Consider the following 55237-nt stretch of genomic DNA (forward strand, 5'->3'; position numbering starts at 1 on the left):
ACGCCGGCGGAGGTGATGACGCCGCCGGTGGTGGTGAGCCCGCGCAGTACGCCCGCGCGGGTGCCGTGGGTCAGGGACTCCTCCCGTACCCGGGACATCAGGAAGATGTTGTAGTCGACGCCGAGGGCGACCAGGAAGACGAATCCGTAGAGGGGTACGGAGGCGTCGGTGCCGGTGAAGCCGAGCAGGTGCTCGAAGACGAGGGCCGAAACGCCGAGGGTGGCTGCGAAGTTGAGGGCCACGGTGGCCACCAGGAGGACCGGGACGAGCAGGGAGCGCAGGAGCAGGACGAGGACGAGGACGATGATGGCGAGGACGACCGGCACGATGACGGTGCGGTCGCGGGCGGCGGTGGTCTGTGTGTCGTACTGCTGGGCGGTGTAGCCGCCGACCAGGGCGTCGGCGCCGTCGACGGCGTGCAGGCGCTGGCGCAGCCGCTGGACGGTGTCCTTGGCGGCGTCGCTGTCCGCGGCCGCTTCCAGCGTCGCGTCGATGCGCACCCGGCCGTCGACCACCAGGGGGGTGCCGGGGCCGGGCCGTCCGGTGGTGGTGACGGGGGCGGCGGAGGCGACTCCGTCGGTGTCCTGGGTGACCGCGGTGACCTGGGCGGTCCGGTCGGCGGTGGCGATGATGACCGTCGGGTTGCCGGAGCCGCCGGGGAAGTGCCGGCCCAGGGTCTGCTGGGCGGCGACCGAGGGGGCGTCGCTGACGAAGATCTCGTCCAGCGGAACTCCCCTGGAGGACAGGCCGGGTGCGAACGCGGCCAGGGCCAGGAGGACCAGCGCGGTGGAGGCCCACACGCGGCGCGGGGCCCGGTCGATGAGGGCGGCCGCCCGGCGCCACACGCCGTGGCCGCCGCCTTCGGCGCCCGCGGGTCCGGGGGTGGCGGGTCCGGGGGTGGCGGGCCAGTAGGCGGCGCGGCCGGTGAGGACCAGGACGGCGGGCAGGAAGGTGAGGGTGGCGAGCACCGCGCAGAGGATGCCGATCGCCCCGACCGGGCCCAGCGCGCGGTTGTTGGTCAGGTCGCCGGCGAGCAGCGCCAGCAGGCCGAGGGCCACGGTGGCCGCGCTGGCCGTGATCGCGCCGGCCGAGCGGCGCACGGCCGTCCACGCGGCGCGCGTACGGTCTTCCCCGCGGGTGGCGAGTTCCTCCTTGAAGCGGGCGGCGAGGAGCAGTGCGTAGTCGGTGGCCGCGCCGATGACGAGGATCGACAGGATGCCCTGGACCTGGCCGTCGACCCGGACGATGTCCCGTGCGGCCAGCCAGTACACCACCGCGCAGGACAGGCCGAGGGCGAAGACGGCCCCGAGGATGATCATCAGGGGGAGCAGGACGCTGCGGTAGACCAGCAGCAGGATCAGCAGGACCGCTCCGAGCGCCACCCCGAGCAGCAGGCCGTCGATCCCCGAGAACGCGTCCGCCAGGTCGGCCTGGCCGGCGGCCGGGCCCGCGATCTGTGCGCTGGTGCCGGGCACCTGCCGGGCCGCCGCGCGGACGTCCTCCAGGACGGCGGGCAGTTCCTTGCCGAGGTTCGGTGCGAGCGGGACCACGGCCTGCAGGGCGGCGCCGTCGGCGGAGGCCGTGGCCGGGGAGGGGGTCCCGGCGATGCCCGGCCGGCCGGCCAGGGCCGCGACGGCCCGGGTGGCGGCCTGCTGCCGGGCCTCGTCCACGCGGCCGCCCGGGGCGGTCCACAGCACGATGGCCGGCACCGTCTCGGACCGCTCGAAGGCCTTGCGGGCCTGCAGCACCTGGGTGGATTCGGCGCTGCGCGGCAGGAACGCCGCCTGGTCGTTGGTCGCGACCTCGCCCAGCCTGCCCGCGTAGGGGCCGAGCATCCCTCCGATCGCGAGCCAGACCACCACCAGTACCAGGGGGATCGTCCGGCGTACCCGGCGTGAAGCTCTCACCATGTCCGTCCTCAGAACACACCGACTATGTCAGCGATAAAGTATCTCAATCATTGAGAGATCTTATGCTGAGGTATGCGCAGCGCCGACGCCCCCTCCCAGACACCCCCGACTCCGCCTTCGCCCCCGCCCCCGTCTCCGTCTCCGTCCCCGTCTCCGTTGTCTGCGTCCCAGGACCCGGGCGGGCTGCAGGCCTTCGCCGTCCTGCTGCGTCATATGAACGCGGAGTTCAACCGCATCACCCAGGAGTTCGCGCAGGCGCAGGGGCTGCACCCGACCGACGTACAGGCCCTGATCGCGATCCTCGACGCCGACCAGGACGACGCCGAACCGGGCCCGATGACCCCCGGGCGGCTGCGCAAGCGGATGAACCTCACCTCCGGTGCGGTCACCGCCTGTCTGGACCGGCTCGAGAGCGCCGGCCACATCCACCGGGTCCGGGCCGAGGACGACCGCCGGGTGGTCCATCTGCACTACGCGCAGGCCGGCCGGACCGCGGCCCGCGACTACTTCCGCCCCCTCGCCGACGCCACCGACACCGCACGGCGCCGGTTCACCGACGACGAACTCGCCACCGTCGTGCGCTTCCTCGCGGAGATGAACCGTCAGCTCGACCTGGTACGCCGGTGAGGTGAGCCGCGTCCGGGCGGCGGCTCGCGCAGCACGGCCGCTCGCTCGGGTCGGGTCGGGTCGTCGGGTGGGGTCGGGGCGGGTCAGGTGGGGTCGGGGCGGGTCAGCTGCTCGGCCAGTCCGACGATGACGCCGTCCGGGCCGCGGAGGTAGCAGAGCAGATAGCTGTCCTCGAACCGGGCGATCTCACCGACGAGTTCACCGCCGTGGGGGCGCAGCCGGGCGACGGTGTCCTCGATGTCGTCGACGGCGAACATGACGCGGTGCGTGCCCACGATGTTGTGCGGCCGGTTGCGCGGCCCGGCGCTGATCGCCGCGGGGCTGCGGTACTTCGCCAGTTCGAGCCGGCTGTGGCCGTCGGGGGTCCGGAGCATCGCGATGTCGCAGCGGACGCCGTCGAGTCCGGTGCACCGGTCGGCGAAGAGGCCTTCGACCTCTCCCCTGCCCTCCAGTTCCATACCGAGTTCCACGAAGAACGCGACGGCGGCGTCCATGTCCTCGACCACGATGCCGACGTTGTCCATCCGCTGAATCGCCATGCCGGTCTCTCCTTCTCGGCGTTCTCCGCGTTCTCTGCGTTCTCAGGTCCCCCCACCACGTGACCCGTGCGGCTGTTGCCCGGTCACGGCGCGTGTTCGGCCTCCATGGGTTCGACGAAGGCGGCCCGCCACTCGGGGCGCGGGTCGGCGCCCGGGCTCGTCCAGTACTCCCGCCCGCGGACGATCCGCCCGTCGCGGACGGTCCAGAACGACGCAGCCCGGAACACCCCGACGCCTTCGTGCGGGACCTCGACCTCGGAGACGACCTCGGCGCCGTCGGCGACGATCCGCAGCACGCGGATCGCCCAGCCCTCCGGGTACTCGGAGTTCACCGCGACGTAGTTCCTGCCGCCCACGATGCGTTCGCCGCTGACCGGCCACTCCACGACGGCGTCCTCCGCGACCAGCCCGGCGACACCGTCCCAGTCCCGCGCCTGGATCCGGTCCCACAGCGCTGCCACCACTCTCAACGGCTCCATACGCCACACCCTGCCAGACACTCCCCCGACGGGCGCCCTCCGGACCCGGCGGAGCCCGGCTTCAGCGGCCGAGCGGACGGCGTTCGGAAACGGGGCGTGACTCCTGGGCGGCGGGGTCGTTGGACGGGGAGGTCAGCGAAGTACAGGAGGGCCCCGAGGCGACTCGGGGCCCTCCTGCTGTCTGCGTCCGCGCGGCGCCCGTCACCGGTCCTGGGCGGTCAGCAGGAGTACCAGGGCCTTGGACCGGGTGGTTCCGAGCCCGGCGGCCACCGTTTCGGCGGACACACCGTCGTCCGCCAGCGCGCCGGCCGCCTCCCGCCCGACGCCGGCGGCGATCCGCTCCAGCACACCGACGGCGCGCAGCGCCGCCATCGGTGCGTCCTCGGCGGTGGCGGACAGTTGCTCGGCCACCGTGACCAGGAGGGCCGCCAGCGGCTCGGGCAGCGGGGCCGCCTTGTCGCGGACGAGGGACAGGTGGGCGTTCCAGTCCGCGAGCGGTCCGGTGAGGTCGACGTCCGCCTCGTACAGAGGCCGGTCGCCGATCGCGGCCCAGTCCAGCAGGTACTCGGCGGCACCCCGCCATCCGCACGCGCACACCGCACGGAGCGCCTCGGCGCGCGGGCCGCGGTGCCGGCGGCCGTCGTAGGCCGACCAGTGCGTGGTCGACGGCATGTTGGGGCCGCTCCCCACGTCGAAGTACACCGGCCCCGGCTCGCCCCCGTCGACGAGGACACCCACCGCTCCCGCGTGCGCGTCCCCGAACTCCGCCGTCCACCAGTCCCATTCCACCGGCGTACCTCCCTCCGACACGTTCCCTGCGACACCCTGCCCCGCCCCCGTGCCCGCCCGACACCCCCGGCCGCCCAACAACGCGTGCAGTTGCCCCGCCCGGTACCGGCGGCCGGGGGCCCTTTCGGGCTCAGGCCCTTCGGGCTCCGGCCTTCCGGGCTCCGGCCTTCCGGGCTCAGGCCTTTCGGGCTCAGGCCGATGTCACCTCGTCGCGGCGCCACTGGTACCGCCACGCCACGTCGAGGCAGGCCATCTCCTCGGCGCGGAAACCGGGGCGCGGCGGGCCCAGCCGGTCCGCCGCCTCCACGCACCGCTCGTCCTCGTGGAGTGCGAGCCCGTACACGGCGACGAGCCGGACCCGGCGCAGCGGGTCGTGGAGGAGGGCCGCCATGGCGTCGGCCAGGGCGGGGTCGCCCTTGACGGCATGGGGGCGGGCGGTCTCGCCGGCGCTGTGGCAGGCCGCGATCCGTACGTCGGTGTCGTCGTCGGCCAGGAGCGTGAGGAGTGTGTCCCGGGCTTCGCCGGACAGGTGCGCGGGCTTCCCGCGCGTGCCGAGGCCGCCGGCCACCGCTTGCCGGACCCCGGCGTCGGGGTGGCCGGCGTGGGCCAGGAGGGCGGCTTCGGCGCGCGGTCCGGCGTACGAATGCAGGCCGTGCAGCAGCTCTGCGAGGACGGTGGTGTCCGTCTCCCCGGCCGACCAGGCGGTGAGGGCGGCCACGGCGTGGGCGGCGAGCTCGTCCTCGGGGTCGTCGGAGAAGAGTTCGGTCAGCCGCATCAGCTCGGCGCCCAACAGCCGGTGCGAGGGGTCCGGGTGCGTGCGCAGGGCCGTGACGGCCGTCCACGTCTGCGGGTCGCGCCGGTGGGACAGCAGGATGGTGGCCCGTGACCAGGCGGTGTGGTCCGGGTCGTGGTCCAGCGCCCGTGCCGTCAGCTCCTCGAACGTGGCGCGGATGCCGAGGAGTTCCTCCAGGTCCGTGAGGATCGCCCCGTGCCCGTCGCGTACGGTCCTCGCGCCGAGGGTGAGTTCACCGACGGTGTGGTGGCTGTCGTCCTGGACCCGGGTCCGGACGGTCTCGTCCTGTGAGCCGGTGCGGCGCCGCAGTTCGGCCTCGGTCCCCGCCTCGTACCAGCTGCGCGCGAGGTCCCGCATCTCCCGCAGCTCGGAGGCGGGGTACCTGTCGCGGAGGCTGTGGTTCAGGAGGGCTTCCACCAGCGCGGGCGAGCCGAAGTCCACGGCTTCGCGCAGGGACGGCAGCTCGTGCGGCGCGCACCGCCCGGCATCGGCGCCGCCCAGGAGCAGCAGTTCGGCGAGGTCCCCGCGGAAGGCCCGGACGGCGACGCCGAAGGCCTCGGACACCTCGTCGTAGTTCTTGTCCGCCTCCAGGAGGCACTTCACCAGGAAGGTGTCCCCCGCCCGGACGGCGGCGACCAGGGGAGGCTCCGCCCCGTCGCCCGCACTCCCGCCGGCATCCTTCACGTCCATGCCGTCACTCCCCCGACTCCCCTGGCGCCCCCGGCTCTACCGGCGCGTTTCCCGCGGGTCAGTCTAGATCTGTCCGGATCTTCCCCTCGGCCGCCGGGAGCGGGCGGTCCGGCGGGGCGGCCGGGTCAGGCGGGGGCGACCTGGAGGTGGTAGGTGGTGTCGACCCAGAAGCCGTCGTGGGCCTTCGCCTTGATCTCCAGCACGTACTCGCCGGGCTGCAGGGGTGCGATGCCGGCCCAGAGGCCCCAGCTGAAGCGGCGGGTGAGCCACGAGGTGCGGAACTGCGCGGTGTACTCCCGCAGGGGCAGGTCGACGCCGTTGAGGGCGGCCGTGGCCTTGAGGACGCACATGCTCTGCGGGGTCTTCGCGTAGAAGCGGTTGTGCTGCATGTTGAGCACGGGGAAGAAGAGGGGGCGTCCCGCGGGGACGGCGCAGCGGCGCACGACCCGCCCGCCGTAGGTGCCGGCGAGGAACCACAGGTCGTCCGGCTGCTTCCAGCCGGCGTGTTCGCCGGTGGTGTCGCTGACCGGGCTGCGGCGCTCCGGTGCGGACAGGGCCCATCGCCACCACCGGCCCGACAGGGCCCGGCCCTCCTCGTCCGTCAGCTTCCACTCGCTGTCGTTTGATCCCGAACCGCCCATATCTCCCTTCCCGGTAGCCCTGACCTGGGCATACTCAAGCAGGCGGACCCTACAGCACCGGTGCGGAGCCCCGAGCGGGGGCCGGGGTCAGCCTGCTGCGGGGGTGGTGGAGCCGCCGTTGCCGCCACCGCCGAAGTGGCGGGCCGACTTGGATTCCTGGGCCAGGCGGCGCAGGGCGAGCAGGGCGGGTTCGAGGAGGACGGAGACCAGGACGGCCCGTTCGGCCTGGGCCAGCAGATCGCGCTCGCCGTGCATCTGGCGCACGTCCACGTCGGCGATGCTGTCGGCGAGCCGGGCGTACGGCAGCAGGCCGCGCCAGTCGATGTCCGCGCCGAGGTCGCCGAGTGCGGCCAGGACCTCCGCCAGGGTGTGTGCGGCGGGGTTGCCCGGGGAGACGTCCCACTCCATCTCGGCGATCAGCATGCGGGCGTCGGCCAGGCCCGCCGGCACCGGCGCCTGCGTCGGCACCGGCGTAGGCATCGGTGTAGCCGTCGGCTCCGATCCCGGCTCCGTCCCCGCCACCGTCTTCGCCTTCGCCTTCGTCTTCGTCGGGGGCTGTTGCGTGCCGGTGTGCTCCTCCAGCGTGGTCGGGCGTACGCCGAGCACGATGCCGAAGACCTGGTGCAGGTCGTCCTGCTCGGCGGTGATCGCGTCCAGGATCTCTTTGGTCGCACCGATCGACAGGCCGCGGATCCCGATCAGGGTGCGGATGAACCGGAGCCGGTGGACGTGGTCTTCGCCGTAGTCGGCCTGGTTGGACGCGGTGGCGCGCCCCGGATGCAGCAGCCCTTGCCGCAAGTAGTGCTTGATCAGCGGTACTTGTACGCCGGTGCGGCGGCTGAGCTCGGAGACCTTCATGCACCCACTCTCTCGTCAATGGATAGCGGATAACGCTATTATCCGTTCTTACCGACCGGAAGGATCCTCCTCTCATGTTCGGCACACTCATGCTCATCGCCGTCCCCGCCGTGCTGTTCCGGCTGCTCGGCGCACTCGGCGTCGGACGGTTCGCGACCTGGCGGATGTCCGTTCTGCACGGCCTCGCGGTCATGCTGGTGTTCACGGCGAGCGCGCACTTCGCCCCGTCCGCCCTCGGCCCCGTGCCCGGCCACCACGACCTGGTCGCCATGGTCCCGCCGTTCGTCCCCCTCCCCCGCCTCGCGGTCTACGCGACGGGTGTGCTGGAACTCCTCGGCGCCGCCGGACTCGTCCTCGGCAGAACCCGGCGGGCGGCGGGACTCGGCCTCGCCGTGCTGTTCGTGCTGATGCTCCCGGCCAACATCCACGCGGCCGTCGAGCACATCCCGTTCAACGGGGAACCGGCGACACCGCTGTGGTTCCGGATTCCCGAGCAGGTGGTCTTCATCGGCGTCGCCCTGTGGGCCTGGCTCCCGCAGGGCCGGCCCGGCCGCCGGCCTAGCGGTCCGACCGAGGCGCGCTCCCCGGGGCGAGGGACGCGAGTGTGAAGTGCCGTACCCGAAGCGGCGCGAGGAGGTACTCGTCCTCGCCCGGCAGGACCACGGGGCTGCTGCGCCAGTGCTCGCCGGCGTAGCCGGCCAGGTCCTGCTCGCTGCGCCAGCGGCTGACGTACACCAGTGAGTCGGGCGGCGCGAGCAGGACCTCGTGGTCCACGAGCCCCGGGTAGCGGCCGGGGAACTCCCGCACCGCAGAGACGATCATGTCGTGGAACGCCTCGAACCGGTCAGGACGTACGCGTGCCTCACTCACCCTGATGATCACGGGCACCAGGGTGTCAGGCATCCGGTCGCGGCGCCATGGGTGCGGCGGGAGTTCGAGCCGTCAGCAGGCGCAGGCCGAGGTCCGCCCGTCGAGCCCGGCGAGGTGGCGAGGTGGCCGGTGCACACCTCGACGAGCGAGTCTCGGCGGGAAGGCGTGACGCGCGGCGCGTGACGTCATGCCGCGCGTAGCGTGTGGTGCGGGCGGGGAAAACCGCAGGCCGTCGCGGGCTCCGGCCGTTACGATCGGCGCCTCACCCGATCACGGCCGTCCGACGGAGGCACCGATGGCACCGGCCCCTGCGCGGACGCCCGCCCATCCCGAACGGCTGGAGCGGGGACATCCGTTCCGGCAGTGGAAGACCTGGCGGATACCCGGTACCGAGCTCACCCTCACCGGGTACTCGCGCGCCAACGACAAGACGTTCTTCGTCGTCCCGGAGCTGCGGTGCGCGCTGGACGCGGGGCTGGCGGAAGGACGGCAGCCGGAGACCGTCTTCCTCACCCACACCCACCACGACCACTCCAAGGACCTCGACCACCTCGCCGCCAGGCCCGGCGGTGTCGACATCCACCTGCCCGCCGCGGCGGTGCCGTACGTGGAGTCCTTCCTGCGGGCCTCGGCCGAGCTGAACCACGGCGCCGCCTACGACCCCTCGCTCGCCGCGGGCTGCCGGCTGCACGGGGTCCGCGGCGGTGACGAGTTCACCTTCGGGCGGCGCGGGCACCGGGTGCGGGTGGTGGACTGCGTCCACAAGGTGCCGTGCGTGGGGTACGCCTTCTCGGAGCCCCGCAAGGTGCTGCTGCCCGAGTACGAGGAGCTGCGGCGCGGCCTGGTGGGGCAGGGCCGGGGTGCGGAGTTCGGCCGGATCCTCGCGGAGCGCCGCAGGGAGGGCGTACAGGTCGAGCGGGAGGTGCTCAGGCCGTTGTTCGCGTTCCTCGGGGACACCCATGTGCGTGTCTTCGAGGAGAATCCGTGGCTGTTCGACTACCCGGTGGTCATCACCGAGTGCACGTTCCTCGACGACGCGGAGCTGGCGCGGGCCGACCGGGTCGGGCACACCGTGTGGAGCCGGCTGAGGCCGGTCGTCGAGGCCCACCCGGAGACCCTCTTCGTCCTCACGCACTTCAGCCTGCGCCATTCGGACCGGGACGTGCTCGACTTCTTCCGCGACGAGCGGCCCGGCAACGTGCTGCTGTGGGCGCATCCGGAGAGCCGGCTGCCCGAGCAGCACCAGCACGGCTGACGGCTGAACACGGCTGAGTACGGCTGAGTACGCCTGGCAGGCCCCGCCCCCGGCCCCCGGCGGCGTCGCGCCGACGGGGCAGGGGGGCGGGGCCGGTTGCTCAGAAGGTCAGCACTCGCGCAGGCCCGGCGCGGGGTCGACGGAGGTGTGGACGTCGACGGCCGGGACGTTGCCCCACTGGCCGTTGTCCAGCTGGGTCCAGTACCAGACGTTGTTGCCGCCGGCGTGCTGGTCGCCGCGGCCCCAGCACTGGAACCAGCTGGGGCTGGTGTTCAGCGGCCCGCGCACCGCGGAGTTGTACCGGCGGTGCTCGTAGCCCTTGGCACCGACCCGGTTGCCGCACCACAGCTTGCCGTCGGCGCGCACCCCGCACTCGGCGGCCGCGCTCCGCCCGGTGGCGGGCGCGGCCGCGGCGGGGCCGGTCACGGTGGCCATGCCGCCCGCCAGCGCGGCGACGGCGAGCCCAAGAGCGATCTTCCTGCCTGCGTACATGGTTCCTCCTCGGTGAACGGCTCCCTCCGGAGCCGGGATGCGATGGATACGGAGTGGGGTGGAGCGGGGTGGAAGGGGGGGAGCGGGGTGTTCAGGGGCAGGTGTCTACGCCGTCCAGCCAGGCCGGGCCCTTGATGTAGATGTTGGTGATCCACGCCCCGTACTCGGGCAGGTAGGACCAGGCGTCGTTGGTGTAGCCCTCGGCGGTCACGGGTTCGGCGTGCTTCTGGCATGCGATGCGCACCGTGGTCGGGCCGGGGAACTTGTGCACCCGCTCGCTGGTGGTGGACGGCTCCTTGTGGGTCCACACGTCCGTGCCCCAGGTGCTGAACGTGCCGGGTGCCGTCGCCTGCGGCGCGATGCGGACCGCTCCGGCGTAGTCGCCCCCCAGCCGGACGTCGCTGACCATGATCCGGGTACCCGACTCGCGGGCCTCGACCATCTTCCCCGCGCCCAGGTAGATGGCGATGTGGTGGATGGAGCCCCCCGAGCCCCAGGCCAGCAGGTCGCCCGGGAGCAGCGGCGCGGTGCCCTGGGCGGCGGTGAACCGCTGTTGTGCCTGCGGTGCGTGGAACTGGTGGTAGGCGTTGCCGGGCAGCGGGTCACCGCCGGCCGCGCGGTGGTAGGCGTAGCGGACCAGTCCCGAGCAGTCGAAGCCCAGCCGTTCCGGGTCGTGTGCGCTGTCGGGGTCGCTGGGGTCGACCTGGCCGTACGTCGGGCCCGGCTGGGGTCCGTGGCCGCCGCCCCAGGTGTACCAGACGCCGATCTGCTCGCACGCGGCCGCCACGGCCTTCTCGGCCACCGCGGAGGCGCCGGGGGCGAGGGTGCGGCACTCCCCCGCCGCTGCCGCCGTCCTCGCCGTGTTCGGTGCCGCGGCCGGGGTGGCGGCGCCGGCGCCGGGTGCGCCTCCCCAGGTGGCCAGGAGGGCGAGTGCCGTCGCCGCCGTCACCGCTGCGGCCGCCGTCCTGCGCATCGTCATGTTCCGGTCCCCCGTCTCGTCGGTACCCGTCGTACCCGCCGTGCCCGTCGTGGTCGTGTGGTCGTCGTGCTCGTCGTGCTCGTCGTGCTCGTCGTGCTCGTCGGCTCCGAGACTGTTCCCCGGCGCGGCCGTGTGTCGAGGAGGCACGGGTCGCCCCTTGCGAACGGGAAACGGGAAACTTCCGGGAAACCCGCTCCCACCAGGCGTTTTGAGGAGCCGTCAGCAGGTGGCGCGGTGGGTGCCGGAACCCGGGCGCGGTGATCGGCATCCCCTTGAGGGGCCGGTCCGGGACCGGCCCGTCCTCGACCCGATCTGGAGAATGCCGCGGTATGAACCGTCCGTCACCGACCGGTCTTCCGGGCGATGCGCTCCGCGCGCTGCGGGAGTATCCGCGGCGTGCGCCGCTGACCCTCGTCTATGTCTGTGTGCTCCTGGCGGGCCACGCCTGGCTGGGCTACGTGCTGTCCGCCGAGCGGGCGGCCGGTGTGCTGGAGTACGTCAGCACCAACCTGGACAATCTGCGGGACCATCCGCTGTCCGCGCTGGCCGGCAGTGTGCTGTTCTTCGACGGGACACTCACGGATGTCGCCTCGCCCGGCTTCGTGGGCACCTTCATCACGCTGGGCCTCGGGGTGTGCTGCTTCCTGGCCCGGGCGGAGTACCGGTGGGGGAAGCGGCGTGCCGTGGCGGTGTTCCTCGGCGGGCATGTCGCGGCCACCGTGCTGACCGCTGTCGTCATCGTCGTCGCGCTGCGGTACGGCTGGTATCCGGCGGCCGTGCGGGAGTCCTTGGACTTCGGGATCAGTTACGGTGCGCAGACCGTGCTGGCGGCCGGGACCCCGGCGCTGCCGCGCCGCGGCCGTCTGCCCTGGGCGGTGTTCGTGCTGGCGTGGCCCCTCGGGGGTGCCGAATGGCCCGGTCCGCTGCCGGACTTCACCACCGTCGGCCATCTCATTGCGGCGCTCATCGGCTTCGCCCTGCCGGCCGTCCCCGCTCTCAGGCGTCGCCGGGTGCGCGGTGCGCGGTGCGCGGCCGCCGGCGGCGCCCGGATCACCGGCCCCGGGGCACTGGGCGGGGTGAAGGACGCAGTCGATGCCGGCCAGGCCCTCGTGGAGTCCGCGCGCTCCCCGGGCGGGACGCTCCTCGGGGTCGCGGGCCAGTTCCTCGCAGATCCGCATCGCTGCGCCGCGGCACCGTTCACCGGCCCGCCCCCCTCTTCCGCAGATTCCGGCCAAGGTGACACCGGGGCGTCGGGCGGGCGGGTGGGGGCGGCGGGCCCGCCCGGGTCGGGGGGCCTGCCGTGGGCGCTCAGCGCGGGGGTGTGATCGCGGCGAGTTCGCCCAGAAGGCGGGCCGCCGGTGCGGGGTCGGTCAGCCACTTCAGGTGGCTGCCCGCGAGGGTGCGGACGTCGTAGGGGTTGTCGGGGGTCAGCTCGTCGCCCTCGCGGATCAGGCGGTCCTGGGCGGCGGGGGTCAGGCTGGCGTCGTCGGCCAGGCGGACGTAGGTCCTGGGGATGCTGCCCCAGGTCGCGGCCTGTGCCCGGTCGGCCGAGGTGCCGACGTCCAGGTTCTCGTCGGGCTGGAAGGTGTTCAGGAAGGTCAGGAACTCCTCGTCGGTGCCGTCGGCGAGGAAGGCCGACTTGAACGCCGCGAGCGCGTCCGGGTCCGCGGTGCGGAAGTTGACGCGGAGCAGGCCGAGGTCGGCGGGGTTGCCGGCCAGGGCCGAGGCGAAGGCGGCGGGGTCGACCGTGGCCATCTCCGGTTCGGCGTAGTAGTCGTTGACGTCGAGCCGGACCGGGCACCAGGCCGAGACGTAGACGATGCGGTCGATCAGGTCGGGGCGGGCGTTGGCCGCCGCGGTGGCGGTGATGCCGCCGCGGCTGTGGGCGACGAGGATCACGGGTCCGTTCCGCTTGGCCCGTTCGAGGATTGCGATGAGGTGGGCGGCGTTGTCGGCGAGGGTGACGCCCTTGATCGATCCGGGTGCGGTGGCGAGCCCCGCGGGGTCCTGCGGTGACTGGTAGGCGCGGGTGTAGGTCGCCCGGAATCCGTGGCCGGGCAGGTCGACGGCGACCGAACGGTGGCCGAGGAGGCCGAGTTCGGCCTGGAGGGGTGCGAAGGAGAAGGAGTTCGCGAAGGCTCCGTGGACGAGGACGAACGTGGGGTGCATCGGTGGGCTCGCTTTCCGGCCGGCGACGCGGGTGGTGCGCCGGCCCTGGTGTGGTGTCCGCGGACGGGTGTGTCCGGGGGCTTGGCCGTCATGGCGGCCGTGGTGGTCCGGCGGGACCGGTGCGGTGTCCGGTCTCCAGCGGTCGGGGAGGCGGTGTGCCGTGGGCTCGCCGGTGGTGTCCAGCAGCCACGGCAGCAGGGGTGCGTGGCGGTGGAGGTGCCGGGTGTGGACGCGGGTGAAGCGGTCCCACTGCCGGGGTGTCAGCGCCCGCCGGACCAGCGGGAGGGCGCTCTCCTCCTCGTGCTTCAGGTGGCCGGCCAGGCCGCGGGTCAGTGCGTCGGCGAGCTGGCCCAGCCGCACCGCCCCGGCGGTGGGGTCGGGGCAGGGGCCGGTCAGGCTCGCGTCGATGGCGCGGATCACCGTGGCGACGGCGGCGTGCTCGGCCTCCATCACCTCCAGCAGTGCCAGCTCCTGCGGCCGGCCGGCCAGGTTCTGCCGCAGCGGCGGCCACAGGGCGTCGTCCTCGGCCGTGTGGTGGGCGTGAAGGGCCTGCTTGAACAGGGGCCATCCGGCGGCGGTGGCGAGCACCCGCCGCGGGTCGTGGTCCGCGGTGGTGGTGATCCGGTCCAGATGGGCCAGTTCGCGACGCAGGGCGTCGTGCACCGCGTACAGCACGGTCAGGTCGACGCTGTCGCTCATGTGCGGTGCCAGGAGGCGGCGTTGCGCGCCCCGGCGGGGGTGTCGGCGGGGCGCCCGATCCGGTCGGGCCGTGGGGGCGGGTGGTGGTGCACGCGGGACTGCATGCCTCCCACGGTCCTCCGGCCCGCGCATATGATCAAGGAACATCTGTGCGTGGTTCGATAACCGCCGGGTTATCGACGAAGGGCCGGGGAGGGAGCGGGTGGAGCTTCGGGACATCGAGATCTTCCTGGTGCTGGCCGAGGAACTGCATTTCGGGCGGACCGCGCAGCGGCTGCACGTCTCCCAGGCGCGGGTCAGCCAGGCCATCAAGAAGCAGGAGCGGCGCATCGGCGCCGAGCTGTTCACCCGTACCAGCCGTACGGTCCGCCTGACGGAGGTCGGGCGCCAGTTCCGCGACGATCTGCAGCCGGTCTACGCGGGGCTGCACGACTCCCTGGAGCGGGCGCGGCTGGCGGCCCGCGGCATCACCGCGCAGCTCCGCGTCAGCCTGCTGCCGTTCAACCTCGTCGATCTGCACCCCTATTGGAAGGTGTTCCGTACGCGGTATCCGCAGTGGGGGCTGCGGATCCGCCAGGCGACCTTCACCGATGTGTTCGGGCAGCTCCGCAGCGGCGCCATGGACGTGGTCGTGGCCTGGCTGCCGGTGGAGGAGCCGGACCTGACCGTCGGGCCGGTCCTGTGCACGGACTCGCGGATCCTGGCCGTGGCCGCCGGCCACCGGCTCGCGGAACGGGAGTCGGTGCCGCTGGAGCTGCTCGCGGACTTCCCGCACGGCACCGCCCTGGACGTGCCGGACTACTGGGAGGACAGCTATCTGCCCTTCCACACCCCGCGGGGCCGGCCGATCGAGCGCATCGAGTCCGCGGCCTCGGACAACGCCGACGAGCTGATCGGCCATGTCGGCATGGGGGACATCGTCCACACCTTCCCCGGGCACGTCACCCGGTACTGGGGGCTGACGAACATCCGGTGGATCCCCCTTCCCGACATGGGCACCCTGCGCTTCGCTCTGGTCTGGCGCACCGAGGCCGAGAACGACCTCGTCCGGGCCCTGGCGGCCACGGTGCGCGATCTCGGCGTACTCCGCTTCTGACCCGGCCGGGCCGGGCGGTCATGGCAGGTGTGCCGCTGCTCCCCTGTCCAGGACGGCCGAGACGGCGGTGAGGAGCCGGTCCTGTACGGCGCCGGGCGCAGGCCGGCGGTGTGGGCGGGCGCGGCCCGGTCCGTGTGAGGCCCGCTGCCCCCGCGGCCGGGGCGTGGCATGGCGGAGCGTGGCGTGGTGCGTCGTACGGCGAAGCGCTGGTCGGCGCGGGTGAATCGTCATCTAAGATTCAAGCTGGCCGCGGGGCCGGGGCTCGTCGCAGTGCGCGGCGACCGCGGAAGGGCCAGGCCGGCCGGTCGATGAGAGCGGCCCGCGTCAGGGGTTCCGGGTCCGGTCCGGACGGGGACCGTCTGACGCTGATCATGAAGCTCCCGGGGAATCGCGTGCCGTCGGCGTGCGTCTCAGTGGTGTGAGATGCCCAGCCCGCACGCCCACGCACATATGACCGCCGGGGAGAAGTGAGGTATGGCAGTGATCTGCGTCGGAGGCATGATCGGGATCGGGAAGACGAGCGTCGCCGAGCTGCTCGCGAAGGAACTGGGCAGCGAGGTCTTCTACGAGAGCGTCGACGACAATCCGATCCTTCCGCTCTTCTACACGGCGAGCCCGGAGGAGATCCAGGCGCGGCGCTACCCCTTCCTGCTCCAGCTGTACTTCCTGCAGACGCGGTTCGCCTCGATCAAGGAGGCGTACAAGCAGGGCGACAACATCCTGGACCGGTCCATCTACGAGGACTGGTACTTCGCCAAGGTCAACCACGACCTGGGCCGGATCAGCTCCCTCGAGATGCAGGTGTACGAGGGGCTGCTGGGCGAGATGATGCGCGAGATCGACGGCCTGCCGTACCGCAAGGCTCCCGACCTCATGGTCTACCTCAAGGCGGACTTCGAGACGGTGCTGCACCGGATCGGCCTGCGGGGCCGGGACTTCGAGCAGGACGAGGGCCTCATCGACTACTACCGGACGCTGTGGTCCGGCTACGACGACTGGGTGCACAAGCACTACTCGGCCAGCGAGGTCCTCGTCGTCGACATGAACAGCACGGACGTCGTGCACAACGCCGACGACGCGGCCCGCGTGGTGCGGGAGGTCAGGGACGCCCTGGCCGCGGTCAGGCGGAACGCCCCGGCCGGTCTCTGAGCGAGGTGGCCGCCTCCCCCGCGCGGGGGAGGCGGCCACGACCTGCGGACGATGCCCGCGGGCCCGGCGGGCGGAGACGATCACGGCACATGCCGTCACCGACCGGAAACCGGAGCCTCACCGTGCTGAAGTGGACCCTGCGCGCCGCCGTCGTCCTCGCCGTCGCCGCCGCGATCGCCGCCCCTCTCGCCGTGCCCGCCCCCGAAGCGACGCCCGCCCCGGCCGCCGCGGTGGCCACGCCCGCCACGCCCGCCGCCGCCGAGCCGGCGGCACCGCGGTCCTGACCGCTCACCGCCGCCCCGGGGGCCGCGGTGAACAGGGGGACGAAGGGCTCACCCAACGGCCTGTGCCTCGGCAATCAGGAACGGCTCCACGTCGCGCGGCGCCGGCCCTGCAGCGGCAGTGCAACGGCAACGCCGCCCAGACCTGGTACGTCGGCTGAGCCGGGCCCGGCAGGCCGCCGGGCCGTCACCGGGTGCTGAGCGGGGCGGTGTACACGTCCGTACGGTTGTGCGGTGCGTCGGAGCGGGTCTCGGTCAGCACGGCCCTCACTCCCCTGCCGTCCGCGGCCAGGCCCTGGTAGTCGCCGAGGAAGTAGCCCCCGGCGAACGGCGCCTGCAGCCAGTCGAAGACCCGTGAGATCCGCCGTTCGGTCCGCCGCCCGGGCTCTCCGTGCGGGAGCAGGGCCAGCTGGTACGCGGTGGGCAGGGTGGTGGTGTCGCCCGGCTCGAGGAAGCGCAGGTCGTAGTAGGTGAGCGCGACCGTGCCCCGCTCGTCGACCGCGATCGACGGGGAGAACGCCGGCACGCCCTGGGGGCTGATCAGCTCGGGACTCCCCCAGGTGCGTCCGCCGTCGGTGGAGCGCACGAGCTGGACGGCGTCGAAGTCGCCGCCGGAGAAGTCGGAGCCTTCGTAGGCCGTGTACAGCGTGCCGGTCCGCGGGTCGACGGCCGGACTGGGCAGGGTGGACGCGGCGCGCAGCTGCTTGGTGGGGTCGTTCGGGTGCACCTCCGGTACGGAGGTGTCCCGGGCGACGGTGGTGGGGGCGCTCCAGGTCCGGCCGGCGTCGGTGGAGGTGACCATCTGGTAGTGGGCTTCGGTGACGGTGCTCAGGTCGTCGGAGTAGGTGATCCGGTCGAAGAAGTCGTACAGGGTGCCGGTGCGCGGGTCGACGACGATGACGTGGCCGATGGTCTGCGTGTTGGGCACGGCGGCGGTGTCGACGAACGGGCGTGCCGGGCTCCAGGTGCGGCCGCCGTCGCGGGTGAGGGAGATGTAGCCGGGACCGTCGAGGGAGCCGGGGCCGGGCGGGTCGTTGTCGAGGCGGTTCCAGACCTGGTAGGCGGTGCCCTTGCGGACCGGGTCCGCGGTCAGGGAGGGCTTGTCGTTGAAGAACGGCTGCTCGTCGACGTGGGTGGTGGTGAGGTGGTGCCAGGTGCGGCCGCCGTCGCGGGAGGTGGCGGTCAGCAGGGCGCTGCGGGTGCTGCGGGTGAAGTCGACGCCTTCCCCGCTCGCGTAGACGGTGCCGTCGGGTCCGGTGCTCACCCAGGGGTCGGAGGCGCGTTCGTAGTCCGCGCCGCCCGGGGCGCACAGGCTGAACGGCAGCGTGCTGCGGTGGAAGGTGCGGCCGTCCGTGGTCCAGGAGGCGACCAGGCCGCGGGCGGCGCCGTCGTTCCAGCGGTCCTGCTGGTAGACGGTGACCACGCGCCGGGGGTCGTTGGGGTCGACGGACAGGTACGGCTCCACCTCGGTGCCCGGGTGGACGACGCTGTCGGGGGACCTCGCGCCGACGGTGCAGCGCGCGTACGGGTCGCCGTGGGAGACCCGGGTCAGTGGCGCGGCATCGGGGGCGGGGTCGAGGTCCGCCGCCGCGGGGGTGGCGCCGGTGGCCGTGACGAGCAGCAATGCGGCGGTGACGGCGGTCAGGGGCGGGACGACGCGCATGCGGGATCTCCTGCCGGGCCTCGGCGGCCGGGGTACGGGACCCGCCGTGGCCGGCGGGGGCGGGGGCGGGGGCGGGGACGGTTGGACGGCTCCGCCTGGTGTTCTTCGGCGTGGTGACGGGCGGCCTTGAGGGGCCGAACGGCGGGGTCTCCCCCGCCGCCGGCCGGCCGCGCGCCGGCCGCGACGATCCCTCCTGTCCGGGGCTGCGGCGGGCGGCGGGGCGCCCTGGGGCCGTGGTGGGCCGCTGGGCGTGGTGGCCGCCGGGCGTGGTGGGCCGCTGGGCGTGCGTGGGCCGCTGGGCGGTGGGGCGGGGGGTCGCCCGGACGGGTGGCTCGGCGGGCGGCCGTCCGCGGGCGGCCGCAGGATCGGTGCGGGAACACGCGACGGGAGCCGACCAGGATGCCGAACACCACCGGTTGCTCGAAAAGGACGCGTGCCGTCCTGTCAGGGGTACTGGTCCTCGCCTGCGTCGCCGCCACCGGGTGCGGCGGTACGGCCCGCGACACCGGGCAGGGGGCCGCGGCCGGGCCCCGCCCCCAGGCGGCGCGCTCCGGCAGGGTCACCGTCGTCTACGAGGACAGGACCGTCCAGCCGCAGGACCGGCAGGTGGTGGCGCTGATCCGGAACTCCCGGGTGCTGGAGCGGTCGGCCGACTGGGTGAGCAGGTCCCTCGCCCTCCCGCACGACTTGGTCGTCAGGGTCACCGCCGACGTGCCGCCCGGTGTCACCGACGCCGTCACCCAGCCCGACGGCAGGACGATCTACATCCCGCCGGCGTTCCTGGCGCAGATCGAGAAGGCTCTCGCCGATGTGGTCAAGACCGTGGAACGGCCCGCCCCGTTCCCGGCGTCGCAGTACAACACCGATGACCTGACGGTGCTGTCGACGGAGTTCATCTTCGGTCACGAGATGGGGCACGCCCTGCAGCGGCAGTTCCTGCTGGCCAACCTCGGCCTCGAAGAGGACGCGGCCGACGGCTACGCGTCCTTCTACACCGTCAACGAGGTCGGGCCGGGCCCCTCGCTGGCCGCCGCGATCCTCTTCGACGAGATCGCCCGCAAGGAGGGCCGGCTGACCCTGGAGGGTCTGGCGAGCGACCACCCCGTCACCCAGCAGCGGGTCTTCAACTTCCTGTGCTACCTGGAGGGCAGCGACCCGGCGAAGTACAAGAAGCCCCTCGTCGACGGCGGTTACCTCCCCCGCACCCGCGCCCCGCTGTGCCCGCAGGCGTGGGCGATGCTGGACTACGGCTGGTGGACCCAGCTCCAGCCCCACTTCAGTGCGGCGTTCACGTCCCAGGGGGACGAGCGGCAGAAGAAGGCGCACGCCCACCTGATCGCGGCGACCAAGGACTTCGCGAAGCAGCTCGACGAGCTCCGCCGCGCGCAGTGAGCCCGTCCGGCAGGGGCCGGGAGCACCGCTGCCTCACCTTGTTTCCCCGGGGGCGATGATTTCGGTGTCCGGCGCCGGTCATAGGTGTGTCGAGTTCCTGATGAGGAAGGCCCGCCATGACCGTGTCCCGGACGCTCAGCACCCGTTCCCGCGCCTCCCGTACGGCCGCCGCCCCGCACGTCCTGCGCGTCCTGCGCGTTCCGGGTCCGGCGGGAGCCGCGGCGGTGTGGTGCGCCGTCGCCGCGGGGCCGCTGTTCCTGGTCACGGGCATCGTGCAGGGGGTGGTCCGGGACGGCTTCGACTTCACCCGGAACGCGATCAGTCAGCTCGCGCTCGGCCAGGCGGGCTGGGTCCAGACGGTGAACTTCCTCGTCACCGGTGCGTTGTTGGTCGCCGGGGCGGCGGGGCTGCGGCGGGTGCTGGGGCGGGGTGCCGGGTGTGTGTGGGGGCCGGTTCCGGTCGGGGTGTTCGGTGTGTCGTTCTGGGCGGCCGCCGCGTTTCCGGCGGACGCCGGGGCGGGCTTTCCCGCCGGTGCTCCCGACACGGCCGTGCTGAGCGCGCAGGGTGCCGTCCACATGGCGGCCGGAACGGTCGGCTACCTCGCCCTGTGCGGTGCGTTGCTCGTCCTGGCCCGTCCGCTCGCCGAGCGGGGCCACCGCGGGTGGGCCGTCGCCTCCCGTCTCGTGCCGGTGGCCGTGCTCTGCGGGTTCGCGGCCTCCGCCGTCTCCGTCCTGGCCTTCACCGCCGGCGCGGGCCTGGGCCTGGTGTGGCTGGCCGCCGTGGCCCTGCGTCTGGGCACCGGCCCGGCGGCGGCCGTCCGGCCCTGATCCGCCGGACACCCGCTAGCGGCGGTAGCCCCTGCGGGGGTTTCTGGTTCTGCGGGGGTCGAAGGGGGTGAACCAGGCGGCCCGGCCGAGGCCGGCCGGGCCTGTGAGGTCGTTGCGGAAGAGCATGAGGACGTCTTCGTTGCGCAGCAGCGGGTGGGAGAGGTCGTAGTCGTCTTGGTGGTGCGGAAGGGTGTGGTGGTCGTCGTCCTCGCAGAGGTCCTCCAGGTGGACGGGAACGTCCTGGACGGCGAGGTGGAGGGCCATCGCCTCGGCGGTGCAGGAGGGGTCGGGCCAGTGCCCGCCGGCGAGGTCGCCGGCCAGGTCGTCGAAGGCGCGCGCCATCCGCCGCCGCCAGCGGTGGTCGGCGCTCCAGGTGAGTGGGGGCAGCCGGTGGAAGACCTCCAGCGACGCGGGGCCGGCGTCGGGCAGCAGGCGGTCCGCGAGGTACTGGGCGTCGTCGTAGGCCTGGTCGGCGAGGACGAGCAGGGCCGTGTGGAGGAGGTCGGCGGTGCGGGGGGTGAGCTGCCATCGGTGTGTGCCGGGGTGCCGGCCCGCGGCCGTGCCCGTGCCCGTGCCCGCGGCCGCGGCCGTGTACGGGTGGTCGCGGGGGGCGAAGAGGGCCTCGAAGTCCGGTGTCCGGAACGCGGAGGCGGGGGCGGGTCCGCTCCACCGGTCCGGCGGACGTGCGGCACCGTGGTGGGCCGGTCCGGCCGCGTCGCCGGGACCGGGTACGGGGCCGGGTATGGGGCCGGGTACGGGGCCCGGTGCGGGTCCCGGTGCGGGGCCGGCTTCCGGTGCGGGGCCGGGTTCCGGTGCGGGGCCCGGTGCGGGTGCGGGGCCGGGTTCCGGTGCGGGGCCGGGTTCCGGTGCGGGGGCGAGGGTGTGGAGTTCCGCGGTGCTCCGGTGCTCCAGGGTCCGGGTTCCGGCGACGTCGCCCTGCGCGGTGAGGGCAATCATGGCGCCGATCAGGTCGCGCGGGTCGTCGTCGCCGCGCTCGGACGCCGGCAGCGGCTGCCATCCGCGGTCGGCGGCGGCGTGCAGGAGCGCGTCCTCGTCGGTGACGCGGTACTCGTAGGTGTGCGTGACGCGTATGACCGTGCCCCGCCGGCTCCGGGACCGTGAACGGGGCGGGCTGGTGAACGGCGAGGCGAGCAGGAGCGCCCTGCGTCGGGGGTCGGGGGGCTGCGGCGGGTGGACGACCAGGGCCGGGGCGGACTGCGCGTAGGGGGGCTGGTGCATGTTCGGGCTGTTCCTCACGGGGCGGGTCGGCGGGGGGCGGCTGGGGTCGTCGCGGGGCGGCGCGGGGCGGCGTGGGGGCCGGTCGCGGGGGCGCGCCGTCAGCGTGCGCCCGTAGTCATGGACGGGGAACTGCCCTCGGTCAGTTTCAGCGGCTTTCCGGAGCCGTCGGCCGGTACCGCGTGGACGAAGGGCCTGTCCTGCTCCGCCCGGCCGTGGACGACGGTGGTGTCGTGGAGTCACGTCCGGGCGCAGGGCGGTGAGTTCGCGGGTGGTGAGGTGGCCGGAGGCAGCGTAGCGCCCTCTGCGCGGCGTGCGGCGGCTGGATCCGACCGGCCGCCGCCCGGTGGGGGCTCGGGGCGTTCTGTTACGCGGCCATGACACCCCCACGCTTTTGAACGCGATCAACATTCGCTAGGTTCTTGAACATGATCAAATCTGGGTACGGTTCATGGGTGCGGGAGTTCGAGGCCGAGCGGGAGCGGCGGGCGGCGCTGGGCGACCCGGACTGGGGCAGGGGCGCGCGGTTGCCGGCGGAGATCGTCCGCAGCATCCAGAAGTTCCAGGTCGGCGAGGACGGTGACGGCTCCGCGCTGTGCCGCAAGGCCGATCTCGCGGGTGATCCGGTCTACTCCGAGGCGGTGCGGCTCTTCATCGCCGAGGAGCAGAACCACGCCCGGATGCTGAAGCTGCTGCTGGAGGCCGGCGGGGCCGGCACCCTCGACGGGCACTGGAGCGACGCGGCCTTCGTCCGGGTACGGCGGCTGCTCGGGCTGCGGGTGGAACTGTTGGTGCTGATGATCGCCGAGGTGGTGGCCCTGGGGTACTACCGGGCACTGCGCGACGGCTCGGCCGATCCGCTGGCCCGCGAGGTCGCGGGCCGGATCCTCGCGGACGAGGAGCGGCACGTCCCCTTCCACTGCCTGCGCCTGCAGGAGGGCCTGGCCCCCCTGCCCCGGCCGGTCCGCGGGGCGGTGACGGCCGGGTGGCGCGGGCTGCTGGCGGGCGCCGCCGCCCTGGTCGCGGTGGACCACGGCCCGGCCCTGCGGGCCTGCGGGGTGAACCGCCGCGCCTTCGTCGCACAGACCCTGCGCGCCTCGGGGTGGATGGCCCGCGCGATGTCGGGAGGCCCGGTCCCCGCACCGGCGGAAACGCGCACGAGGGTGTGACCCCGCCCCCGGGACGGGCGGCCGGGGACGGGAGCGGGCGGCCGGGGCGGGGCGGGGGTGCCCCGCCGCTGCGGCGGGCGCCGCCGGGCCGCGCGTATCCGGGCGGGTGCGCGAAGACGCCCCGGCCGGGAGGTCCCGGCCGGGGCGTCTTCGTGGTGTGCGTCTTCTGCTGCCGGCGACGGCTTAGTACCAGTGGTTGGCCTGCCAGAAGTTCCAGGCGCCGACGGGGCTGCCGTAGCGCTCGTTCATGTAGTCCAGGCCCCACTTGATCTGGGTGGCCGGGTTGGTCTTCCAGTCGGCGCCCGCGGAGGCCATCTTCGAGGCCGGCAGGGCCTGGACCAGGCCGTACGCGCCGGAGGAGGCGTTCGTGGCGGTGTGGTTCCAGCCGCTCTCACGGGAAACGATGTTGTTGAAGGCCGCGAACTGCGCCGGGTCCTTGATCATCTGCTGCGCGATCGCCTTGGCGCTCATCGGGGCCGCCTGGGCGGGGACCGTGGCGAGCATGGAGCCGGCGACGCCCAGGGCGACGACGGTACCTGCGAGGGTCTTCTTGGAGGCGGCGATGCGGCGGATGACGGCGTTGGACACGGAGGTTCCTTCCACAGGGGACTGGGGCGGTCGCGGCATGCCTGGGGCATGCGTGAGCCACTCACGCGGTGGAGAGGGGTTCGTCGGCGGCGGGTGAGGAACCCGTGCCGCCCGGCGACTCATCCAGTTCTACCGACGCCCCACCGCCCTGGCAACGACCGCCATTACTAGGGGGCTTCGCAGTCGGGGCCGCCCGGCCCGGTGCGGGGCGGAGTGGGGTTCGCGCAGGTGGGAGCGGGGCGGGAGGGGCTCGCGGCGGGCCTTCGGGGTCTACTATCCCGGTTCGTGTGTGACGTGAGTCCTATGGGGCGGCTCACCCCCGGGGCGCCCGAATCTCACCGAGTGTCACCACATGTACCCCTTTGGGAGACCGGGCCGCATGTCTGAATTGCACCGGAATCGAAGGAAATGCACGGTTCGTGGGTGGTGCATTCAGGGGTGCGGCGGATACGGACCCGGGCGCGGGCCCGTGCCGGGCCGACGGTGCGGCCGCCGGTACGGCGCGGGCGTGTGTTCCGCGGCGGGGGCGGGTGGGCGGCGGTAGGGTGCGGGCCGTGTCCGAGCAGCAGCGTGACCTCGCCGGCTACGGCGCCGAGCCACCGCACGCCGCGTGGCCCGGGGGTGCCCGTGTCGCCGTCAGCCTCGTGCTGAACTACGAGGAGGGCGGGGAGCAGAACGTCCTGGAGGGCGACCGCACCTCGGAGGGGTACCTCCACGAGATCGTCGGTGCGCCGCCCGTGACGGGCGGGCGCGACCTGAACGTGGAGTCGATGTTCGCCTACGGGGCGCGCGCCGGTTTCTGGCGCATCCACCGCACGCTCGCCGCGCACGGTGCGCCGCTGACCGTGTACGCCGTGGGGCAGGCCCTGGAGCGCAACCCCGCCGCGGCGGGCGCGATGGGGGCGGCCGGCTGGGAGGTGGCGGGCCACGGCCGGCGCTGGATCGACTACCGGCACGTGCCCGAGGAGGTCGAGCGCGCCGACATCGCGCGCACGGTCGAGACGGTCGGGCGGCTCGTCGGGCGGCGGCCGGTGGGCTGGTACACCGGCCGGACCAGTGCGAACACGCGGCGTCTGGTCGCCGGGGAGGGCGGCTTCCTCTACGACAGCGACGACTACTCCGACGACCTGCCGTTCTACACCGAGGCGGGCGGGCGCCCGCACCTGGTGGTGCCGTACAGCCTGGACGCGAACGACTTCAAGTTCCTGATCGTCCACGGGTTCACGACCGCGGACGACATGCTCGCCTATCTCGTGGACACCTTCGAGACGCTGCGTGCCGAGGGCGCGGAGCGGCCGCGGATGATGAGCGTCGGCATGCACTGCCGGATCATCGGGCGGCCGGGGCGGATCCGCGCGCTCGACGGGTTCCTGAAGCACGTCGCGGCGCGGGGCGGGGCGTGGGTCGCCACGCGGGAGCAGATCGCACGGCACTGGCTGGCCACGCACCCGCCCGCGGGGTGAACGCGTACGGCCCGGCAGGGCCTAGGATGCCGGGCGGGCGGGGCCGTAGCGCAGAGGTCGTCGCGCGCGGTCTCCAAAACCGTGAGGACGCCGGTTCGAATCCGGCCGGACCCGCCCGCTCCGCCCGCCCCGCCCGCTCCGTCCACCGCGCCCGTTGCGTACCGCGGCCGGCTGCCGCGGAGCCCCCGCCGGACCCCGGTGAGGGGGGTCTCGCGGGGGCCTGCCGGCCGGCCGTGGTCTTCGGGGTGCGGGTGCCGGTCCTTCGGGGGGCGTGGGCTAGGACGCGGGGGTCTGGACCTTGTCGGGGTTCTCCTTGTGCAGGACGACCGGGTCGGTGTTCGGCGCCGGCTTCGGGGCCGGCTTGGGGTCGGGCTTCGGGGCCGGGTTGGGAGCCGGGGCGGGGGCCGGGGCGGGCTTGTCGGGCTTGTGCTCGCAGTAGACCTTGCCCTGGTAGAACTTGCAGCCCGGCATGTTCTCCACGTCGCGGACCTTGTCCTTCTTGCCGCGGTGCTTCTGGTTCTTCTTGCCCTTGTCGTGCTTGTCGTTCTTCTTCTCCCACTTCTCCTTCTTGTCGTGGCTCCCGTGACCGCTCTTCGCGGGGGCGGTGGCCGTGGACGCGGCGGCCGTCGACGGGGCGGCGAAAGCACTGGTGGGGACCAGCGCGCCTCCTCCGACGATCGCGGCCGAGACGGCGAACAGGGCGAGACGCTGCTTCCGGAAGGTGGTGCGGAACATGAGAAGGACTCCGATGAGAGTGGGGGGAGGGGGCCGTTCCAGAGAACCTAGGGCGAAATGTCCGTTTCGTTCTCTGGTTAAAAGACTGGCTCCCGTACTTCATGAAGCCGTCCGCCGACTGTCACAGGCGCGTGACAGGCCGCGCGGCTTCCCCCTCCGGGCCCGTCCGCGGCCCCGTCCGGTCCCCGTCCGCCCGGGCCCCGGCACGGCGCGCGGGTGCCCGGCATCGGGAACAGCCACTCCCGGCGCTGCAGCATGGGGGCCACCGCGACCGCCGCGCCCGGGCGCCTGCGAGGCCGTCGGCCGGTACGAGGTCGTCCGTACCAGGGCGGCGGTGAAGCCGCCGCGCCGGCGTACGCGCAGGAGAGCGGGCGGAAGAAGGCCGTCGCCGGCTGCCTGGCGTCCACGCGGCGGGGCACGCACCCGCCGCCCGCTGTGCACGGCGGGGGCGGGTGTGGGTGGGTGTGAGTGGGTGCGGGTGGGGGGTCAGTCGGCCAGGGGGACCGCGATGTCGCAGGCGGGGTCGGCCGGGGAGATCTCCGACCAGTCCGCGAAGTAGACCTCGCGGGGCGCCGCCGTCGTCGTGCGGGACTCGCGCTGCGCCCACGCGTAGACCGCGTCGTAGGCGGAGAGGATCTGCGGGTAGGCGACCTGTGCCCTGGTGAGGCGGGTGTAGGCCTCCGTGTGGGCCGGCTCCGTGCGCGAGGGCACCGGGAACTGCCCGGCGCGGGCCGGGTCCACCGGGACGCAGAGCTCCACCGGGCCGTCGCCGTCCTCGTTGACCTCCCCGTGGTAGACGACGAAGGGGTGGCCGAAGAACCCCCCGTGCGCCTGTGCCACCGGGGCCAGCCGGCCCAGGGCGGCGGGGATCCAGTCGGACAGCTCCTCTGGGGTGATGTGCCGCTGTTCCGTGAGGACCAGCTGCTGCGGCACCTCGCGTTCCTGGATCTCGTACATGTCCAGATTCCCTTCGTCTCCGAGCAGGTGGATACGGAGGTGCGCCGCCAGCTCGCGCTGCGCCGCGTGCCGGCGCTCGACGCCGTCCCAGTACGCGGCCACCAGGCGGGCCGCCTCGGGGGCCGGGGCGGCCAGGACCGCGCCGACGTCGGCCAGCGGCATGTCCAGCCCGCGCAGCCGCACGATCAGCCGGGCCGCGGCGAGCCGGCTCTCCCGGTAGTACCGGTAGGCGGTGACGGGATCGACGTGGTCGGGCGGCAGCAGACCGTGGCGGTCGTACAGGCGCAGCGCCTTGTGCGACAGCCGTGCCCGGCGGGCGAACGTGCCGATGCTGAGCAGTGCTTCTTCCTCCATGGCCGCTACGCTCCCCTCTCCCCCAGGGTCAGGGTCAAGCCGGGCACTCTCAGCAGTCACCGGGGTTCGGGGGGAGGCGGCGCGGCAGCGGCCAGGGCGCGGTCGGTGAGGTTTTCGGCGATGCGGCAGGCGAACTCGACCTCTTCGACGGCGGTTTGCAGGGTGAGCCGGCGCTCGCCCAGCCAGGCCCGCTGGCCGGGGAGGTCGGCCGCGAGGAGGGCCAGGAACCTGAGGGTCCAGGTCCGCCGGTGCTTGTCGTCGGGATCCATCCGTGCAGGATCGCATCCGGCCCGGGCCGGGGATCGGGCCGGGGATCGTACGGAACACCGGACGCGGCGGCGGGGCGGGCAGGACGGGGGCGGCGGCCTGAGGTGCGCTCAGGAACCCGGCGAGGAACTGCGGGTGGGCTTCGCGGCCCGCCCGCCGGGGTCCGCCCGCCGGAGGTCTCCAGCCCGAGGAGGCCGGCGCCGCCTTCGGTGGTGAGGGCGGACGGGCGGACGGGCGGGTGTAGGCGGGTGCCTGGATGGATCGGCTCATGGGCGCAAAGGCAGGGCGGGCACCGGCAACGGTGACAGCCCGTCAGTCAGGGGTGGGTACGGGGGCGGCGCGCGGGACACTGGCCGTCATGGCGTCCACTCCCCCGCCTCCGCCCGCGGTCCCGTTCTCCCGCATCAAAATCCGTACCGCGGCTCTGGTGTTCTGCGGCGACGAGGTCGCGCTCATCCGCCGCGACCGGCCCGGCTCCACCCACTACAGCCCGCCCGGCGGGAACGTGGAGGACGGCGAGGACCTCACCTGCGCCCTGCGCAGGGAACTCGCCGAGGAACTCGCCCTGGACATCGACCGGGCCGAGGGCGGCGACCTGCTGTGGGTCGTCGACCAGCGGGTCAGCCGGCCCGGCCCCACCCCGCCCCCGCGCAAGCTGCACCTGATCCACCGCCTGCACATCACCCCCGCGGTGCGCGCCACGCTGGCCGTGGAGGAACGGGACGAGCAGCCCGACGGGAGCCACGAGACCGGCGTGATCGAGTGGATCGACTACCGGAAGGTGGCCGGGCTCCCGGTCTTCCCGCCCATCGGTGCCGCGCTCGCCGCGCTGCCCGGCCCGCGGGCGGCCACGGCCGACGCCGCCCTGGAGGCCGTCACCGACGACAACTACACGTGGGTGTGACGGTATGGCGGTGTGACGGTGTGACGGCCTGCGCGGGCTCGGCACGGCGCGGGCCCGGGCCGACGGGCGCTTCGGGCCGGCGCGGGCTTCGGGCGGCGGCCCGGTCGGCGGCCGCGGGGTCAGGAGGCCCGGCGGGGGCGGGCGGGGCGGCGCGGGCGGCGGCGGGCGGCGGGTGCTTCCGGGGCGGCCTGCGGTGAGGAGAACCCGCCCGCGACGGGCAGGGGGGCCGGCGCCGGGGCGGTGGCGGGCGCGGGGACCACGGCGCCGGCCGGGGCCCGGTGGGCCTGCCCCTGCCCCTGGGGCTGCGTCTGGGGCTGGGGCTGGGAGCGGCCGAGGACGGCGGTGTGCGGGATGAGCGGCGCGCAGGACTGGCAGATCTCGGCGAGCGTCCAGACCTGTCCCACGGCCGGGTTGTGGACCAGGACCAGGAGGGTGGAGCCGGTGCACTGGGTGCGGGTCTCGTGCCAGGCGCACTGTGCGGCGGCCCGGCAGGCGCAGGCGGCGTTGGGGCGGACGGTGGCCAGCCGGGCGTGGGCCCGGGCGTGTTCGGCGGCGAACCGCTTCAGGGCCGCGGTGTCCTTCGAACGGGGCGGCATCCGGCAGGCTTCGGTGCTGCAGGTGACGGAGGCGCTGTGATCGGCGTGGCCGGTGAGCCGGACCGTCCAGGTCCGGCCGGGCACGCGTGATCCGGGCATGAGGGTCAAGTCGGGTCCGATCGTCGTGTTTCAGGTGGGTCGGTCGCGGTCGGTCGCACCGACGCGGTGCTGATCGCGGCGGGGGGACCCCGCGGGGTTGTCGGTCCCGGGCGGCGTCTCGCGGTTGCGGCGCCGGGCCGCGGAGAAACGGACATCGCGCGGCCTCGGACGTGGGGTCTTTGTCGCACGTCCCGCGGGCTCTGTCAATGCCCCGCGCCTGGTCGGACGGGTGGAGGGCCGGGGCGGGTCAGCCGGTGGGGCGGGTGAACCGTACGGGGACTCCCGGGGAGTAGAGCACGCTGACGGGCGGGCCGGCGGGCGCGGGCAGACCGGCCGCCGTCACCAGGTCCTCGTCGCAGCCCAGGAGTTCGGCGCGGTGCAGCGGCCAGCGCGGGTGGCTGTTGGGCAGGTACAGCAGCCGGCCGGAGAAGTCGCTGTGCATGCCCCAGCGGGCCGTCAGGAAGTGTTCCAGGGCGGTCGGCTCCGTGATGCGTTCACCGGTCCGCACGGTGAGGGTGCTGTGCGCGCCGCGCGGTCCGGGCCATCTGCGGCTGCTGGTGTAGGTGAGGGTCGGGCCGTCGCGGCGTACCGACATGCGCGACCACACGTACGGGATACGGAACAGGGTGCGGGCGGTGAGGACCGGCAGGAGGCGGGAGGCGTCGAGGGAACGGAAGACCACGCCGCGGCGGCCGCGGGTGTCGACCGAGTAGAGGCGGACGTTGGTCTCGGGGAAGGAGCCCAGATATGGGATGCCGGGCAGGCGCAGCCATCCGACGCGGTGCATGCGGAACGCGACGAACCCGATGTAGGTGAGGCCGTCGAGGGTGTCGGGCCGGGTGCCGGCCGGGAGCAGCGGGGCGACGACGGCGGGGTCCGCGGGCCAGTGCAGGAAGGTCAGATCGAGCCAGGACTGGGTGAGCAGGGGCCGTCCGGCACGGTCGGGGTGGGGCGGATCGGCCGATATCGGCCCGGCGGGCACGGCAGGCACGACGAGCCCGGCGGGAACGGTGGGCGCGGCGGGAACGGTGGGCGCGGCGGGCCCCTCCGGCGGGGCGGATCCGGCGGGTTCGGCAGGTGGGACGGACGGGGCGGACGGGGCGGACGGGGCGGGTTCGGCGGGCGCCTCCGGCTGGGCGGATCCGGCGGGTTCGGCAGGCGGGGCGGGCGCGGGAAGGCCGGGGGTCCGGGGCGGCCCGGGAGGCTCGGCGGGCGTGCCGGGCGGTGGCCCGGGAGGCTCGGCGGGCGGGGTGTGCGGCATCGCGTCAGTATCGCGCAGGGTGCCCCGCCGCGGGCAGGCCGACGGCAGCCGGTGGCCGGCAGGCGGTGGCCGGTGGTCCTCCCGCGGCGGGGAACACCCGTACGACTCAGGGCGAGACGGCCGGGTCGTCGGCGGCCGGGTCGTCGGGGGTGGCGGCGGCGGGGGCGGCGGGGGTGGCGGGGCAGTACTCGGCTTCCATGACGGCGTCCGGGGCGACCGTCGTGCTCCAGTCCCCGTTGCGGTTGTAGGCGAGCTGGTGGCCGCCGTCCTCGGTGGTGACGGCCAGGGAGGTCGATCCGACCATGCCTCCGCCGTGGCCCCACAGCGTGGTGCCGCAGCTCGTGCGCATCCGGGTGATGCCGAGTCCGTAGGCCGTGCCGGGGCGTTCGGGGATCTCCACGGTGGTCTTCATGGCGGCCAGCTGCCGCGGGGGAAGGAGCTCGCCGCGCATCAGGGCGCGGTAGAAGCGGTTCAGGTCGCCGGTGGTGGAGATGATGTCGCCGTCGCCCCAGCCCTGCGAGCCGTTCATCTCGGTGACGTCGTCGATCCGGCCGGGGTCCTGCTCGAACAGTTTGGAGTAGGCGCGGCTGCTGGGACGTGGGATGCGGATGCTGTTGCCGGGGTTGGTGGTGGCCTTCAGGCCGAGGGGCCTGATGATGCGGTCGCGGACCTCGGCCTCGTAGGTCCGTCCGCCCGCCTTCTCGATGATGAGCGCGGCCAGGACGTAGTTGGTGTTCGAGTACGAGAAGCGGGCGCCGGGAGAGAACAGCGGCGGGTGGGAGAGAGCGACCTTGACGTGCTGGGCGGGCGGCAGGGTGTCGTAGCGGTGCGCGAGGTAGCCGTCGCCGAGCATGTACGTGGTGAGGTACTCCTCGTCGGCCAGGTAGTCGAAGAGGCCGGAGGTGTGGTTCAGGAGCCGCCGTACGGTGATCTTGCTGCCGTCGTTGCCGTTGCCCTTCACCAGGCCCGGCAGATGGTGTTCCACGGTGTCGTCGAGCCGGAGCCTGCCCTCCGTCTCCATCTGGAGCAGGACGGTGGCCACGAAGGTCTTGGTGATGCTGCCGATCCGGAACCGGTCGTCGGTGCCGCGCGGGGCGCCGGTGGTCAGGTCGCCGACGCCCGAGGCGGCCTTCCAGACCCCGCGGGCGTCGCGGGCCTGGGCCGTGATACCGGGGATGCCGGCCTCGACCTCGGCGTCCATCGCGCGCCGGGTCGCCCTGTGTCCCGCCCTCCCGGAGGCCCGGTCCCCGGTGCCGCCCGCGCTGGTGTCCCCGGTGCCGCCCGCGCTGGTGTCCTGGGTGGCGCCTGCGCTGGTGTCCTGGGCGGCGCCCGTCGTGGGGTCCGGGCCGGGGTCCGGGGCGGCCTGGGCGGGGACCGTGAGGGCGGTGGCGGCCATCGCGGCCGCCGCCAGGCCCACCAGGGCGACCCGTGCGGTCGTAACGGTCGTACGTAACGTCATGTCGTGCTCCTCGGCGGTCGGCGTGCTCGCGGGAACTCGTGCGGCCTCCCCCGGTAACCGGCGGGGTCCGCCCGCCCGGCAAGACCGCGCCGGCCGGCGGATGGTTGAGCGCGGCTCCGGTCCGTCACCTCCCGGGTGCAGCGCGGGGCCGGCGGCCGACGGGACGACGGGGGCGGGGCGGGCGGCTACGTTGGCGCCCGTTCGCGACGCCCATCACGGAGGTGCGCAGCATGCAGACCCGTTCCGCCGTCGCCCCGCGCGGGCGCGCGGCCGGGGCGACGGCCCTCGCCCTGACCGCGGTCACCGCCCTCCTGGGAGCCGCCCCCCGGCCCACCACCGCCACCACGGCCACCACGGCGGCCACGGCGGCCACAGCGACCCGGGCCGGGGCCGGGGCCGGGGCCGGGGCCATCGCGGCTGCGGCCGCCGCGGTCACGGCCGGGGCCTCCGGGGCCGGAGCCGAGGTCGCCGGGGCCGGGGCCGGGGCCGGGGCCGGGGTGGCCGGCTCGTCCGTGCCGGTCCTGTCCTGGGGCCCCTGTACCGGCCCGCGGGACGGCTTCGAGTGCGCGACCGCCCGCGTACCGCTGGACCACCGCCGGCCCAGCGGGCCCACGATCGCCCTCCCCGTCACCCGGCGGCCCGCGGCCGACCCCGCCCGCCGCACCGGTGTCCTGCTGCTGCACCCGGGCGGGCCGGGCAGCTCCGGTGTGGACTTCGCCCGTAACAGCCACGCCGCTCTGCCCGCCGCCCTCCGCGACACCTTCGACGTCGTCGGCTACGACATGCGCGGTGTGGCGCGCGGCGCCCGGGTGCAGTGCTGGGACGACGAGGAGTACGCGGCCGCCGTCGACGCCGCGCGCGGCGTGCCCGGCCAGGGAGCCGTGCCGCGCGCCGTCCGCCAGGGCGCCGACTTCGCCGCCGCCTGCCGGCAACGCTCCGGCGGCCTGGTGCCGTTCGTCGGCACCGGCTTCAACGCCCGGGACATCGACCTGCTGCGCCGGGCCCTGGGCGAGGAGACGCTCTCCTTCTACGGGCGTTCCTTCGGCAGCTACGTCGGCACCGTCTACGCCGCGCTGTTCCCGCGGCGGGTGCGGGCCATGGTCCTGGACGGGGCCTACGACCCGCACCTGTACGCGGACGTGCCCTACGCCTACGACGCCGCGCAGTTCACCGCCCTGGACGCGGCGGTCGGCCGGTTCCTCGACTGGTGCGCGCGCGAGGCGGCCGTCTGCGGGTTCGGTGACGGCCGGCCGCGGCAGGCCTTCGAAGACCTCGAACGGGCGCTGGACGCCGACCCGGTCGTCACCGCGGGCGGACGCCCGGCCACCGGCTACACCCTCGCCTACCGCCTGATGTTCGGCATCAACGCGGGCAAGGAGATCTGGCCCTACCTGGGCGAGGCGCTGCGGGCGGCGCAGGAGCGGCGGGTGTCGTTCCTGCTGTCCCCGCCCTCACCGGCGTCCTTCGGCTTCCTGACCGTGAACACGGCCGTCGAGTGCGCCGACCGCCGCTATCCGCCCGGCCGTACGCTCCTGGGCGCGCTGGTCGGCGCGCACGCCGCCTCGGCTCCGCTGCTGGGCCCCCCGGTCGGTCTGGGGCCGCCCGCCTACGACCACAACCACGCACCGGCGTGCGTCCCGTGGCCGGCGGACCGGCCCGGCCGCTTCGAGGGCTCCTACCGTGCCGCCGGTTCCGCCCCGATCCTGGTCCTCGGTACGACCGGGGACCCCGACACCCCCTACCGGGACGCCGTGGCCCTCGCCGGGACGCTGGAGAACGGCCGGCTGCTGACGTTCGCCGCGGAGGGGCACACCGCCTACAACCGCAGCGCGTGCGTCAGCGCCCTGGTCAACGGCTACCTCGCCACGGGGGCGCTGCCCGCGCGGGGCACCGTCTGCGCGGACGAGGCACCCCCGAAACCGGCCGGCCGCCGCACCACGGGCCCGGAGGCCGACGAGACCCGCGAGGCGATCCCCGTACTGCGCTGAACACCCCCCGGGCGGGATGCGGCCCCCGTCGCAGCCATGAGGGCCAGGACCGCACCCCGCACCGGGCGCCTACCCGGGACCACCCGGCCGACACCCGCCGGCCTCGGGGGCGGCGGGGGCGGCGGGCGCGGCGGGGCCGCTACCGGTCGTAGACCACGCTGAAGCCCGCAGCCTTCTGCCCGTACGCCTCCAGCTGCTCACGGAGCACGGCCGCGGCCGACGGTTCCCGCAGCTCCAGCCCGGCCCAGCCGACGAACCGCAGTTCCCGGGGCATGGTGACGAGGCCGGTGATCGCGTCCCAGAACGCGTCCCGGTTCATGCCGTAGAACGCGGGGAAGCCGAGTTCCCGCTTGAGCGCCTGGTGCAGATCACGCTCGCTGCGCACCGGGCCGACGTCGATGACCACCCGGCGGCCGGGATCCTGCGCGGGCTCCTCGGGAACGCCCCAGAACGAGGGGAGCCACCAGCACAGGACCACCGCGTCGTCGGGCCAGGGGCGGTGCTCCGTACCCGTGGAGTGCTCGAAGAGGTCGGTGGCGGGGTCGATCGGGCGCCAGGCCCCGTCCAGGGGTTCGTCGTCCGCCGCGGGCCTGGCGAACCTCCTGCCCCGCTGGTCGCAGGCCCCGTAGGCGCGGAAGTTGCGCTGGGCCTCCACGAGCGACAGCCGGGCCGGGCCGCCCGGCACGAACGGCCAACGCAGCCGCACCGGGTCGTCCTCCCAGCAGCAGACCGGGCAGATGCCGTACGAACCGGGCCACCCGTCTTCGGCATCGAAGACGAGATGACCACAACAGGGGCAGGGGCGACGGGTGTCCACCGGACCAGTCTGCCTGCCGTACGCGGGCCGCCCGGAGCGGATGCCGGACCCGGTGCCGGTGCCGGTGCCGGACATGCGGCGGCACCTCGCAGAGTTGCCTCCGCGAGGTGCCGCCCTCGACCGCTGATGACTGATCAGCCCTGGGTACCGCCCTGGGTGTTCCCGGCGCCGCCACCCTGCGTACCGCCCTGGGTGTTCCCGGCGCCGCCGCCCTGGGTGCCGCCCTGGGTGTTACCGCTGCCACCGCCCTGCGTACCGCCCTGGGTGTTCCCGGTCCCGCCACCCTGCGTACCGCCCTGGGTGTTCCCGGTCCCGCCACCGCCCTGCGTACCGCCCTGGGTGTTCCCGGTCCCGCCACCCTGCGTACCGCCCTGGGTGTTCCCGGTCCCACCGCCCTGCGTGCCACCCTGGGTGTTCCCGGTCCCACCGCCCTGCGTACCGCCCTGGGTGTTCCCGGTCCCACCGCCCTGCGTACCACCCTGGGTGTTCCCGGTCCCACCGCCCTGCGTACCGCCCTGGGTGTTCCCGGTCCCACCGCCCTGCGTACCACCCTGGGTGTTCCCGGTCCCGCCACCCTGCGTACCACCCTGGGTGTTGCCGTTGCCGGCGCCCTGCGTGCCACCCTGGGTGTTGCCGTTGCCGGCGCCCTGCGTACCACCCTGGGTGTTGCCGTTGCCAGCGCCCTGCGTACCGCCCTGGGTGTTGCCGTTGCCGACCTGGGTGCCGCCGATGGTGTTGTTCGAGCCGCCGATGATCGTGTTGTTGACGATGGTCGTCACGTTGTTCGTCACCTGGTTGACCACGGCGGGTGCCAGTCCGAGCCGCTTCGCTTCGGAGGCCGCGGCCTTCCGCCCGATGGCGGCCGCCTGCGCCTGGGAAGCTCCACCGCGGGCTGCCTGCTGGGCCGCTGCCGTGCCTCGTGCCGTTGCAACAGCGGCGTCGGCCTTCGTCGAAGCCGCGCTGGATGCGGCCGGCGCGCACCGGACGGTGCCCACGGAGACCGGACCGCCGCCGGTGATTTCGGCCCGGATGTCGCCCTTCGGTCCGGCAGCGACGCGGGCGACGGTCTTCCCGTTGCGCTTGACGTCGTAGGTCTGCTCGAGGGCGAAGCCGTTGCCGCGGATCTCCCCGCTCTTCAGGCTGCATACCGCCGCGGGGGCTGCGGCCGGAAGTGCGGAGGCCTGGGAGGGCTGAGCGAAGGCCACCCCCGCCGTTCCGGCGAGTATCGCGGTGACACAGGAAAGACCGGCAATGTTGGCGACGTGCTTCTTCCTCGACATTTAAATCTCCCTTGAATGGTCGACCCGGATTCGAGATTCTCTGCGAGCCGGGGATTCGACTTGCCTGGTGTCTCAGTTCCGTTTGTCTGGCCGAGCGGTTTATCTGTATCCAGATTGCCCTTTTCGGATGCGGGGAGAAAGAGACGGAGATTCGGGGCTTGACACATGCGGATTCGGATGGGCGCCTTGTCGTGCCTGGGGTGGGCGGGGCAGGTTCGGCCGGTGCGCCGGCACGGGTCGAGCCGTTGCCGCCCTGATGTGTGTCGGGGCGGCAACGGCTGATGGGGACGGCAGCACCTCGCAGAGGGGGGCCTCTGCGAGGTGCTGCGCCTTTCGGCAGGACTGGTCAGCCCTGGGTTCCACCCTGGGTGTTGCCGCTGCCGCCACCCTGCGTACCGCCCTGGGTGTTGCCATTGCCACCACCCTGCGTACCGCCCTGGGTGTTGCCATTGCCACCACCCTGCGTACCGCCCTGGGTGTTGCCATTGCCACCACCCTGCGTACCGCCCTGGGTGTTGCCATTGCCACCACCCTGCGTACCGCCCTGGGTGTTGCCATTGCCACCACCCTGCGTACCGCCCTGGGTGTTGCCATTGCCACCACCCTGCGTACCGCCCTGGGTGTTGCCATTGCCACCACCCTGCGTACCGCCCTGGGTGTTGCCATTGCCGCCACCCTGCGTACCGCCCTGGGTGTTGCCATTGCCACCACCCTGCGTACCGCCCTGGGTGTTGCCATTGCCACCACCCTGCGTACCGCCCTGGGTGTTCCCGTTACCGCCACCCTGCGTACCGCCCTGGGTGTTGCCATTGCCACCACCCTGCGTACCGCCCTGGGTGTTCCCGTTACCGCCACCCTGCGTACCGCCCTGGGTGTTCCCGTTACCGCCACCCTGCGTACCGCCCTGGGTGTTGCCATTGCCACCACCCTGCGTACCGCCCTGGGTGTTGCCATTGCCACCACCCTGCGTACCGCCCTGGGTGTTGCCGCCGTTGTTGCGCTTCTTCTTCTTGCCGTGGTGGTTGCCGTCGTGCTTCTTCTTGTGGTCGTGCTTGCTGTGGGTGACGACGCTTTCCACCGAGGTGGTGGGGGCCGCCATCGCGGAGGATGTGGGGATGAGGATCCCGCCGGCGATCGCGGCAGCGGCGACGGCGGTCGCGAGGCGGAAACCTCGGCGCTTGGGGCGGGACTCGGACGTCTCGAACTTGCGGTTCATGGTTTTTCTCCTGATCGAATCGGAACCCGAAAGGCTCCCTCATTTCGGGGCCTCCGCGATTGTGGGGATTGTTTCCCACCGCGTCTGCGGCCTCGTTCCCTTTTCCGGTGGGCCGCATATCCAGTAAGCCGGTTCGCCGCGCCGGCGGTCACGTTCCGCGAATTCGGGGCTTGACGTTCTCACCGATGCGCGTTAATCGGGATTTCGGCTGCCGCGAGGGGTGCGGGGCCGGGCTGGGCCGGGCTGTGGGGCCCGCCCGCCTGCGGGTCTGTCCGTGGTGGCGTGAAAACGATCATCGGGGCGGTTGCCGGGCGGGGTGCTCCCTATGCTGACGGCCATGCTCGACATACCTCTTTCAGCGCTGGAAGTCGCGATGGTGCAGACGGGCACCCGCGCCGTGGACACCCTGCGGGACACCGCGGACTTCGCCCGGGGAATGGAGCGGCTGGGCTACCACCGCCTCTGGTACGCCGAGCATCACCACTCCCCCGCGATCGGCGCGTTCCCGCCGGTCGTGCTGACGGCGCACGCCGCTGCCTCGACCTCGGTGATCCGTCTGGGTTCGGGCGGGGTGCTGGCCCCCAACCATGCGCCGCTCGCGCTGGCGGAGCAGTTCGGGACGCTGGCCGCCCTGCACGAGGACCGCATCGACCTGGGTATCGGCCGGGGTCCGGGCACCTTCGACGAGGGCATCGCGCGGGCGCTGCGCCGCGGGGCGGGGCCGGCAACGGATGCGGAGTACCGGGAGGACGTGGCCGCGGTCCTGTCGTTCCTGGTGGAGGAGGTCGCGCTCGGTCCGCTGCCGGAGCCGTGGCTGCTGGCCTCCAGTGCCGCGGGGGGTGCTCTCGCCGCGGCCCTGGGCCTGCCGGTCGCGGTCGCGCATCACATCCGTCCGGACAACACCCGTGCGGTCGTGGAGGGTTACCGGGCGGCGTTCACCGCGTCCCGGTGGTGCGAGCGGCCGCGGGTGCTGCTGTGCGTGGAGACGGTGTGCGCGCAGACGGAGGAGGAGGCCGTGTGGCGGGCGGGGCCGATGAACGTCGTCAAGGCCGGGCTCCTGCAGGGGCTGAGCCGGACGCCGTTCCCCACGCCCGAGCAGGCGGCAGTGCATCCCTTCACGGAGCAGGAGCGGCAGGCGCTGGACGGTTTCCGTGCGCAGCAGGCGGTCGGGGCGCCCGAGGCGGTGGTGGGGCGGCTCGCGCAACTGGCCGGTGAGACGGGGGCGGACGAGCTGATGCTGACCACGCCGGTCTACGACCTGCGGGAGCGGATCGGTTCCTACGAGCTGGTCAGGAAGTACTGGGGGCGGTGACGGGCCGCCGCAGGCCGGGGCGGGTCGGCGGGGCGATGACGGGCCGGCGGGGCGGCGGGGCGGTGACCGGCGGGGCCGGGTCGGTGACGGGCCGGCGGGGCGGGCGGCGGGGGCGGGTCGGTGGTGTGCGGGCGGGGGCTGGTTTCTCGTACACCGGAATCGTTTCCGCAGGTGCGTGCGAAGGGGTGGCGGGGGCGGCTGTTACAGGCTGTTGAACCCGTTCGGCGCAGGGGCGCGGGCCGTGGCCGGGGGCGGGGGCCGGGCTGCGGGGAGGCCTGCTGCGCAGGCGTGCCACCGGTTGGCGGGTGAACTGCTGTGCCGGGGGCGTCAATCCGGGTTTGACGGGTGCCCACTACAAGGGAGAGTTACGGACATATCCGGATTGGGAAACAGGGGGTGGGCGGGCGGTGTCCGGGTGTGCCGGGCGGCCAGAGTGTGGCTCCTCGGCCAGTCGCCGGGAATCGTTTCGGGCCCGTCCGGCGCGTATCCGCCCGTGTGTGTGGGTGGATGTTGCCGGTCCGGGCCGTTCGTTGACGTCGAAGGGGTCCATCCTCCATGTCTGCTTCCCCCGCCACCCGCCGCGTTCTGGCGGTCCTCCTGGCCGCCGGCACCCTGGCCGGCGCGGCCGCGCTGCCCGCCGCGGCCGACGACCACCGCCGCGACCACCGCCGGGAGCGCTCCTCCCTCGTCATCGGCGACGTCCAGTACGACAGCCCCGGCCGGGGCGACCGCTCCAACCGCGCCCTGAACCGCGAGTGGGTCGAGATCAGGAACACCGGCCGCCACAGCGTCAACCTGCGCGGCTTCACCCTCACCGACCAGCAGGGCAACCGCTACCGCTTCAACGACTTCCGCCTGGAGGGCCGCTCCGCCGTCAAGGTCCACACCGGGTACGGCCGCGACACCCGCCACGACGTCTACCAGGACCGCCGCCACCAGATCTGGAACGACCGCGACACCGCCACCCTCCGCGACCACCGCGGCAACGTCATCGACACCGAGTCCTGGGGCCGTCGCGGACACCACCACCGCGGCTGATCCCGCCCGGCGGTCGCCCCGACGGGGACGGTGACCGCCGGCTGCCGGGGTGCGGCGTGTCGTGGCCGAGGGGCCGTGGCACGCCGCACCCGTGTCTCGGCGTATGCCCGTGTCTCGGCGTATGCCCGTGTCTCGACGTATGCCTGTCCGGGGGGTGCGGGCGCGTGCATTCGGGTGGCGGCGTGCCGTGTCGGACCGGTGGTGCGGGCCCGGTTCGCGATGCTGGGGCGGGGTGCGGCATCGCGGCCGGCGCCTCTTTTCCTTCCTTCCTTCTGTCCCCTTCCTTGCATTGCCCTGTGTCCCACGGTGAGAAGGAGTACGGCATGCCGACGGACCCGGTCGGGCGTTTCCTCGCGGTGCTGGAGCCGCACCGGCGGGAGGCCGTGGCGGGCATGCCGCGCGAGGAGCAGGAGCGGCTTGCGGCCGCCTGGGAGGAGGAGCTGGGTTCGGACGACGAGCTCGACACCCTCGACGAGCTCTCGCCGCCCGCGGCGGAGGCCGAGGCGGCCCGCCGGGTGATGGACCGCGAGGGCTGATCCGGCCCGGGGCGTGTGCGGCGGGCCGGGTGGGAAACGGGCTGGCGGGCGGGGCGGGGCCGGGGAAGACTGCTGCGGTGCGTGATCGTCTGGAAGGGTCCTCGGGGCTGCGGCTGCGGCGCTGGTCGTCGGCGGATGCCGGGGCGGTGCTGGCGGCGTTCGCCGATCCGGTGATGTCGTGGCAGGCCGCCGAGCCGGTGGTGACGTGGGCGGCGGCGCGGCGGTGGCTGGTGGCCCGGGCGGAGCAGTGGGATGCGGGGGCGGGTTTCGCCTTCGCGGTGGTCGACGGTGCGGGCACGGTGCTGGGGAACGTGGCGGTCGGGTCCGTGGACCGGCGGCACCGCACGGGGTGGGTCTCGTACTGGACGGTTGCGGCGGCCCGCGGGCGGGGTGTCGCGTCGGGGGGCTGTGCCGCGGTGGCCGCCTGGGCGTTCGAGGACGCCGGCCTGTTCCGGCTGGAGCTGGGCCACCGGGTGAACAACCCGGCGTCGTGCGCGGTGGCCCGGGCCGCGGGTTTCGTGGTGGAGGGGATCCAGCGCGGCAGGCTCGAGTACGACGGGGTCCGCCACGACGTCGAGCTGCACGCACGGCTGGCGACCGACGCGGACCCGGCCCCGCCCGCCCTGCCGGGACGGACCACCGCCGGCTGAGCACCGCGGCCCGCCGGCAGCGCCACGCTTCCGGGAAGTCCGGCCGCCCCCGCCGGTGGTGTGCCTTCGGGGAGGCCGGCCGGCTGCGTGGGGGCGCGGGCTTGGGCTCGGGGCGTCGTGTCGGCGGGGGGGTGGGGTCAGCGGCGGTGGATTCGGTTGATGTCGTACCAGCGGGAGACGCAGGCGGCGACCCAGTCCCGGCGGTGGTCGGAGGTGAAGAAGGGTTCGGCGAGGTTGCCGATGGGCAGGGGGCGGTAGCCCACGTCGGTGGCGCCCCGGGCCGTCTCGGCCCGGATGCGGGCGTTCTGGGCGTCCCAGGCGACGGAGCGGGCCACCGTGGTGGTGGTGAGCTGCTGGAGGGCGGGGACGAGGGAGGCCATCGAGGCCACCGTCAGGCAGAGCGCCGCGAGGGTGGCGGCCGCGGGGCCGGCGGGGCCGCGGGCGGCCAGGCGGGGGCCGGCCCATGCGCCCAGCAGGACTCCGTAGCCGCACAGGGCCAGTTCCATGGGCAGGAGGAAGCTGGTCCAGGTGCGGGCGTACGTCCAGCCGGTGGGGCCGTATCCGCTGCGCAGGCCCGCGGCCACCGCGAAGGATCCCAGGACCACCACGGGCAGCGGGAGCAGCAGCAGGGCGGCGCGTGTCGCCCGTCCGGGGCCCGTAGCGGTACCGGGCCCGGGCTCGGTCCGGGGCTGGGGCTCGGGCCGGGCGCGGGTGCGGGTGCGGGTGCGGCGGGTGCGGAGGGTGGCGGCCAGGCCCAGGAGGAGGCCGGCGGTCGCGGCGGCGAGGTAGGCCCGCTGGCCGGTGACGGTGTCCCACATGCGCAGCCAGTCCTCGTAGGTGGCCCGCAGTTCGGCCGGGGAGAGCATCGGGGGCTTCTCGGGCTGCTGGGCGCGGCGCCAGCGGGCGCCCGGGGAGGTGTACAGGACGGCGAGGCCGCAGGCGAGGCCGGTGCACCACACCAGGCACCAGGTGAGGGGGCGCCAGGTGGGGGCGAGGCGCAGGCGTGGCAGGCACAGTACGGCGGTCAGCGCGGCGAGGAGGCCGCTGACGAGGGCGAAGGGTTCGCTGAGGGTGCCGAGGGCGAAGCCGGTGAGGAGGGCTCCGGCGAGGCCGGCCGCGCGGACGGCGCGGTGGGGGTGGTTGACGGTGGTGAGGGCCAGCAGGAGGGCCCACAGGCCGATGACGCTCGGCAGGGTGTGGGAGATCGTGGCGGGAGCCCAGAGCAGGACCTGGTAGCTGCGGGTGCCGGCGTAGTAGAGGAGTGCCTGCAGGGCCAGGGCGCAGGCGGTCAGGAGCAGCAGGGGTGGTGCGTGGCCGAGGGCGTGCAGGAGGCGGCGGCCGAGGAGGACCAGGGCGGCGGTGAGGGAGACGGCGATGAGGGTGGGGAGGAGTTTGGTGCCGGCCGGTCCGCCGCTGTAGAGGAGGCCGCTGAGGAAGGCGTTGGCGACCCGGCCGTTCTGGGTGGTGTAGAAGTCGGCGGTGATGCCGAGGACTCCCAGGTCGCGGGTTTTCCAGGCGGCGCACCAGTCGTCGGAGGTGGGGCGGATGTAGAGGCCGAGGAAGCATCCGACGGCGACGAGGGCTCCGGCGGCGGCCAGGAGGGTCGCTCCGGCGGCGGGCAGGAGTGCGTGCGGGAGGGGGCGGGGGCGGCCGGTGTTCCGGCCGGCCGGGGAGGAGGGGGTGAGGAGGTCCTCGCCCTCGGCCGCCACGGTGCTCATGGGCCACCCCTTCGCAGTGGGGCCCGTCGGGCAAGGGCGGCCGGTGCGCCCCGCCGGCTGTGGTGAGCGCACGGCCCGCGAGCACCCATGATGTGCACGGTTGTGCGCGTGCGGCATCCCGGGCGGGGCGGATGCGGCAACGGGGGGCGGGGGCCGGGGGGCCGGGGTGGGGGTGGGTCACCCGGGCGGCGGGGTTTCCGTGGCGGGGCGGGCGGGGGTCTTCGAGGATGGGGTGCGGGCCAGGGCCCGGGTCCGGGCCCCGCGTCCGGGTCCCGCGTCCGGGTCGGGTGCGTGCGTGCGCCGTTGTGCGGACGTGCGGATGCGCCGTTTGTGCGGGCGTGCGGGTGCGCGGGCGTGCGGGTGCGCCGTTGTGCGGGTGCGCGGGCATGCGGATGTGTCGGTTGTGTCGGATGCGGCGGAGGGAGTGGCGGTGTCCGGTGTCCTCGGCTGCTGGGCGGTGGTCGCGGCGGCGTTGACGAGTACGGTCGTCCCGGTGTGCGGTGCCGGAGGGCATGCGCCGTTGTCGGGGTTGGCCGCTCCCGCCGTCGGGGTGCTGTCCAATGCGACGGCCGCCGAGGGGGTTTCGGCGAAGCTGGCTGCCGGTGCCCGGTACGTGGAGGGCAGCAATGTGCTGCGGCTGGCGTCCGGCCGGTGGCTGTACCTGCCTTCGGGGCGGACGGAGTCGGTGGTGGTCGCGGCCGGTGACGGGCGGGCGCTGCGGCAGATCGGGCAGAGCCGGGCCTGGCTGGCGTCGGGCCGTGTCCCGGGGAGGTCCGCGGCCGAACGGGCGGCGGCCGGGCGGGCGCTGCTGGCGATGCGGGCGCTGCTGCGGCCCAACGGTGCGATGGCGGCGGGGTGGAGTCCGGGATGGATGTACTCGTGGCCGCGGGACTCGAGTTTCGCGTGTGCGGCGTTCGCGTACACCGGGCATGACGAGGAGGCGTTCCGGATCCTGCGGCACAGTGCCGCGACCCAGCGCGGGGACGGCAGCTGGGAGGCGCGTACGAAGCTCGACGGTTCCGGTCCGCCGGACGGCAGGCGGTGGCAGCTCGATGCCAACGGCTGGGTGCCGTGGGCGGCGTGGCAGTGGTACCGGGCGGCGCCGGCGGAGGGCCGGCGGGCGCGGCTGGAGGTTCTCTATCCGATGATCCGCAGGGCGGCGGAGCGTGCGGCGCGTTCCCTGGGGGCGGACGGGCTGCCTCCGGCTTCGCCGGACTACTGGGAGCTGATGACGGCCGGTCCGAACATCGGGACGGCCGCGCCGCTGCTGGCCGGGTTCAACGCGTCCGCGGACCTGGCGCGGGAGGCGGGCCGGCCCGGTGACGCGGTGCGGTGGGAGCGGGCGGCGCGGCGGCTGTCGGCGGGGATCTCGAAGCGGTTCTTCCCGGTGGGCTACCGGCGCACCGCTGACGGGCGGCACGGGCGTGACAGTGCGGTGACGTTCATGGCGCCGCCGTTCAACGCGGCGCCGGCCGGTCTGCCCGCGGCGCTGGATGCCACCTACCGGGCGCTGTTGCTGCCCAACGGGGGGCTGACGCCGGGTGATGATCCGGGGGCGCCGTGGGGTGCGACGGCGTGGACGCCCAGTACGGCGTTCTTCGCGCTGGCCTGGGCGGCCGGGGGCCGGCCGGGGAAGGCGGGGCCGGTGCTGGAGTGGGTGCTGTCGAAGCGGAACGTGCTGGGTGAGCTGCCGGAGAAGGTGGACCGGGAGGGGCGGCCGGCGTCGGTGGCGCCGCTGGCGTGGACGGGTTCGATCGTGGTGCTGGCGTTGGTGGCACTGGAGGCCGGCGGGCTGCCGGCCCCTCCCCTGGGCCCGTAGACGACCGGGGTACGGGGCGGGGCGTGCCGGGTGTGGCGGGGCGGGTGTCGGGTCAGGCGGGTCCGGTCGCCGCGCCGGGGGGCGGGGTGGTGCGGACCTTCTCCAGGGCGGCCAGCAGGCGGCGGTAGGCGGCCTGTTCGGCGGCGACCGCCCGTGCGAGGGCGAGGCGGCGGGGGTCCTGAGGAGACCGGTCCGGTGACCGGTCCGGTGACCGGTCCGGGGCGGGTGACCGGGCGGTGGTGGTGGCGGCCAGGCGGAGGGTTCTGGCCCGGCGTACGTCGCTCTCGGCGTCGAGGCAGGCCTGGTCGAGGAGGCGGTGGTCGAGTACTTCGGTGAAGGCGCGCCGGGCCAGGGTGTCGAGGCGGTCGAGGCGGTCGGCGCAGTGGGCGGGGTCGGGGGTGGCGCAGCCTTGTGCGAGGGCGGTGGAGAGGGCGTTCAGGGTGGCTGCGAGCCGCGGGTGGTCCCAGGCCGGGGCGGTGTCGTCACGGCAGCCGGTGGCGAGGGCCGTCACCGCCAGGCAGACGGCCAGGGCCAGGGCGCGGACGGCCGCCGCCGGCCCCGTGGGGGTGCGGGAAGCGGTCATGGGGGCCCCGTTCACCGGCGGTCAGGACATGGAAGGGCGGCGGCAGGACGCGGGCCCCGGCCCGGTCCGGCGTGGTGTGCCCGGCCGGGACGCCGGCGCGACCGGCGGGATGGGGGCGGCGGGGCGGCCGGTACGGACGGGGTGGTGGCCGGGCCGGCTGAAGCGGTGGCCCGGGTGGGCGGGACGGGCGGGGTCGCTGAGGCGGTGGCCCGGGCACTCCGGACGAGCGGGGGCGGCCGGTACGGCCGCGGCTCCCACGTGACCGGCAGAGCCCGGGTGACCGAGGTGGCCGAGGTGGCGGGGATGGTGGCCCGGGCGGCGGAAGCGGCCAGGACGGCACAGCCGGGCCGGACGGGCCGGACGGTAGTCCGGGCGGCCGAAGTGGCGGGAACCGGCCGGGTGGTAGCCCGGGTGGGCGAAGCCGGCGGAACGGGCCGGACGGCAGCCGGGACGACGCAGGGGGCCGGGACCGGCCGGGCGGTGGCCCGGGCGGCTGCAGCCGGGACCGGCCGGGTGGGTGAAGCGGCCGGGACGGGCCAGGTGGCGGGTGGGGCGGGTGCAGCGGCCGGAACGGCACGGCCGGGCGGGATGGGCCGGACGGTAGTCCGGGCGGCCGAAGTGGCGGGAACCGGCCGGGTGGTAGTAGCCCGGGTGGGCGAAGCCGGCGGAACGGGCCGGACGGCAGCCGGGACGGCGCAGGGGGCCGGGACCGGCCGGACGGTGTCCGGGGTGGCTGCGGTGGCCGGGACCGGCCGGGCGGTGGTCCGGGCGGCGGAAGCCGGGATCGGCCGGGTGGGTGGGGCGGTCGGGACGGGGCTGGTGGCGGGTGGGGTGGTCATCGTCGCTCGGTGGGGGTCACCTCTGCCAGCCGGAGGGCTGGCGGGCGGCCTGGGCGAGGGCGGTGGGGGTGATGGCGCGGTGCCACGGCGTGGGGGGTGCGGGCGCGGTGGGTGCGGTGGGCGCCGGGGTGGGGGTGGGCGGGGGTGTGGTGGTGAGGTGCAGGCCGGCGTCCAGGCCGAGGGCGGCGGCCAGGCCGGTGCCGTCGGGTGCGGTGAGGGCGGCCGGGGCGCCGGTGTAGAGCATCTGGGACTCGTGCCAGGCGGGTGTCTGTCCGGGGAGGGTGACGGCGGCGGTGCCGGTGGCGGCGCGGCCGGTGAGGAGGTGGCCGGCGGTGCCGACGGCGCCGTAGCCGCCTTCGCCGCCCGCGTCGGCGGGCGGGGAGAGGACCGGGCCGGCGGCAGGGCCGGCGGCGGCGGTGGCCAGGGTGGTGGTGACGGTGCCGGTGCCGGGGCGGCGGAAGGAGAGGCGGACGCCGTCGTCCTGCGCGGTGGCGGAGAGCACGCCGGTGGTCGCGGGCAGGCCGGTGGGGAAGGGTCCGGCGAGCGGGGCGCCGGGGGCGGGCTGGGTCCAGGCCAGGACGGTGCGGTCGGTGGCCGCGTACACGTGGCGGCGTCCGGCGCGGTCGGTGGCGGTGACGGGGTCGCCCTGCAGGGCGGTGCCGCCGAGGGTCTGCCAGGGGCCGAAGGCGGTGTCGGGGGCGGGCTGGGTGCGGGCGTGCAGGGTGCGCCGGGAGTCGCGTACGTAGACGGTGATGCGGCCGGTGGTGTCGACGGCGGCGGTGGGTGCGCCGGTGGCCGTGGTGGCGGAGGTGTCGCCGGTGCCGGAGGTGTCGCCGGCGTCGCCGGTGCCGGGGGTGTCGGGGGTGCCGAGGCTGTGCCAGGGGCCGAAGCCGGCGCCGGGGGCGCTCTGGAGGGCGTAGACGGTTTCGCGCCGGTAGTCCCGGGCGGTGGTGCCCAGGGTGGTGCGGGTGGCGAGGACGGCGATGCGGCCGTCGGGGAGACGGGCGGTGGACACGCCGGCGTCGAGGGTGGTGCCGGGGGCGGTGGCGGGCAGGAAGCGGGGGCCCTGCCAGTCCGCGGTGGGGCCGGGGCGGGTCCAGTGGGCGATCTGTCCGTCGAGGGCGGCGAAGGCGTAGAGCCGGCCGGGGGTGCCTTCGGTCATCCAGGTGGTGCTCTCGCCGCGGCTGTAGCGGATGGTCCGGTTCCATCCGGCGCCGGTGGGGCGGGTCGCGGTCTTGCGGTCGCCGCAGCCGGCGGGGCTGCCGCACCAGTCCTGGTGGTCGCTCCAGGCGTAGGTCTTGAGGTAGCCGAGTTTCTCCTCGGCGGCCTTGGCGTCGAGGGTGGGGGGCAGGGAGCTGTTGGGGTAGCTGACGTAGTTCTGGACGGAGAAGTGGGGCCGGTCGGTGAGGGCGGCGTAGCGTTCGGTGGCCGCCTGGACGAAGCGGGCCCCGTACATGTGGTCCTGGTGGTCGTGGAAGGCGCCGTCGGGGCGGGTGCGGCCGGGGGTGGGGTCCTGGGTGCGGATGGTGGTGGGTTTGTAGCGGGCGAGGACGCCGGCGATGGCCTGGACGGCCTGGTCCTTGGTGTAGGTGAAGGGGGTGGCGACGGGGGTGTGGGAGGCGAGCTGGGAGCCGAGGGCGGGGATCTTGCCGTCCCACAGGCCGCGCAGGCTGTCGGGGTTGTCGCCGGAGATGCTGCGGGCCTCGCGCATCTGCATCCAGACGAGGTTGACCTCGGGGCGGTCGAGGAGGACGTCGACCTCGGCGCTGCCGCCGCCGGCGGTGGGTATGGAGGTGCGCTGCCAGGTGCTGGTGCGGCGGCCGGTGGCCATTTCGGCGTAGGCGGCGCGTATGCCGTTCTGGCGGGCTTCGGCGTAGGCGGCGTGGTCGGCGGGGCGGGCGGGGTCCTGCAGGTGGGGGCTGTGGGCTTCGTTGCGGCCGTCGGACTCGCCGGCGGTGAGGTAGACGGTGGTGACCTTGATGCCGGTGGATATGGAGCGGCTGAGGTCGGGGTTCATGAAGAAGAGGTCGTCGTCGGGGTGGGCGACGAGCTGCAGGACGGTGCCCTCGGTGACGCTGGGCCGCAGGGGGGCGTGGGGGGCGGCCGGGTGGGCGTCGGTGTCTCCGTGGGCCCAGGTGGTGACCCCGGCGGCGCCGACGGTGAGTGCGGCGAGCAGGGCCGCGAGGCGGGTGCGGCTGGCCAGGGACATCTACGGGCGCCTTGGGGGTCGGTCCGGTGCGGGTGCGCGCCGAAGGGCGGGAGTCGGTGCCCCGATGGCTCCAGCACTTCCGGAGACGACCGGGGCCGATTATGCCCCGCGTGTTTTCTGCTGACACACCCTCAAGCACCATATGGAAACAAACCAGTTGAATACGACATATGGGCGGCTTGTACCGATTTGGTATTGCTTGGGCGGGGGTTGAGGCGGGGGTGGAGTGGCGCACGTCACTCCGGGGGGTGGGTGGGACGGGCGGTGCGGGCGGGTGCGGGCGGGTCGGGCGGGTCGGGTTGCGGGGCGCGGGGATGTGCGCCGCGGGGTGCGTGTGGGGGCGTACGGCGGTCCGGCGGCGGCCGGCGGGCCGGGCTGCGGGGCCCGGGGCGGGCGGGGGCGGAACGGGGCGGGCGGGCCGTTCACGGCGGGCTTCGCGCCGGGCGTGGGCGGGTCCGCCGCGGGGGCGTGGGCAGGTCTCCCGCGGGTCCGCCGCGGGTCCCTTTCCGCCGGGCTTCGCCGGGCTCCCCGCCGGGTCCTCGGCGGGCTCTTCGCCGGGGCTCCCGCGGGGCTTGCAGGTGCTTCTACGTGGGTTTACGGGCCTTTGCGGATCTTTACGGGGTTGTGCTCAGGGGTGCACTACCGGCCTGCTCCTCACGGGTCCCCCGGAGGCTGTCCGCAGGCTGTCCGCAGGCTTCCGCAGGTTTCCCGGGCGGCGTTGTTCCGGGGGCGCTCGGGGGCTCGGGGGCTGCTCGGAGGATGCTCAGGAGGGCTGGTTGGGGAGGGGGCTCGGGGGGTGGCCCGGCAGGGGTGGCTCAGGGGGTGGCCGAGGGGCGTTCGGCGGGCACCGGGCGGAGTGCGGGCCAGCGGGTGAGCATGCGGTGGTGCATGGCGGTGGTGAGGTCGCTCACACCGGCCAGGGCGGGATGGCCGGCGGTCATCGCGGCGACGGTCCGCAGGCGGTGGAGCAGTCGCTGGCGGGCGGTCGCGGTGCCCCACCTCCAGTCCCGGCGCGCGGCGCGGGCCAGGTGGTCGGTGCCGTCGCGGCGGGCCCGCTGGACCAGTGCGTCGCCGCGCAGCAGCCAGCCGGCGCATGCGTCGGTGAGGCCGCCGTCGGCCAGGCCGGGCACGTCGGTGCCGGTCGCTGCGCGCCACTGGGTGCGGTAGGCGTCCTCGGCCCGCCGCAGCAGCGGTTCGGGCGGCGAGGTGACGCACCAGCAGGTGGGGAAGCCGATGCGCAGGTAGGCCAGCTCCGTCAGGGCGCTGCCCAGGCAGGCCTGCTCGAAGTCGACGAACCTGATCCCCGCGGTGGTGTGGAGGTCGTTGCCGGGGCAGGGGTCGCCGTGGAGCAGGGCGTGCCCGGGTGCCCGGCCGAGCCGGTCCAGCAGGTTGGCGAGTTCGCCGGCCGCACTGTCGGTGACGGGGGCGGGGACGCCGAGCGTCCGGGCCAGCCGGAGGAAGGCGGCGGCGTCGGCCGGCTCCGGGCCCTGCCGGCGCGGCAGCGTACCGGTGTCCTCGGGGCCGGTGGTGGCGTGCAGGCGTGCGAGCGCGGCGGCGTAGCCGACGGTCCAGTCGGGGGCCGGTTCGCGGTGGTCGAGGTGTTCGGTCACCAGGACCCGTTGCCCGGGGTCGGTGGCCAGGAGGACGGGCGCCACCGGGGGCCGGGCCCGGGCGGCGATGCGCAGCGAGGCCGTCTCGCGGGCGTAGGCGTCGTCGGCGCCGGGACCGGCGACGATCTGCTTGAGAACGGCGGGCCCTTGGGCGAGGTCGACGCGCCACACGCGCGAGCGGGGACTGCTGGCCAGCCGCCGGGCGGGCCCCGGCACCCCGAGTTCCGCGCGCAGCACATCCCCGAACGGCAGTGACTGTCCCATGAGTTCATCCTTCCACCCGCTCGCGCACCACCGCACGGGAGTTACGGTCGTCGGCGGGCGCGCGGGCCGGCACGGACGCGCGGGCAGCGCGGGGCGGCAGGGGGCGGCGTGGGGCGGCACGGGCCGCTCCGGGCGGGCGCGGGGGCACGAGGCGTGGCGGGCTGGTGCAGGGGCGCAAGGCGGGGTGGGCGGTACGGGAGCAGCGCGAGGCGGGGCGGGCGGCGCGGGCGCGCAGCGGGCGGTACGCGGGGCACTGGCGGCTCGGACAACACGGGCGGCAAGAGGCGCAGCGCGGGCAGCTCGGACGGCACGGGCAGCTCGGACGGCACGGGCGGCTGCGGGCCGGCGCGGGCGGCACCAGGGGGATGCCAGGCGGCGCGGGCTGACACAGAGGCACGAGGCGGTACCGGCAGTGCGGGGGTCCGAGCAGCCCAGGCTGGTGCGGCGGCGGAGGCAGCACGGGCCGGCGCGGGCGGACACCGGGCGGTACGGGCAGTACGGGCGTTACGAGCAGCGCGAGGCGGCACTGGCCGCTCGGACGGCGCGGACGGTACGGGCGGCGCGGACGGTACGGGCTGGCACGGGGGACGCGAGGCGGGGCGGGCGACACGAGCAGCGGAGGCGGCACGGGCCGCGCGGGGGCGCGGGCCTGCACGGGCGGACATGGAGCGGCCGAGGACCGGCAGAGGCGGTACGGGCGGCGAGGGCCGGGCATGGGCGGGCGGGATGCGGGGCGGCCGGGGATGCCGGGCGGTCTGGGGATGCGGGGCGGCGAGGGAGTGCCGGGGTGCGGGCAGGGCGGGGCGGGGCGGGGAGCATGAGGGGGCGGGGGTGGGCGGGCCCGGCGGCGTACTCCTTCATGTCCGGTGCCGCCGCCGGCACCTCCCGCCCGCGGGCGGGGGCCCGCACCGGTCCGCACAGGTCCGCACGGGCCGCACGGGCCCGCGTAGATCTGTGTGGCGGATCTGCGCGGGGCCCGCGCGGGTGGGGTGCGGCGGGGGTGGGGTGGGTGTTACTTCAGGCCGATCTCTTCGCAGGTGGCCTTGAGGGTTTCGGTGCAGATGTCCTCGATGCTGTAGACGCCGTCGAGGACCACGGTGGTGGCGATGTTGTTCCGGTTCACCGCCGTGCCGGGGATCAGGACGGCCGGCACGCGCTTGTTGGTGGGGCTGGAGACCACCTGGTTGATGATGCCGTCGATCTTGTCGCCCTTGGCGAGGAGGACGGCGAGTTCGGCCGCGGCCTCGGCCTCGCGGGCGTAGGGCTTGTAGACGGTCATGTGCTGGTCGCCGGCGACGATGCGGCGTATGCCGGCGAGTTCGGCGTCCTGGCCGGTGACCGGCGGCAGCGGGGAGACGCCGGCGGCCTTGAGGGCGGAGATGATGCCGCCGGCCATGCCGTCGTTGGCGGAGTAGACGCCGACGATCTTGTCCCTGCCGAGTGCGGAGAGCGCGGCGGTCATGTTGGTGTTGGCGTTCTCCGGCTTCCACTCGACGGTGTCGTACTCCTTGCCGACGTTGACCTTGCCGTCGAGCACGGAGCGGGCGCCGGCCTTGAAGCTGGCGGCGTTGGGGTCGGTGACCGCGCCGTTCATCATGACGATCTTCCCGGTCCTGGCCTTGTCGCCCAGGGCCTCCAGCATCGCCTTGCCCTGGACGCGGCCGATGTCCTCGTTGTCGAAGGAGGTGTAGGCGTCGATCGGGCCCTCGGCCAGGCGGTCGTAGGCGACGACCGCGATGCCGGCCTCCTTGGCCTTCGTCACCGCGCCGGCGATGGCCTTGGAGTCCACCGCGTCGATGACCAGGACGTCCACCTTGTCCTTGATCATCGCTTCGGCCTGGGTGTTCTGCCGGGCCGCGTCCCCGGCCGCGTTGGCGTAGAGGACCTTGCCCTTGCCCAGGGTCAGCAGGGCGACCTTCTTCTCCATCAGCGGCTTGTCGAACTTCTCGTAGCGCGCGGTCTCGTTCTCGGGGAGCAGCAGGCCGATCCTGACCGCGTCGCTGCTGCCGCTGCCGCCTTCTTCGGTGGTTCCGCAGGCGGTGAGTGCGGCGGCGAGCGCCACGACGGCCAGAGCTATGGGGGCACGCCCCAGGTACGCGTTCACGAGGTGAGCCTCCCTGACGGGGCCGTGTCCGTACGGCCGGGGTGGAGGCAGTCAACGTGCCCGCACCGCTGTCGTCAAGAAGTGAATCCTTAACGAGATGGCAACGCTGTCACCGCCCCGTCCCGCCCCGTCCCACCCCGCCCGGTCAGGGGTTTCCCTCTGCCGGGGGCTGCTCGGCTGCGGGTGTGACACCAACTCCTGAAGGATGGGGGCGGGGTGGGTGTTCGACACGTGGCACGGGCGGAGTGCCTTCCTGCCGGGCGGGGGCCCGACGGGCGGCCGGCGGGGGGTAGGAGCTTCCGCCCCGGGCGGGGCCGGGAGGGGTCCGGCCCTCCCACCGGGCAACGGCTGCCGGGGCCGACCGGGCGGGGGCGGCGGTGACCGAGCGGTGGGCCACCCCAGGCAGGGCCTCCCGCCGACGGGGGCGGTCCGGGCGGATGGCCGACGGGGTGGGGGCTCCCGCCGGACAGCGCGGGCAAGGCCCTGGGCCCCAGCCGGGCGGGGTGGCCTGCCGGGGGGCCAGCCCAGGCATGCCTCCCGCCGGGCGGGCGGCGGGTGGGCCGACTGACCGACGGACCGGCGGGCTGACTGGCCGACGGCGCCCGCAGGGGGCGGGGGTCAGGGGGCGGTGGTGGCGCGGTGGGGGTCTGCGGGTGGTGGGGCGGTGGACGCCGAGCGCAGGGCGAGGAGGTATCCGGCCTGGAAGCGGCTCTCGGCGCCCAGTTCGTCCATCAGCTCGGCGATGTGGCGCCGGCAGGTCCGCAGGGACATGCCGAGCCGGCGGGCGATGAGCTCGTCCTTGGCGCCGTCGGCGAGCCGGCCGGCGATCGTGTCCTGCAGCTGGGTCGCGGTGGTCGCGGTGTAGGAGGCGGAGAAGGGCTCGGCCAGGCCCCAGGCGTTGGCGAAGACCGAGCAGAGGAAGGCGACGGCGGAGGGTTCGCGCAGGACGACGGCGGCGTCGGGGTTGTCCCAGACCGGGAGGAAGGCCGTGGCACGGTCGAAGACCAGCATCTTGCCGAAGAGTTCGCCCAGGGTGCGGACCTCGGCGCCGGCGGCGCTGACGGCCCGGACGTATTCCTGGGTGCCGGGGCTGTAGCGGGCGGTGTGCTGGTAGAGGGTGTGCAGGCGTACTCCGCGGCCCAGCATCTCCAGGTCCCGCGGGAGCGCGCGTTCGAGGTAGCCGGGCGGGCGGCCGCCGCCGGGCTGGACGGTGAGGACCTCCTCGGTGCAGCGGGCCGCGGTGTCCGCGATGAGGAGCATGACGCGGTCGCGGGACTCGACGACCTCGACGGCGCCGGAGTCGGTACCACGGCGGTAGGTCTCCTCGTACAGGGGGATCAGCGAGCTGAGCCTGGCGCGGGTGCGTTCCAGGGTCTCCAGGCGGCGGCGCAGCCGGTTCTCCTCCGGTCCGACCAGTTCGGCGGCGGCGGTGTAGGGGCTGACGGCCCGCCACCGGGCGGGGGTGGTGTCGGGGTCGCGGGCCAGGAGGCGGTGGCGGAGGAGTTCGGCGGCGGCGTGCCCGGTGTGTTCCTCGCTCAGGCCGAGCGCGGTGGCCAGGGCGGTGGTCGGCTGGGGGCCGCCCTCCAGCAGCCGGGTGTAGAGCCGGACCGCGGCCGGACCGAGCTCCGCGACCTCCCCCGCCGCCGGCTCCGGGAACGGAGGCGGTGGCGGGGCCGCGGCGCGGTCCGCGACCGGGGACGCGTCCGCGGTCGCGGAGGGGAGCGGCGCTGGAGCTGCGGCCGGGACAGCAAACGGATCCGGGGCTCGATCCGCGGCCACGACCGGGAACGGGGCCTGGTCCCGGTGCGGCTCCCGGTGCGGCTCCCGGTCCGAGGCCGGGAACGAAAGCGGGTCCGAGGCCGGGAACGGGTCCGCAGCCGGCACTGCAGCCACAGCCGGGCCCGGAGCCGCAGCCGGGGCCGGGGCCGAGACAGGGAACGGGAGCGGGGCTTGATCCGCGGCCACGACCGGGAGCGGGGACTGGCCCGCGCCCTGCGCCAGGCCCGAGAGCGGGTCAGGGGCCGGAGAAGAGTGCGCGGCCCGGTACGGGTGCGGGTGCGGGTGCTGAGCACGGCCCGGGCCCGAGGCCAGGGATGGGGCCGGGTGCGGTTCGGGGCCCGGGCCTGCATCCGGGACTGGGGCCGGAGCCCGATCCGTGACCGTGACCGGGGCCGCCAGCGGGTCCTGACCCCGGTGCGGGGCCGGGTCCGCTGCTGGGGCCGCAGCCCGGTCCGTGGCCGGGGGCGAGGACGCGACCCGGGCTGGGGCTGGTTCCAGGGACGGGGCCGGGAGCGGGAGCGGGTTCTGGTCCTGGCCCGGGTACAGCTCCCGGTCCGGGCGCGGGGGCGAGTCCTGGTTTCGGTGCGGGGCCGAGGCCGAGGCCGGGAACAGCGCCCGGTCCGCGGCCGGGTCCTGCTCCTGGCCCCGGTCCGGGTCCGGCTCCCGGTCCGGAGCCGGGGCCTGAGCCCGGTCCAAGGCCTGCGCAGGGGCCGGAGCCGGGGCCCGGTCCGCGATGGGGGTCGGAGCAGGAAGCGGGTCCGGGCCCGGGCCTGGAGCGCTGTCAGTGGCCCGGGCAGGGACTGGGTGCGGAGACCGGGCCCCGACCGGGGCCAGGCCCGGCTCCGAGGCGGCAACCGGTGCCGGGTCCGGGCGCGGGTCCTGGCCTTGGGGCGGGTGCGGGGACGGGCCCCGGTCCGCGACAGGGGCCGGAGCCGAGGGCAGGTCCGGGGACGGAGCCGGAGCCGAGGGCAGGTCCGGGGACGGGGCGGAAGACGGGGCCGAGGCCGCAGCCACAGTCGGGCCCGGGCCCGTAGCCACAGCCACAGCCACAGCCACAGCCACAGCCAGGGATGGGTCCACGCCCGGGACAGGGATCACAGCCGGGAATGGGTCCAGGCCCGGGACAGGGGCCACAGCCGGGGATGGGTCCACGCCCGGGACAGGGGCCACAGCCGGGAGCGCGTCCGGGCCCGGGACAGGGGCCACAGCCGGGAGCGCGTCCGGGCCCGGGACAGGGGCCACAGCCGGGAGCGCGTCCGGGCCCGGGACAGGGGCCACAGCCGGGAGCGCGTCCGGGCCTGGGTGCCGGCCTCGTTCCGGGCCCGGGTCCTGGCCCTGTTCCGGGCCCGGGTCCTGGCCCTGTTCCGGGGCCGGGTGCGGGGCCCGGGCCGGGTGCGACGGGGGCGGTAAGGCTCCCGACGCCTCGGCGGATGCCCCGGTATCACTGGTTCTGTCCATGTTTTGGACCCCTCCCTTTCGTGCCACGCACCTTGCTGAGGCCCGCACCCGCTGGACCCCGAGTTCCCGGCCGGGGATTCTTGAGTCACCGGAAAGAAAGACCCGGCAGGAATCAGATCGGAATTCACTTTCTCAGGAGAACAGCATGAAGTTCACTCGGTTCCTCTGCACGGCGGCGCTGGCCGCGGGTATTGCGGGCAGCATTGTTTCCGGCGCGGCGACGGACTCCGGATCCGGTCCGGCTTCCGCACGGACCGCCGCCCCGTGCGACAGCCGTCCGGGGGACACCGAGTGGACGAACCCCGCAAGCCACTGCCCTCCGGCCCTCTAGAGCCGATCGGGCGCCAGCAGGTTCCACCACCGCGCGAAAGTCACGGGAAGAACCCGATGCCGAACCCCCCTCCACGCCCCAGGGAAGCCGGTCTTCCCTGGTGGCAGACCCTCTCGCTGCTCTGCGCCGGATGCCTGGCCATCCTGCTGCACCGGCGGTTCACCGGCCTCTCCCCCGCGCCGGCCCCCCGCCGCACCGGCGGCGGGAGGCCGCCGCACAACGACGCGGCCACCCATCTCACCACTTCCTGGTGACAGAAAAACCAGAAAAACCTTCCCCCGCCCCCGACGCACGAGAGCGCTTTCAGTAAATCAGTGATCGAGGGCGGCGGAGGGGTCGGCCGAATGGGTTCGGCCTGAAATAGGCCCGATCCTTTCCTTTCCGGCCCGCCGGCCGGCAG

48 protein-coding genes, 1 tRNA gene and 1 pseudogene (1 of these 50 running past the window's edge) are annotated in these 55237 nt (G+C 74.5%); 20 read left to right on the top strand and 30 right to left on the bottom strand.

The genetic code is table 11. The features are described from left to right. Positions 1-1910, bottom strand: the 5' portion of a protein-coding gene (locus NRK68_RS36085; RefSeq protein ID WP_257858387.1) for an MMPL family transporter. The gene continues 223 nt to the left of window position 1, outside the view; 1910 of the gene's 2133 nt are visible here — the first part of the coding sequence; it begins with the start codon at positions 1908-1910; the stop codon falls past the left edge of the window. 183 nt (positions 1911-2093) lie between these two features. On the opposite strand from NRK68_RS36085, the gene NRK68_RS36090 reads away from it, so the two are divergent. Further along, positions 2094-2537 (top strand): MarR family winged helix-turn-helix transcriptional regulator, encoded by a 444-nt coding sequence (locus NRK68_RS36090; protein WP_373024839.1) that lies wholly within the window; start codon positions 2094-2096, stop codon positions 2535-2537. Between the two features lie 83 nt (positions 2538-2620). Here the strand turns inward: NRK68_RS36090 and NRK68_RS36095 are convergent, their stop codons facing one another. The 6 genes from NRK68_RS36095 to NRK68_RS36120 form a co-directional block, all read right to left on the bottom strand. Beyond that, the gene (locus NRK68_RS36095; RefSeq protein ID WP_183068735.1) at positions 2621-3076 is read right to left on the bottom strand and encodes a VOC family protein; all 456 of its coding nucleotides are present in this window, start codon (positions 3074-3076) and stop codon (positions 2621-2623) included. Positions 3077-3159: 83 nt separating this feature from the next. Then, positions 3160-3555 (bottom strand): nuclear transport factor 2 family protein, encoded by a 396-nt coding sequence (locus NRK68_RS36100; RefSeq protein ID WP_183068734.1) that lies wholly within the window; start codon positions 3553-3555, stop codon positions 3160-3162. A gap of 201 nt (positions 3556-3756) precedes the next feature. Beyond that, the gene (locus NRK68_RS36105; RefSeq protein WP_183068733.1) at positions 3757-4344 is read right to left on the bottom strand and encodes a hypothetical protein; all 588 of its coding nucleotides are present in this window, start codon (positions 4342-4344) and stop codon (positions 3757-3759) included. Positions 4345-4534: 190 nt separating this feature from the next. Continuing rightward, positions 4535-5827 (bottom strand): HEAT repeat domain-containing protein, encoded by a 1293-nt coding sequence (locus tag NRK68_RS36110; protein ID WP_257858390.1) that lies wholly within the window; start codon positions 5825-5827, stop codon positions 4535-4537. A 125-nt stretch (positions 5828-5952) separates the two neighbouring features. Beyond that, complete coding sequence (locus NRK68_RS36115; protein WP_183068731.1) at positions 5953-6468, bottom strand: hypothetical protein; 516 nt, start codon at positions 6466-6468, stop codon at positions 5953-5955. A gap of 87 nt (positions 6469-6555) precedes the next feature. Further along, the gene (locus NRK68_RS36120; RefSeq protein WP_183068730.1) at positions 6556-7326 is read right to left on the bottom strand and encodes a MerR family transcriptional regulator; all 771 of its coding nucleotides are present in this window, start codon (positions 7324-7326) and stop codon (positions 6556-6558) included. Positions 7327-7400: 74 nt separating this feature from the next. On the opposite strand from NRK68_RS36120, the gene NRK68_RS36125 reads away from it, so the two are divergent. Then, positions 7401-7934: a DoxX family protein gene (locus NRK68_RS36125; RefSeq protein WP_257858391.1), complete on the top strand. Its 534-nt coding sequence runs from the start codon at positions 7401-7403 to the stop codon at positions 7932-7934. Here NRK68_RS36125 and NRK68_RS36130 read toward each other — a convergent pair. Continuing rightward, positions 7885-8208 carry an antibiotic biosynthesis monooxygenase gene (locus tag NRK68_RS36130; RefSeq protein ID WP_257858392.1) on the bottom strand — a complete coding sequence of 108 codons (324 nt, stop codon included), beginning with the start codon at positions 8206-8208 and terminating at the stop codon, positions 7885-7887. The two genes, NRK68_RS36125 and NRK68_RS36130, sit on opposite strands and share 50 nt — an antisense overlap. A gap of 283 nt (positions 8209-8491) precedes the next feature. On the opposite strand from NRK68_RS36130, the gene NRK68_RS36135 reads away from it, so the two are divergent. Further along, positions 8492-9451: an MBL fold metallo-hydrolase gene (locus tag NRK68_RS36135; protein ID WP_183068728.1), complete on the top strand. Its 960-nt coding sequence runs from the start codon at positions 8492-8494 to the stop codon at positions 9449-9451. A gap of 108 nt (positions 9452-9559) precedes the next feature. Here NRK68_RS36135 and NRK68_RS36140 read toward each other — a convergent pair whose 3' ends face one another. Both NRK68_RS36140 and NRK68_RS36145 read right to left on the bottom strand, forming a co-directional pair. Then, positions 9560-9943 carry a hypothetical protein gene (locus tag NRK68_RS36140; protein ID WP_183068727.1) on the bottom strand — a complete coding sequence of 128 codons (384 nt, stop codon included), beginning with the start codon at positions 9941-9943 and terminating at the stop codon, positions 9560-9562. A 91-nt stretch (positions 9944-10034) separates the two neighbouring features. Next, entirely contained in the window at positions 10035-11069 is a 1035-nt protein-coding gene (locus NRK68_RS36145; protein WP_257858393.1) for a C40 family peptidase, read from the bottom strand. A 182-nt stretch (positions 11070-11251) separates the two neighbouring features. Between NRK68_RS36145 and NRK68_RS36150 the strand changes: the two genes are divergently transcribed. Continuing rightward, the gene (locus NRK68_RS36150) at positions 11252-12247 is read left to right on the top strand and encodes a rhomboid-like protein (RefSeq protein ID WP_257858394.1); all 996 of its coding nucleotides are present in this window, start codon (positions 11252-11254) and stop codon (positions 12245-12247) included. On the opposite strand, the gene NRK68_RS36155 is transcribed toward NRK68_RS36150, so the two are convergent. Further along, positions 12231-13091: an alpha/beta fold hydrolase gene (locus tag NRK68_RS36155; RefSeq protein ID WP_257858426.1), complete on the bottom strand. Its 861-nt coding sequence runs from the start codon at positions 13089-13091 to the stop codon at positions 12231-12233. The genes NRK68_RS36150 and NRK68_RS36155 overlap by 17 nt on opposite strands. Positions 13092-13379: 288 nt before the next feature. Further along, a pseudogene (locus NRK68_RS36160) lies at positions 13380-13790 on the bottom strand (hemerythrin domain-containing protein); the annotation flags it as partial. Between the two features lie 202 nt (positions 13791-13992). Here NRK68_RS36160 and NRK68_RS36165 point away from each other — a divergent pair. From NRK68_RS36165 to NRK68_RS36175, 3 genes are all read left to right on the top strand, one after another. Then, positions 13993-14886, top strand: a complete 894-nt coding sequence (locus NRK68_RS36165) for a LysR family transcriptional regulator (protein WP_183068724.1) — start codon at positions 13993-13995, stop codon at positions 14884-14886. Between the two features lie 474 nt (positions 14887-15360). Next, positions 15361-16035 carry a deoxynucleoside kinase gene (locus NRK68_RS36170; protein WP_257858395.1) on the top strand — a complete coding sequence of 225 codons (675 nt, stop codon included), beginning with the start codon at positions 15361-15363 and terminating at the stop codon, positions 16033-16035. 89 nt (positions 16036-16124) lie between these two features. Then, a complete protein-coding gene (locus NRK68_RS36175) occupies positions 16125-16319 on the top strand; it encodes a hypothetical protein (RefSeq protein ID WP_257858396.1) in 195 nt (64 codons plus the stop codon). A gap of 184 nt (positions 16320-16503) precedes the next feature. Here the strand turns inward: NRK68_RS36175 and NRK68_RS36180 are convergent, their stop codons facing one another. After that, the gene (locus NRK68_RS36180; protein WP_257858397.1) at positions 16504-17979 is read right to left on the bottom strand and encodes a sialidase family protein; all 1476 of its coding nucleotides are present in this window, start codon (positions 17977-17979) and stop codon (positions 16504-16506) included. 399 nt (positions 17980-18378) lie between these two features. Between NRK68_RS36180 and NRK68_RS36185 the strand changes: the two genes are divergently transcribed. Together NRK68_RS36185 and NRK68_RS36190 are read left to right on the top strand one after the other, a co-directional pair. Next, complete coding sequence (locus NRK68_RS36185; RefSeq protein WP_257858398.1) at positions 18379-19371, top strand: DUF4344 domain-containing metallopeptidase; 993 nt, start codon at positions 18379-18381, stop codon at positions 19369-19371. Positions 19372-19487: 116 nt separating this feature from the next. Then, positions 19488-20198, top strand: a complete 711-nt coding sequence (locus NRK68_RS36190; protein ID WP_257858399.1) for a DUF998 domain-containing protein — start codon at positions 19488-19490, stop codon at positions 20196-20198. Between the two features lie 15 nt (positions 20199-20213). On the opposite strand, the gene NRK68_RS36195 is transcribed toward NRK68_RS36190, so the two are convergent. Continuing rightward, the gene (locus tag NRK68_RS36195) at positions 20214-21437 is read right to left on the bottom strand and encodes a hypothetical protein (protein WP_257858400.1); all 1224 of its coding nucleotides are present in this window, start codon (positions 21435-21437) and stop codon (positions 20214-20216) included. A gap of 425 nt (positions 21438-21862) precedes the next feature. Between NRK68_RS36195 and NRK68_RS36200 the strand changes: the two genes are divergently transcribed. Next, positions 21863-22603, top strand: coding sequence for a ferritin-like domain-containing protein (locus NRK68_RS36200; RefSeq protein WP_257858401.1), 741 nt, complete (start codon positions 21863-21865; stop codon positions 22601-22603). A gap of 183 nt (positions 22604-22786) precedes the next feature. Here the strand turns inward: NRK68_RS36200 and NRK68_RS36205 are convergent, their stop codons facing one another. Further along, positions 22787-23191 (bottom strand): aggregation-promoting factor C-terminal-like domain-containing protein, encoded by a 405-nt coding sequence (locus NRK68_RS36205; protein WP_446459234.1) that lies wholly within the window; start codon positions 23189-23191, stop codon positions 22787-22789. A 554-nt stretch (positions 23192-23745) separates the two neighbouring features. Between NRK68_RS36205 and puuE the strand changes: the two genes are divergently transcribed. Together puuE and NRK68_RS36215 are read left to right on the top strand one after the other, a co-directional pair. Then, positions 23746-24654: an allantoinase PuuE gene (puuE, locus tag NRK68_RS36210; protein WP_257858402.1), complete on the top strand. Its 909-nt coding sequence runs from the start codon at positions 23746-23748 to the stop codon at positions 24652-24654. A gap of 39 nt (positions 24655-24693) precedes the next feature. After that, a tRNA-Trp gene (locus NRK68_RS36215) sits at positions 24694-24768 on the top strand. A 162-nt stretch (positions 24769-24930) separates the two neighbouring features. Here the strand turns inward: NRK68_RS36215 and NRK68_RS36220 are convergent. The 3 genes from NRK68_RS36220 to NRK68_RS36230 all read right to left on the bottom strand — a co-directional run bounded on the left by NRK68_RS36220 (position 24931) and on the right by NRK68_RS36230 (position 26969). Further along, positions 24931-25389 carry a hypothetical protein gene (locus tag NRK68_RS36220; RefSeq protein WP_183068714.1) on the bottom strand — a complete coding sequence of 153 codons (459 nt, stop codon included), beginning with the start codon at positions 25387-25389 and terminating at the stop codon, positions 24931-24933. A gap of 486 nt (positions 25390-25875) precedes the next feature. Further along, positions 25876-26700 (bottom strand): MerR family transcriptional regulator, encoded by an 825-nt coding sequence (locus NRK68_RS36225; RefSeq protein WP_257858403.1) that lies wholly within the window; start codon positions 26698-26700, stop codon positions 25876-25878. A gap of 56 nt (positions 26701-26756) precedes the next feature. Next, positions 26757-26969, bottom strand: coding sequence for a hypothetical protein (locus NRK68_RS36230; protein ID WP_183068712.1), 213 nt, complete (start codon positions 26967-26969; stop codon positions 26757-26759). 356 nt (positions 26970-27325) lie between these two features. Here NRK68_RS36230 and NRK68_RS36235 point away from each other — a divergent pair, with 356 nt between their 5' ends. Beyond that, positions 27326-27871 carry an NUDIX domain-containing protein gene (locus tag NRK68_RS36235; RefSeq protein WP_183068711.1) on the top strand — a complete coding sequence of 182 codons (546 nt, stop codon included), beginning with the start codon at positions 27326-27328 and terminating at the stop codon, positions 27869-27871. A gap of 119 nt (positions 27872-27990) precedes the next feature. Here NRK68_RS36235 and NRK68_RS36240 read toward each other — a convergent pair whose 3' ends face one another. The 3 genes from NRK68_RS36240 to NRK68_RS36250 form a co-directional block, all read right to left on the bottom strand. After that, positions 27991-28566, bottom strand: a complete 576-nt coding sequence (locus NRK68_RS36240; RefSeq protein WP_183068710.1) for a hypothetical protein — start codon at positions 28564-28566, stop codon at positions 27991-27993. Positions 28567-28813: 247 nt separating this feature from the next. Further along, a complete protein-coding gene (locus tag NRK68_RS36245; protein WP_373024842.1) occupies positions 28814-29557 on the bottom strand; it encodes a YqjF family protein in 744 nt (247 codons plus the stop codon). Positions 29558-29933: 376 nt separating this feature from the next. Further along, positions 29934-31286 (bottom strand): serine hydrolase domain-containing protein, encoded by a 1353-nt coding sequence (locus NRK68_RS36250; protein WP_257858404.1) that lies wholly within the window; start codon positions 31284-31286, stop codon positions 29934-29936. Positions 31287-31516: 230 nt separating this feature from the next. On the opposite strand from NRK68_RS36250, the gene NRK68_RS36255 reads away from it, so the two are divergent. Further along, positions 31517-33274, top strand: a complete 1758-nt coding sequence (locus NRK68_RS36255; RefSeq protein WP_257858405.1) for an alpha/beta hydrolase — start codon at positions 31517-31519, stop codon at positions 33272-33274. 139 nt (positions 33275-33413) lie between these two features. On the opposite strand, the gene NRK68_RS36850 is transcribed toward NRK68_RS36255, so the two are convergent. The 3 genes from NRK68_RS36850 to NRK68_RS36275 all read right to left on the bottom strand — a co-directional run bounded on the left by NRK68_RS36850 (position 33414) and on the right by NRK68_RS36275 (position 36587). Next, positions 33414-34166 (bottom strand): CPCC family cysteine-rich protein, encoded by a 753-nt coding sequence (locus NRK68_RS36850; RefSeq protein ID WP_308296357.1) that lies wholly within the window; start codon positions 34164-34166, stop codon positions 33414-33416. Between the two features lie 59 nt (positions 34167-34225). Continuing rightward, on the bottom strand, positions 34226-35371 hold the full coding sequence (locus NRK68_RS36270; RefSeq protein ID WP_257858406.1) for a hypothetical protein: 1146 nt from the start codon (positions 35369-35371) through the stop codon (positions 34226-34228). A 346-nt stretch (positions 35372-35717) separates the two neighbouring features. Further along, positions 35718-36587: a hypothetical protein gene (locus tag NRK68_RS36275; RefSeq protein ID WP_257858407.1), complete on the bottom strand. Its 870-nt coding sequence runs from the start codon at positions 36585-36587 to the stop codon at positions 35718-35720. Positions 36588-36924: 337 nt separating this feature from the next. Here NRK68_RS36275 and NRK68_RS36280 point away from each other — a divergent pair, with 337 nt between their 5' ends. From NRK68_RS36280 to NRK68_RS36295, 4 genes are all read left to right on the top strand, one after another. Beyond that, positions 36925-37899 carry an MsnO8 family LLM class oxidoreductase gene (locus NRK68_RS36280; protein ID WP_183069832.1) on the top strand — a complete coding sequence of 325 codons (975 nt, stop codon included), beginning with the start codon at positions 36925-36927 and terminating at the stop codon, positions 37897-37899. Between the two features lie 555 nt (positions 37900-38454). Beyond that, complete coding sequence (locus NRK68_RS36285) at positions 38455-38937, top strand: lamin tail domain-containing protein (protein WP_183069831.1); 483 nt, start codon at positions 38455-38457, stop codon at positions 38935-38937. Positions 38938-39260: 323 nt separating this feature from the next. Further along, on the top strand, positions 39261-39473 hold the full coding sequence (locus NRK68_RS36290; protein ID WP_030966540.1) for a hypothetical protein: 213 nt from the start codon (positions 39261-39263) through the stop codon (positions 39471-39473). A gap of 77 nt (positions 39474-39550) precedes the next feature. Continuing rightward, positions 39551-40123 (top strand): GNAT family N-acetyltransferase, encoded by a 573-nt coding sequence (locus NRK68_RS36295; protein ID WP_183069830.1) that lies wholly within the window; start codon positions 39551-39553, stop codon positions 40121-40123. A gap of 137 nt (positions 40124-40260) precedes the next feature. On the opposite strand, the gene NRK68_RS36300 is transcribed toward NRK68_RS36295, so the two are convergent. Beyond that, positions 40261-41841 carry a DUF6056 family protein gene (locus NRK68_RS36300; protein ID WP_257858408.1) on the bottom strand — a complete coding sequence of 527 codons (1581 nt, stop codon included), beginning with the start codon at positions 41839-41841 and terminating at the stop codon, positions 40261-40263. Between the two features lie 430 nt (positions 41842-42271). Between NRK68_RS36300 and NRK68_RS36855 the strand changes: the two genes are divergently transcribed. After that, positions 42272-43660 (top strand): glycoside hydrolase family 15 protein, encoded by a 1389-nt coding sequence (locus NRK68_RS36855; protein ID WP_183069828.1) that lies wholly within the window; start codon positions 42272-42274, stop codon positions 43658-43660. Positions 43661-43712: 52 nt separating this feature from the next. On the opposite strand, the gene NRK68_RS36310 is transcribed toward NRK68_RS36855, so the two are convergent. The 5 genes from NRK68_RS36310 to NRK68_RS36330 form a co-directional block, all read right to left on the bottom strand. Further along, the gene (locus tag NRK68_RS36310) at positions 43713-44243 is read right to left on the bottom strand and encodes a hypothetical protein (protein WP_257858409.1); all 531 of its coding nucleotides are present in this window, start codon (positions 44241-44243) and stop codon (positions 43713-43715) included. Positions 44244-45098: 855 nt separating this feature from the next. Continuing rightward, entirely contained in the window at positions 45099-47291 is a 2193-nt protein-coding gene (locus NRK68_RS36315) for a PIG-L family deacetylase (RefSeq protein ID WP_257858410.1), read from the bottom strand. Positions 47292-48106: 815 nt separating this feature from the next. Further along, on the bottom strand, positions 48107-49165 hold the full coding sequence (locus NRK68_RS36320) for an aminoglycoside phosphotransferase family protein (protein ID WP_257858411.1): 1059 nt from the start codon (positions 49163-49165) through the stop codon (positions 48107-48109). Between the two features lie 1012 nt (positions 49166-50177). Then, positions 50178-51269: a sugar ABC transporter substrate-binding protein gene (locus NRK68_RS36325; protein ID WP_183069796.1), complete on the bottom strand. Its 1092-nt coding sequence runs from the start codon at positions 51267-51269 to the stop codon at positions 50178-50180. Between the two features lie 618 nt (positions 51270-51887). Further along, entirely contained in the window at positions 51888-53048 is a 1161-nt protein-coding gene (locus NRK68_RS36330) for a LuxR family transcriptional regulator (protein WP_257858412.1), read from the bottom strand. Between the two features lie 1845 nt (positions 53049-54893). On the opposite strand from NRK68_RS36330, the gene NRK68_RS36340 reads away from it, so the two are divergent. Next, positions 54894-55091, top strand: a complete 198-nt coding sequence (locus NRK68_RS36340; protein WP_183069794.1) for a hypothetical protein — start codon at positions 54894-54896, stop codon at positions 55089-55091. Positions 55092-55237: the final 146 nt, after the last annotated feature.

The sequence above is a fragment of the Streptomyces yangpuensis genome, assembly GCF_024666385.1.
GTDB classification, from domain to species: Bacteria; Actinomycetota; Actinomycetes; order Streptomycetales; family Streptomycetaceae; genus Streptomyces; species Streptomyces yangpuensis.

Excerpts from the sequence above, each read along its gene's own strand:
- NRK68_RS36095 (WP_183068735.1), bottom strand. The coding sequence starts at position 3,076 with ATGGCGATTCAGCGGATGGACAACGTCGGCATCGTGGTCGAGGACATG.
- NRK68_RS36100 (WP_183068734.1), bottom strand. The coding sequence starts at position 3,555 with ATGGAGCCGTTGAGAGTGGTGGCAGCGCTGTGGGACCGGATCCAGGCG.
- NRK68_RS36110 (WP_257858390.1), bottom strand. The coding sequence starts at position 5,827 with ATGGACGTGAAGGATGCCGGCGGGAGTGCGGGCGACGGGGCGGAGCCT.
- NRK68_RS36115 (WP_183068731.1), bottom strand. The coding sequence starts at position 6,468 with ATGGGCGGTTCGGGATCAAACGACAGCGAGTGGAAGCTGACGGACGAG.
- NRK68_RS36120 (WP_183068730.1), bottom strand. The coding sequence starts at position 7,326 with ATGAAGGTCTCCGAGCTCAGCCGCCGCACCGGCGTACAAGTACCGCTG.
- NRK68_RS36125 (WP_257858391.1), top strand. The coding sequence starts at position 7,401 with ATGTTCGGCACACTCATGCTCATCGCCGTCCCCGCCGTGCTGTTCCGG.
- NRK68_RS36135 (WP_183068728.1), top strand. The coding sequence starts at position 8,492 with ATGGCACCGGCCCCTGCGCGGACGCCCGCCCATCCCGAACGGCTGGAG.
- NRK68_RS36140 (WP_183068727.1), bottom strand. The coding sequence starts at position 9,943 with ATGTACGCAGGCAGGAAGATCGCTCTTGGGCTCGCCGTCGCCGCGCTG.
- NRK68_RS36150 (WP_257858394.1), top strand. The coding sequence starts at position 11,252 with ATGAACCGTCCGTCACCGACCGGTCTTCCGGGCGATGCGCTCCGCGCG.
- NRK68_RS36155 (WP_257858426.1), bottom strand. The coding sequence starts at position 13,091 with ATGCACCCCACGTTCGTCCTCGTCCACGGAGCCTTCGCGAACTCCTTC.
- NRK68_RS36170 (WP_257858395.1), top strand. The coding sequence starts at position 15,361 with ATGGCAGTGATCTGCGTCGGAGGCATGATCGGGATCGGGAAGACGAGC.
- NRK68_RS36175 (WP_257858396.1), top strand. The coding sequence starts at position 16,125 with ATGCCGTCACCGACCGGAAACCGGAGCCTCACCGTGCTGAAGTGGACC.
- NRK68_RS36180 (WP_257858397.1), bottom strand. The coding sequence starts at position 17,979 with ATGCGCGTCGTCCCGCCCCTGACCGCCGTCACCGCCGCATTGCTGCTC.
- NRK68_RS36185 (WP_257858398.1), top strand. The coding sequence starts at position 18,379 with ATGCCGAACACCACCGGTTGCTCGAAAAGGACGCGTGCCGTCCTGTCA.
- NRK68_RS36190 (WP_257858399.1), top strand. The coding sequence starts at position 19,488 with ATGACCGTGTCCCGGACGCTCAGCACCCGTTCCCGCGCCTCCCGTACG.
- NRK68_RS36195 (WP_257858400.1), bottom strand. The coding sequence starts at position 21,437 with ATGCACCAGCCCCCCTACGCGCAGTCCGCCCCGGCCCTGGTCGTCCAC.
- NRK68_RS36200 (WP_257858401.1), top strand. The coding sequence starts at position 21,863 with ATGATCAAATCTGGGTACGGTTCATGGGTGCGGGAGTTCGAGGCCGAG.
- NRK68_RS36220 (WP_183068714.1), bottom strand. The coding sequence starts at position 25,389 with ATGTTCCGCACCACCTTCCGGAAGCAGCGTCTCGCCCTGTTCGCCGTC.
- NRK68_RS36225 (WP_257858403.1), bottom strand. The coding sequence starts at position 26,700 with ATGGAGGAAGAAGCACTGCTCAGCATCGGCACGTTCGCCCGCCGGGCA.
- NRK68_RS36230 (WP_183068712.1), bottom strand. The coding sequence starts at position 26,969 with ATGGATCCCGACGACAAGCACCGGCGGACCTGGACCCTCAGGTTCCTG.
- NRK68_RS36235 (WP_183068711.1), top strand. The coding sequence starts at position 27,326 with ATGGCGTCCACTCCCCCGCCTCCGCCCGCGGTCCCGTTCTCCCGCATC.
- NRK68_RS36240 (WP_183068710.1), bottom strand. The coding sequence starts at position 28,566 with ATGCCCGGATCACGCGTGCCCGGCCGGACCTGGACGGTCCGGCTCACC.
- NRK68_RS36250 (WP_257858404.1), bottom strand. The coding sequence starts at position 31,286 with ATGACGTTACGTACGACCGTTACGACCGCACGGGTCGCCCTGGTGGGC.
- NRK68_RS36255 (WP_257858405.1), top strand. The coding sequence starts at position 31,517 with ATGCAGACCCGTTCCGCCGTCGCCCCGCGCGGGCGCGCGGCCGGGGCG.
- NRK68_RS36850 (WP_308296357.1), bottom strand. The coding sequence starts at position 34,166 with ATGTCCGGCACCGGCACCGGCACCGGGTCCGGCATCCGCTCCGGGCGG.
- NRK68_RS36270 (WP_257858406.1), bottom strand. The coding sequence starts at position 35,371 with ATGTCGAGGAAGAAGCACGTCGCCAACATTGCCGGTCTTTCCTGTGTC.
- NRK68_RS36275 (WP_257858407.1), bottom strand. The coding sequence starts at position 36,587 with ATGAACCGCAAGTTCGAGACGTCCGAGTCCCGCCCCAAGCGCCGAGGT.
- NRK68_RS36280 (WP_183069832.1), top strand. The coding sequence starts at position 36,925 with ATGCTCGACATACCTCTTTCAGCGCTGGAAGTCGCGATGGTGCAGACG.
- NRK68_RS36285 (WP_183069831.1), top strand. The coding sequence starts at position 38,455 with ATGTCTGCTTCCCCCGCCACCCGCCGCGTTCTGGCGGTCCTCCTGGCC.
- NRK68_RS36290 (WP_030966540.1), top strand. The coding sequence starts at position 39,261 with ATGCCGACGGACCCGGTCGGGCGTTTCCTCGCGGTGCTGGAGCCGCAC.
- NRK68_RS36300 (WP_257858408.1), bottom strand. The coding sequence starts at position 41,841 with ATGAGCACCGTGGCGGCCGAGGGCGAGGACCTCCTCACCCCCTCCTCC.
- NRK68_RS36310 (WP_257858409.1), bottom strand. The coding sequence starts at position 44,243 with ATGACCGCTTCCCGCACCCCCACGGGGCCGGCGGCGGCCGTCCGCGCC.
- NRK68_RS36315 (WP_257858410.1), bottom strand. The coding sequence starts at position 47,291 with ATGTCCCTGGCCAGCCGCACCCGCCTCGCGGCCCTGCTCGCCGCACTC.
- NRK68_RS36320 (WP_257858411.1), bottom strand. The coding sequence starts at position 49,165 with ATGGGACAGTCACTGCCGTTCGGGGATGTGCTGCGCGCGGAACTCGGG.
- NRK68_RS36340 (WP_183069794.1), top strand. The coding sequence starts at position 54,894 with ATGCCGAACCCCCCTCCACGCCCCAGGGAAGCCGGTCTTCCCTGGTGG.